This is a genomic window from Chromobacterium sp. ASV23, assembly GCF_016428945.1.
In the GTDB taxonomy this organism is placed as follows: Bacteria; Pseudomonadota; Gammaproteobacteria; order Burkholderiales; family Chromobacteriaceae; genus Chromobacterium; species Chromobacterium sinusclupearum.
On sequence record NZ_JAELTR010000031.1, the window covers coordinates 1 to 50763 of the forward strand.

Annotated in this window: 43 protein-coding genes; 21 read left to right on the forward strand and 22 right to left on the reverse strand. The window is 64.1% G+C overall.

What is annotated here, in order from left to right:
* Positions 1-1877: 1877 nt before the first annotated feature.
* Both JHD59_RS13305 and JHD59_RS13310 read left to right on the forward strand, forming a co-directional pair.
* The gene (locus tag JHD59_RS13305; protein ID WP_199154594.1) at positions 1878-3011 is read left to right on the forward strand and encodes a DegT/DnrJ/EryC1/StrS aminotransferase family protein; all 1134 of its coding nucleotides are present in this window, start codon (positions 1878-1880) and stop codon (positions 3009-3011) included.
* 17 nt (positions 3012-3028) lie between these two features.
* A complete protein-coding gene (locus JHD59_RS13310) occupies positions 3029-3991 on the forward strand; it encodes a hypothetical protein (RefSeq protein ID WP_199154595.1) in 963 nt (320 codons plus the stop codon).
* Between the two features lie 17 nt (positions 3992-4008).
* Here the strand turns inward: JHD59_RS13310 and JHD59_RS13315 are convergent, their stop codons facing one another.
* From JHD59_RS13315 to JHD59_RS13335, 5 genes are read right to left on the reverse strand one after another with little or no spacing between them, the layout of a single operon-like run.
* Positions 4009-4731: a WbqC family protein gene (locus JHD59_RS13315; RefSeq protein ID WP_199154596.1), complete on the reverse strand. Its 723-nt coding sequence runs from the start codon at positions 4729-4731 to the stop codon at positions 4009-4011.
* A gap of 2 nt (positions 4732-4733) precedes the next feature.
* Positions 4734-5939, reverse strand: coding sequence for a DegT/DnrJ/EryC1/StrS family aminotransferase (locus JHD59_RS13320; RefSeq protein ID WP_199154597.1), 1206 nt, complete (start codon positions 5937-5939; stop codon positions 4734-4736).
* Positions 5936-7129 carry a DegT/DnrJ/EryC1/StrS aminotransferase family protein gene (locus JHD59_RS13325; protein ID WP_199154598.1) on the reverse strand — a complete coding sequence of 398 codons (1194 nt, stop codon included), beginning with the start codon at positions 7127-7129 and terminating at the stop codon, positions 5936-5938. The genes JHD59_RS13320 and JHD59_RS13325 overlap by 4 nt, the downstream gene beginning before the upstream one ends.
* Positions 7130-7137: 8 nt before the next feature.
* A complete protein-coding gene (locus JHD59_RS13330) occupies positions 7138-7830 on the reverse strand; it encodes a class I SAM-dependent methyltransferase (protein ID WP_199154599.1) in 693 nt (230 codons plus the stop codon).
* 21 nt (positions 7831-7851) lie between these two features.
* Positions 7852-8580 carry an S-methyl-5'-thioinosine phosphorylase gene (locus JHD59_RS13335; RefSeq protein WP_199154600.1) on the reverse strand — a complete coding sequence of 243 codons (729 nt, stop codon included), beginning with the start codon at positions 8578-8580 and terminating at the stop codon, positions 7852-7854.
* Between the two features lie 272 nt (positions 8581-8852).
* On the opposite strand from JHD59_RS13335, the gene hemP reads away from it, so the two are divergent.
* The 6 genes from hemP to JHD59_RS13365 are packed head-to-tail and all read left to right on the forward strand — an operon-like array spanning position 8853 to position 14848.
* A complete protein-coding gene (gene hemP, locus JHD59_RS13340; RefSeq protein ID WP_103317919.1) occupies positions 8853-9023 on the forward strand; it encodes a hemin uptake protein HemP in 171 nt (56 codons plus the stop codon).
* A 58-nt stretch (positions 9024-9081) separates the two neighbouring features.
* Positions 9082-11289, forward strand: a complete 2208-nt coding sequence (locus JHD59_RS13345) for a TonB-dependent hemoglobin/transferrin/lactoferrin family receptor (protein ID WP_199154601.1) — start codon at positions 9082-9084, stop codon at positions 11287-11289.
* Between the two features lie 30 nt (positions 11290-11319).
* Entirely contained in the window at positions 11320-12354 is a 1035-nt protein-coding gene (locus tag JHD59_RS13350) for a hemin-degrading factor (RefSeq protein WP_199154602.1), read from the forward strand.
* The gene (locus tag JHD59_RS13355; RefSeq protein WP_199154603.1) at positions 12344-13135 is read left to right on the forward strand and encodes a hemin ABC transporter substrate-binding protein; all 792 of its coding nucleotides are present in this window, start codon (positions 12344-12346) and stop codon (positions 13133-13135) included. Before JHD59_RS13350 ends, JHD59_RS13355 begins: the two co-directional genes overlap by 11 nt.
* The gene (locus tag JHD59_RS13360; protein WP_368671586.1) at positions 13132-14091 is read left to right on the forward strand and encodes a FecCD family ABC transporter permease; all 960 of its coding nucleotides are present in this window, start codon (positions 13132-13134) and stop codon (positions 14089-14091) included. Before JHD59_RS13355 ends, JHD59_RS13360 begins: the two co-directional genes overlap by 4 nt.
* The gene (locus JHD59_RS13365) at positions 14084-14848 is read left to right on the forward strand and encodes an ABC transporter ATP-binding protein (protein ID WP_199154604.1); all 765 of its coding nucleotides are present in this window, start codon (positions 14084-14086) and stop codon (positions 14846-14848) included. The genes JHD59_RS13360 and JHD59_RS13365 overlap by 8 nt, the downstream gene beginning before the upstream one ends.
* A gap of 148 nt (positions 14849-14996) precedes the next feature.
* On the opposite strand, the gene JHD59_RS13370 is transcribed toward JHD59_RS13365, so the two are convergent.
* The 5 genes from JHD59_RS13370 to JHD59_RS13390 all read right to left on the reverse strand — a co-directional run bounded on the left by JHD59_RS13370 (position 14997) and on the right by JHD59_RS13390 (position 21659).
* Entirely contained in the window at positions 14997-15539 is a 543-nt protein-coding gene (locus tag JHD59_RS13370; RefSeq protein ID WP_043627907.1) for a hypoxanthine-guanine phosphoribosyltransferase, read from the reverse strand.
* Positions 15540-15595: 56 nt separating this feature from the next.
* Entirely contained in the window at positions 15596-16468 is an 873-nt protein-coding gene (gene galU / locus JHD59_RS13375) for a UTP--glucose-1-phosphate uridylyltransferase GalU (protein ID WP_199154605.1), read from the reverse strand.
* Between the two features lie 72 nt (positions 16469-16540).
* A complete protein-coding gene (locus JHD59_RS13380; RefSeq protein ID WP_199154606.1) occupies positions 16541-17974 on the reverse strand; it encodes a tetratricopeptide repeat protein in 1434 nt (477 codons plus the stop codon).
* 10 nt (positions 17975-17984) lie between these two features.
* Complete coding sequence (gene ligA / locus JHD59_RS13385; RefSeq protein WP_199154607.1) at positions 17985-20396, reverse strand: NAD-dependent DNA ligase LigA; 2412 nt, start codon at positions 20394-20396, stop codon at positions 17985-17987.
* Positions 20397-20459: 63 nt separating this feature from the next.
* Entirely contained in the window at positions 20460-21659 is a 1200-nt protein-coding gene (locus JHD59_RS13390) for a cell division protein ZipA C-terminal FtsZ-binding domain-containing protein (RefSeq protein WP_199154608.1), read from the reverse strand.
* A 401-nt stretch (positions 21660-22060) separates the two neighbouring features.
* Here JHD59_RS13390 and JHD59_RS13395 point away from each other — a divergent pair, with 401 nt between their 5' ends.
* On the forward strand, positions 22061-22528 hold the full coding sequence (locus JHD59_RS13395) for a MarR family winged helix-turn-helix transcriptional regulator (RefSeq protein WP_103317936.1): 468 nt from the start codon (positions 22061-22063) through the stop codon (positions 22526-22528).
* Positions 22529-22540: 12 nt separating this feature from the next.
* Here JHD59_RS13395 and JHD59_RS13400 read toward each other — a convergent pair whose 3' ends face one another.
* The 3 genes from JHD59_RS13400 to smc form a co-directional block, all read right to left on the reverse strand.
* The gene (locus tag JHD59_RS13400) at positions 22541-23302 is read right to left on the reverse strand and encodes an energy transducer TonB (RefSeq protein WP_199154609.1); all 762 of its coding nucleotides are present in this window, start codon (positions 23300-23302) and stop codon (positions 22541-22543) included.
* 7 nt (positions 23303-23309) lie between these two features.
* Positions 23310-24689 carry an MFS transporter gene (locus tag JHD59_RS13405; RefSeq protein WP_199154610.1) on the reverse strand — a complete coding sequence of 460 codons (1380 nt, stop codon included), beginning with the start codon at positions 24687-24689 and terminating at the stop codon, positions 23310-23312.
* Positions 24690-24808: 119 nt separating this feature from the next.
* Positions 24809-28297, reverse strand: a complete 3489-nt coding sequence (gene smc, locus JHD59_RS13410) for a chromosome segregation protein SMC (protein WP_199154611.1) — start codon at positions 28295-28297, stop codon at positions 24809-24811.
* Between the two features lie 138 nt (positions 28298-28435).
* Between smc and JHD59_RS13415 the strand changes: the two genes are divergently transcribed.
* The 4 genes from JHD59_RS13415 (at position 28436) to JHD59_RS13430 (ending at position 30424) form a co-directional block, all read left to right on the forward strand.
* Positions 28436-28996 carry a YqgE/AlgH family protein gene (locus tag JHD59_RS13415; protein WP_071110619.1) on the forward strand — a complete coding sequence of 187 codons (561 nt, stop codon included), beginning with the start codon at positions 28436-28438 and terminating at the stop codon, positions 28994-28996.
* The gene (gene ruvX / locus JHD59_RS13420; protein WP_071110620.1) at positions 28980-29420 is read left to right on the forward strand and encodes a Holliday junction resolvase RuvX; all 441 of its coding nucleotides are present in this window, start codon (positions 28980-28982) and stop codon (positions 29418-29420) included. The genes JHD59_RS13415 and ruvX overlap by 17 nt, the downstream gene beginning before the upstream one ends.
* Entirely contained in the window at positions 29420-29878 is a 459-nt protein-coding gene (locus JHD59_RS13425; protein WP_199154612.1) for a DUF3592 domain-containing protein, read from the forward strand. The genes ruvX and JHD59_RS13425 overlap by 1 nt, the downstream gene beginning before the upstream one ends.
* Positions 29879-29983: 105 nt before the next feature.
* A complete protein-coding gene (locus JHD59_RS13430) occupies positions 29984-30424 on the forward strand; it encodes a hypothetical protein (protein ID WP_199154613.1) in 441 nt (146 codons plus the stop codon).
* 66 nt (positions 30425-30490) lie between these two features.
* Here JHD59_RS13430 and ylqF read toward each other — a convergent pair whose 3' ends face one another.
* From ylqF to JHD59_RS13465, 7 genes are all read right to left on the reverse strand, one after another.
* Entirely contained in the window at positions 30491-31432 is a 942-nt protein-coding gene (gene ylqF, locus JHD59_RS13435) for a ribosome biogenesis GTPase YlqF (protein WP_199154614.1), read from the reverse strand.
* A 3-nt stretch (positions 31433-31435) separates the two neighbouring features.
* On the reverse strand, positions 31436-31648 hold the full coding sequence (locus JHD59_RS13440) for a DUF3820 family protein (RefSeq protein WP_071110624.1): 213 nt from the start codon (positions 31646-31648) through the stop codon (positions 31436-31438).
* Positions 31649-31856: 208 nt separating this feature from the next.
* Positions 31857-32201, reverse strand: coding sequence for a hypothetical protein (locus JHD59_RS13445; RefSeq protein ID WP_199154615.1), 345 nt, complete (start codon positions 32199-32201; stop codon positions 31857-31859).
* Between the two features lie 16 nt (positions 32202-32217).
* Complete coding sequence (locus tag JHD59_RS13450) at positions 32218-32763, reverse strand: hypothetical protein (RefSeq protein ID WP_103320662.1); 546 nt, start codon at positions 32761-32763, stop codon at positions 32218-32220.
* 329 nt (positions 32764-33092) lie between these two features.
* Positions 33093-34712, reverse strand: coding sequence for an electron transfer flavoprotein-ubiquinone oxidoreductase (locus JHD59_RS13455; RefSeq protein ID WP_199154628.1), 1620 nt, complete (start codon positions 34710-34712; stop codon positions 33093-33095).
* A gap of 101 nt (positions 34713-34813) precedes the next feature.
* On the reverse strand, positions 34814-36004 hold the full coding sequence (locus JHD59_RS13460) for a CaiB/BaiF CoA-transferase family protein (RefSeq protein WP_199154616.1): 1191 nt from the start codon (positions 36002-36004) through the stop codon (positions 34814-34816).
* Positions 36005-36221: 217 nt separating this feature from the next.
* Positions 36222-37409, reverse strand: a complete 1188-nt coding sequence (locus JHD59_RS13465; RefSeq protein ID WP_199154617.1) for an acyl-CoA dehydrogenase — start codon at positions 37407-37409, stop codon at positions 36222-36224.
* Positions 37410-37540: 131 nt separating this feature from the next.
* On the opposite strand from JHD59_RS13465, the gene JHD59_RS13470 reads away from it, so the two are divergent.
* Positions 37541-38311 carry an IclR family transcriptional regulator gene (locus tag JHD59_RS13470; RefSeq protein WP_199154618.1) on the forward strand — a complete coding sequence of 257 codons (771 nt, stop codon included), beginning with the start codon at positions 37541-37543 and terminating at the stop codon, positions 38309-38311.
* A 53-nt stretch (positions 38312-38364) separates the two neighbouring features.
* Here JHD59_RS13470 and JHD59_RS13475 read toward each other — a convergent pair whose 3' ends face one another.
* Together JHD59_RS13475 and argB are read right to left on the reverse strand one after the other, a co-directional pair.
* Complete coding sequence (locus JHD59_RS13475) at positions 38365-38799, reverse strand: CBS domain-containing protein (RefSeq protein ID WP_199154619.1); 435 nt, start codon at positions 38797-38799, stop codon at positions 38365-38367.
* Between the two features lie 105 nt (positions 38800-38904).
* On the reverse strand, positions 38905-39774 hold the full coding sequence (argB, locus tag JHD59_RS13480) for an acetylglutamate kinase (RefSeq protein ID WP_103320657.1): 870 nt from the start codon (positions 39772-39774) through the stop codon (positions 38905-38907).
* Between the two features lie 178 nt (positions 39775-39952).
* On the opposite strand from argB, the gene JHD59_RS13485 reads away from it, so the two are divergent.
* From JHD59_RS13485 to JHD59_RS13515, 7 genes are all read left to right on the forward strand, one after another.
* The gene (locus tag JHD59_RS13485; protein WP_199154620.1) at positions 39953-40618 is read left to right on the forward strand and encodes a TetR/AcrR family transcriptional regulator; all 666 of its coding nucleotides are present in this window, start codon (positions 39953-39955) and stop codon (positions 40616-40618) included.
* Complete coding sequence (locus tag JHD59_RS13490) at positions 40615-41682, forward strand: efflux RND transporter periplasmic adaptor subunit (protein WP_199154621.1); 1068 nt, start codon at positions 40615-40617, stop codon at positions 41680-41682. Before JHD59_RS13485 ends, JHD59_RS13490 begins: the two co-directional genes overlap by 4 nt.
* Positions 41683-41692: 10 nt before the next feature.
* Positions 41693-44770, forward strand: coding sequence for an efflux RND transporter permease subunit (locus tag JHD59_RS13495; RefSeq protein ID WP_199154622.1), 3078 nt, complete (start codon positions 41693-41695; stop codon positions 44768-44770).
* Positions 44771-44793: 23 nt separating this feature from the next.
* Positions 44794-46128, forward strand: a complete 1335-nt coding sequence (locus tag JHD59_RS13500; RefSeq protein WP_199154623.1) for a TolC family outer membrane protein — start codon at positions 44794-44796, stop codon at positions 46126-46128.
* A 180-nt stretch (positions 46129-46308) separates the two neighbouring features.
* Positions 46309-47574: a 4-aminobutyrate--2-oxoglutarate transaminase gene (gene gabT, locus JHD59_RS13505; RefSeq protein ID WP_199154624.1), complete on the forward strand. Its 1266-nt coding sequence runs from the start codon at positions 46309-46311 to the stop codon at positions 47572-47574.
* Between the two features lie 87 nt (positions 47575-47661).
* The gene (gene gabD, locus JHD59_RS13510; protein ID WP_199154625.1) at positions 47662-49122 is read left to right on the forward strand and encodes an NADP-dependent succinate-semialdehyde dehydrogenase; all 1461 of its coding nucleotides are present in this window, start codon (positions 47662-47664) and stop codon (positions 49120-49122) included.
* A gap of 150 nt (positions 49123-49272) precedes the next feature.
* Positions 49273-50574 carry a UDP-N-acetylglucosamine 1-carboxyvinyltransferase gene (locus tag JHD59_RS13515; RefSeq protein ID WP_199154626.1) on the forward strand — a complete coding sequence of 434 codons (1302 nt, stop codon included), beginning with the start codon at positions 49273-49275 and terminating at the stop codon, positions 50572-50574.
* Positions 50575-50763 lie beyond the last annotated feature (189 nt).

A 50763-nucleotide genomic window follows, 5' to 3' on the forward strand; every position in this document is an offset into this window, starting at 1 on the left:
GAGTCTCGTGGGCTCGGAGATGTGTATAAGAGACAGGCCAACAGGTTTGGAAAGACCATCACCTTGTCAGTGTATTTTCGGATTTTCTCCGCTAAAGCCTCTGTCGATACGGTCACCAAGGCGCACTGCGGCAGCAGCCACTCAATCCCCTTGAACGATGGCTCGCAAATGTCGTACATGACATGCTCTTCCGGCATGTCCAATAGCCAGTCGTCAATTTCATAAATGATAGGCTTGCCGGACTCTATCATCGCCTCAATCAGCGACCGGAACTCCGGGAAAGGAAACAGCCGCTGGATAATGAACATATCCATGGCCTCGACAAAATCGCTGTCTTCCTTGAAGGGATAATCGCCTTCATAGCTATGATCGGCCTGATTCTTGAAATGATAGGTTTCCACCACCGGAGACATCAGGGCAAGCGGATCGCCCAGTCGCAGCTTGTAGCAGGCAGCGTCCTGCAGGTCGCGCGTGAAAACGCCGATGCGAGGCTTGCGCGGTTTCAGCCTTTCCTGCATTTTTTCCTGGGACTTCACCGCCGCCGCGCGTTGCGTGATTTCGATGAAGCGCTCCAACTGCGCGGGAAAATCCTTGATCTGCTGCTCGTAATGCTCATACACCTTGTGCACGGTCTGCTTGGCGTGCTTGATTTGTTCTGGCGTGTTCCCCCACGCCGAGCCGTCGCCATGAAACGCGTCCAGATTGGGCACCTTGGTCAGGAAGCTGCTTGGCATGTAGATCACCGGGCAGCCGCATAGCATCGCCTCGGTACAGATCGCGCTCATCTCGTAGCTGTAGAGGCACTCCGCGCCGCGAAACAATTCGGCCAGCTCCGCCAAGGTACGCGGCTTGGCCATGTCCAGCAGTTCGGCTTCCTGAAAGATATTCTTGTCTATCACGCCGCCCTGCTGGGTATAACGATGGGCGTATAAGTACTTGCCCTTGCGCTTGCCATCGTGCGGATTGTTCTTGTTATTGAATATTTCGATATCCAGTACGGGAGTGCGCATCAGCTCGGCGTCAACGCCTTCCGGCAGAAAATCGCTCTTGTTGTAGGTGAACAAGAGATCAGACGCCGCATACTGGTCAGGCCCGCCCAGGAAGCCAGGCTTATTGAGGATGTAACGAACAATCACGTCGCCAAACAAGGGGTTGCCATGCACCACCTCGGGGTAAATTACGATAGGCTCGACCCCCTGGTTACGATTGCGACTCATCGTAGCCAGCATCAAGGCAGGGGTTTTCAGGCCTTCACGCGACTCCAGTGAGGTGATGAATGCATCGTAGCCGCGCGCGTTCAGCTCATGGCATAGCTGGTGCAGCACGCGGATGCCAGAAGACGTTTCTCTAAACGCCGGTGCCACAATGTAATAAGGGTATTTCTGGGAATCAAAGGCATTTTCCTGAGTAGACACGTTAACTCCCCTTATCCAGCCATCCAAGGCTTTCTGACACTATGATGAAATTTCAAATCAAGTTAAATCACGGCAATGATCTGAATTAGCTCTCAGCCACTCACCGAATTTATCAGGCAGGCCGCATTGCCAAACTCTTGAACCCAAGCAAGCCCTTAAAACAACCATAAAAAACAAACACGTCCAAATCAGATCCACGCCAAAGCAAATTGATTCATATAAATTAACAACTCACTGACCCAGCAATGCCTAGTCGCCGATAAAAATCAAGCCTGTCGTCGCATCCGATCCGCTCACAAGATTTTCCGGACAATTGTAGACAATAGTCGAGTGGCAGTCATAGAATCAGTTAAGCCCTTGAATACCTAGACCAAACAACAGCCATCCATTGCCCGCTGACCGGCGATGTCTCATCTATAATAACAGACAGCCGTACTACGGCTTTCAGCAAGGAGGAAAGTCATGACGTCGGTTCCGCCCCCCCGCCTTCCTGTTACCCAACCTTTTCTGCCGCCTCTGGAAGCATTCCTCCCGTACCTGGAAAAAATATGGGACAGCAAACAGCTGAGCAACAACGGGCCCTTCCATCGCGAGCTTGAGGCATCCCTGGCAAAGCATCTTGGTGTCGAATATATCTCTTTATTCACTAACGGCACAATCGCGCTGATTACCGCCTTACAGGCCTTGGGCATCAAGGGCGAAGTCATCACCAGCCCATACAGTTTCGTCGCTACCAGTCACTCGCTGATGTGGAACGGCATTCGTCCAGTGTTCGCGGACATTGACCCTCAGTCGGCCAATATCGACCCGTCCCGCATCGAGGCCCTGATCACGGAACATACGACTGCCATTCTACCGGTCCATGTGTATGGCACGCCCTGCGATACCGACGCCATTCAGCGCATCGCGGATCGCTACCGTCTGAAGGTGATTTACGATGCCGCTCATTGCTTTGACGTAAAGAAAAACAGCCGCTCCATCCTGCTTAACGGAGACTTGTCCATACTGAGCTTCCACGCCACCAAGGTGTTCAACACCTTTGAAGGCGGTGCCATCGTGTGCCATAGCGCCGAGATGAAGCAACACATCGACCACCTGAAAAACTTCGGCTTCGTTGACGAGACCACCGTGGTTGAAGCCGGCATCAACGGCAAGATGACCGAGATTCAGGCTGCGATGGGCCTGCTGCAGCTGCAGTACATGGATCAGATCTCCGAGCGTCGCCGCCATCTATACCAACGCTATGTCGCGGCGCTCAGCGATGTGCCGGGCATAACCCTGCATCACGTGCCTGCTGACGTGGAATGGAACTACGCCTACTTCCCAATCTATATCAGCGAGCCGTATCCCCTGGACCGCGATGGACTGTATCAAGCCTTCCGCGACGTCAATATACTGGCACGACGCTATTTCTATCCGCTGATCAGCGATTTCTCCATCTACCATTCCGAGCCGAGCGCGCTGCAGCCGCTGCCGGTTGCCCAGCGCAAGTCAGAACAAGTGCTGTGCCTGCCGATCTACCCTGACCTGAGCGATGATCAACAGGACTTCATCATCGATCTTGCGCGCAATCCACTTCAGCAACGGAATAACTGATGGAGCCGCTTGCCACGATGCCCCCAGCCATAGGCGGCTATTTCGAGCTGGAACTGCCTCCCGCATCTGGCCACCATTATCCGGCGGCACTGCGGCTACAGTCTGCGCGCGCCTCGCTGTTGGCGCTATTGCGGCACATCAGGCCATCGCTGCTATGGTTACCCTATTTCATCTGCCCAACGATGCTGGAACCGGTACGCCGCGCGGGCGTGCCCATACGCTTCTATCCGATAGACCACAGCTACCGGCCGCCCATCGATCTCCTGCCGGCGCCGGGCGAACTGTTGCTATACGTCAACTACTACGGCATCTGCGCCGCACAGGTTGAAGAGCTGGTACAACGAGTGCCGCGAGAACAAATAATCCTGGACTACTCCCAAGCATTTTTTTCCGCCCCGCCGGACTGTCTGGCTACCATCTATTCGCCTCGCAAATTCTTCGGCGTACCGGATGGCGGCTACCTGTGCACTCATCTGGAGGTGATGCTGCCTGAGGAAACCGAAACGCTGTCTACGGAACGCTTTCGTCCATTGCTGACCCGCCTGGCCGACTCGCCCGAAGCCGGCTACCCTCACATCCTGGAAGCCCGGCGCACTTTCAAAGGCCAGGAGCCCAAGCGGATGTCTCAGCTGACTAACCGGCTGCTGGCCAGCATCGACTACGCCCGCGCGGAGAACAGACGCCGGACCAACGCCGCCCAATACCATGCTGCGTTTGGAAGCCGCAATCCGGTATCGATACCAGACGGCGTCGCGCCGCTGGCCTATCCCTTTTATTGCGAAAAACCCGGCCTGCGTGAAACACTCGCCAAACAACGGATATTCGTCGCCAAATATTGGCCGGATCTGGAACTGGCGCCGCGCGGTTGCGAAACGGAAGCCGCTCTGGCCGAACACACGCTGGCCCTGCCCTGCGACCAGCGCTATGACGAGGCGGAAATTTCGCGCGTCATCGCCGCTCTGCGCGCCGAACTCGACTGATCGCCGCAACCATCTGTTCAAGGATCGACCAGCGCCGAGTAGTCGCGCAATGCGCGCGCAACCTCTTCCGGCGCATTCCACATCAGCGCATCCAGCACCGACAAGCCGGGTTCAAAAACAAGATCGCCGGTAGCGTACTGCATGCCTTGGAAATCAAGAAACTTCAATTCGATGCCACGGCTGACAAACTGCTGCGGCTCGAACAGCTCGCGTCCGCCCAGCGGATTGATGTAGCGAGTCGCGCCTTCCAACTCGGCGATGCGCGGCGCCCAGTCTCCCGCGCCCATCTCCTGCGGCAGCAAGTATTGCTGTGCGGATGCCAGCTTGTAATGAAATGACAGGCCAAGATAATCACAGGTGGCTTTCAATGTCTGGACGTTCAGATTGACCAGCGAGTCGCTCCCGGCCGCTGCCGCAAAACCCTGTTCGATCAGCGCCGCCACCTGGCGGTAATATGGTGCTTTTTTGCGATAATGGCTGAGCTTGCCCAGCAGACTATTCTTGGTGGCGGCCAGATCCTGCACTCTGGCCTCATGGATGCGGATAGCAGTGGAGCCGTTAGCCAACGGCACGGCAATGTAGTTCCAGCCGCCAGATGGATGCAGCACCCGATTACGGGTCATCCAGCTCTTGTGAGTGTATTGAGTCAGATCGAACACAACCCACAAATCGGCCTGCGCGATCAAGGCAAAATGTCCAAGGTATGGGAAGAAATAGGGCTGCATGATCGCGACGTTCATGTTCACCCCGCTTGCCGCGCCGCGCGCACCGCGCCGGCCTGCAGCTGCGCCGCGGCTATGACGCGAGCGATCCCCGCGGCCAGTGCCTCCGTCACGCGCGCGCCTGCCGGAAGCTGCAGCAAACGGGAAGCCAGTCGTTCCGCTTCGGCTTCATCCGCGCAGCGCCGGCGCGAGGCATCAGCATAGATAGGAGCACGCAACCAGCTTGGCACTATCTGCGCTCCGATATTTTCCGCACGCAATACATGCGCCAGCTCATCGGCGCACAAACCGAACACCGCTTCGTCTACGCGCAGCAAGATATTCTGATTCGTCGGCTCGGCCGACCTGCCCGCTTGCCACAACGCCACGCCCGGCACATCACGCAGCGCTGCCGCATAGGCGTCGCGCAGGCTTCTGTTGTGCGCCAAATGAGCCGCCATGCGCTCCAGATTATGCAGCGCAATAGCCGCCTGGGCCTCGGATAACCTGCCATTGCTGGTCTTGACCACCGGCACGATCACGCTGCCCATGCCGTAATTGCTGCGGATATTCCGGATATGCGCAGCCAAGGCGTCGTCGTTGGTGCAGATCACGCCGCCCTCTCCAGCGCTGAGCACATTGTCCGAATGCAGCGAGAACACCTCCATCGCACCATTGCCACCCAACCGTCTGCCGGCAGCCAAGGCGCCGAAGGACTGAGTGGAGTCGAAATACAAGGGCACATGGTAGCGGTCTGCCATCTCTCGAAGTGCCGAAACATCGTCGGCGCTCCCCCAGGCATTCAGCGCCAGAATGGCAACGGGCTTGTCTTCGCGGAGAATCGTCTCCAGCATTGCCGCATCCAGCCCCCCCGTAGCGGGATCAACATCGCAGAACAAGGGCTCGCAATCCGCCCATAGCAGCGACTGCGCGGTCCAGGCGTGCGCCAGGGCCGAGACTACAACCTTGCCATGCAGCCCCATAGCCTGGGCGGCCAGAACCAGCGCGATCTCGGCATTGGTGGTGCACATCGCATGCCGCACGCCACAATACTCAGCCAACGCCGCTTCCAAACGCTGTGCCAGCGGACCGTGGTTGGTATAGTACTGACGGTCAAAGATGTCACGGAAAGCCGCCTCGTAAGCGTGCCAATCGGGGAAGTAATGCTGGCCCAGCGGCACGATGTTGCCGGCCAGCGGCGCGCCGCCCAAAGCGGCCAATTGACGTTGAGTGTCGGTCTGGCTCACTGCAGCCCCCTGTCGCGGATCTCCGCCCCGTTTTGGTAAATGAAGGCCAACAGACCGACGATCTGTTCTATATCGCCTTCGCTGACGAAATAGCCGCAAGGCAGCAGCAGGAAGCGTTGCGCCAGCCTCTCCGTCTGCGCCAGATCGCCATGAATCATCTCATAGCCGGTCTTTTTCTGATGCAATGGCGGAGAATAGTAGGCTCGGCACAGCATCTTTTCCGCATTCAGCAACTTAAGGGTGTCATCGCGGCTGATCGGCCAGTCGTCCAGCAACTCCACCAGGATGTTCTTGTAGCCGCAACGCTCGCTTTCGTCGAACTCGCGCAGCCGGATGCCCGGCAGCGCGGCCAGAAAACGACGATAGGCATAGTAGCGCTTGCGGTTGTCGGCCACCTGTCGCTCCACATCATCCAGGGCCGCCAGCGCCATCGCCGCATGCATTTCGTTCTGTTTGACGCCCAGGCCGGGCAAAACCATCCGGCCGTCCTCATCCACGCCGTGGTCGCGCAGCACGCGCAGCTTCGCCGCCAGCGCATCGTCGTTGGTGGTGACGTAGCCGCCCTCGAAAGCGTTGAACAGCTTGCTCGATTGCATCGAGAAGCATTCGGCGCTGCCGCAGGAGCCTATCTTGCGGCCCTTGTATGACTCATACACCGACTCCACCGCATCGAATAGCAGCGGGATGCCGGTGCGCTGCGACAGCGCCTCCAGCCCATCGACGTCGCAACAATTGACGATGGGATGCACGCCGAGGATCAGCGCGGTATTGTCGTTGATGCACCGCGCGGCGGTTTCGCCGGTGATGCACAGCTGCTCCGGGTCCACTTCGCAGAAATGCGGGGTTAGCCCGGCCCAGGCAACGATGTCGGCCAAGCGGCGATAGGTCAAAGACGGCATCACCACTTCGTTGCGTCCGGGCAGCGCCAGGCTCTTCATCGCCATGACCAGGCCCCAGAAACCGCCGCAGAATGACACGCAATGCCGCACCTCATGGAACGCCGCCAGCCGCTTCTCATGCAGGGATTCCACTACGCCGTGGTCTGTGTATTGCTGCTGCTCGAAAAACATTTTCGAGTAGTGAAGAAAGGTCTCGATGTCCGGCCGCACCAGATTGGAGATCGACCTTATGCTGTCAAACAAGGGCTGGCCGCCATAATGAGCCAAATCGTCTACCTTGTGCTTGCGCATGGGCACCCCTATTCCAGGATTTCTAACACCGCGTTGTAGCGGTAATGGGATTGGTAGAAGTGGTCAGGCATCCTGCTGGCGCTCAATCGCCAGCCGGCCTCCTCTGCCAGTGCCGCCATCTGTTCCGGATTGCGCCAGCGGCCGATCTGGGAAGCCGGATCTTCGATGTCGCGGCTGTAATCGACATCGGCGGGATAGAATTGACCCGCCAGGTCGCGGTCCGGCAGATTGCCGAGAAACACCCTCGTCACATTGGCAAACCGCTTTCGCAGCGTCGTCAACACATCCAGCGCAGTATCGTCGTTCATGTACGACAGCACCGCGAAGCACATCGCCTTGTTGAAACGCTTTGGATCCGGTTCGCCACGCAAATACTCCAAGGCGTCGGAGAAATGGAAATCGAAGCCGGGCCGATGAAACTTGCGCTGCCCCACCGATACGAGGTATTCGGAAAAATCCACGCCGAGATAACCGGAACAATCGGGGAACAGATAATGCGACAACGCGCCGTTGCCGCAGCCTATGTCCAGCAGGACATCGCCAGCGGCCAACTCCAGTCCAGACCTCATCGCCGCCACCATCAGCAGGATTTGGTCCTCTGGAATCGGCTTGCCGTACGCAGTGCGCCGCACCTGTCCCCAGATATCGTCGGGGTCCAGTGTCTTCGGATATTCCTTATAGTCCGACTTCGGATACTCCATAACCTTCCTTTGCTTGACGCACTAGTTGGCAAAACAGGCTTCCAGCGTGTGCATCAAATCCTGCACGCTCTTGGCCGCCACCGCCGGATCGAACTCCACTTTGGCCTGGCGGCCCTTGCCAGCCGCCCAGTTGCTGACCAGGCATAGATGGGCATACGGTAGATCCAGCTCTCGCGCCAACGCGGCTTCCGGCATGCCCGTCATCCCTACAATATCGGCGCCGCAACGCTCCAGCTTGAGTATCTCGGCGGCGGTTTCCAGCCGCGGCCCCTGGGTGCAGGCATAGACGCCGTCATGCACGCCGCTGATGCCGGTGGCCTTGATCGCCTCGAGCAGGCGGCGGCGCAGGGCATGATCGTATGGCGAGGTGAACTCGGTATGCACCACCGGCCGTTCCGGTCCCTCGAAATAGGTATGTTTGCGGCCCCAGGTGTAATCGATGATGTCGTGCGGCACCACTAACCGCCCCGGCGCCATGTCAGGCCGAATGCCGCCGACGGTGCCGATGGCGATGACGCCCTTGGCGCCCTGATTATGCAAGGCCCAAAGATTGGCCCGGTAATTGATTTCGTGCGGCGCCAGCGAATGGCCATAGCCGTGGCGGGCGATGAACACCACGTTCTGCCCGGCCAGCTTGCCATAGGTCAAGGCGCACGATGGGTCGCCATACGGGGTGCGCACCACTTGGCGGTGCGTCACTTCCAGTATCGGCAGTTGGGCCAGTCCGCTTCCCCCGATGATTGCCAACATATCCGTCCCCCCTTTTGTCATTTTGAGCGGTCCCACCATGGGCTACGCCGCCCGCCTGTCGGACGGTCCGACGCTATCCAGCCGCTTTTTCTGATTATGTCCGAATCCGCGTCACAAGGGACAACAAATCAGCAGGAAAATGCACCCTCGGATTGGCCCCTTCGCATGGGTCTCTGGACCGGAATCCAGGCCACAAACCCGCCAGCAGAGCAGCGATAGCCGCCGGCTGCCATGATCTTGCTCAATTAAACGATAATGGTTATCATTAACAAATGAACACCGCCCACGACAAAGCCCCCACTCGCACCGGTCCCGCTCCGGCGACGCCGCTGCTGCACAGCCGCCTGCTGTTTGGAGGCGGACGTGAAATCCTGATCGAGCATCAGGGCGAGCTGTACCGCTTGCAGCTCACCCGCAACGGCAAACTGATACTGATCAAATAGCAACCCGCAAGCCAGCCGACAGCCAGCCAGCGGAAACGACGAAAATATTGGAGTTTCCATGGCCCTGTTCCGTGCCACCCCTTTGATGCTGAGCCTGGCCGCCGCCTGGCCGGCTTTCGCGGAAGAGCTTCCGCAATCGCTGGAAACCGTCCAGGTGACGGCCCACCGCACTGAGAAGCCGCTGGCGGAAACCGCGCCCAACGCCAGCGTGATTTCGCGCCACAAGCTGGACGACAGGCTGATCCGCGACATCTCCGACGCCGCCAAGTACGAGCCGGGCGTGGAAGTCGCCTCCGACCCCAACCGCCGCGGCAACGCCGGCTGGACCATACGCGGCATAGACGGCAACCGCATCCTGATGTTGATCGACGGCGAACGCCTGCCGGAAGCCTATGCCGGCGGCGGCAATGGCAACGGCGCGATTTCCGGCCGCGACTTCGTCGAACTGGAAACGCTGCGCGCCATCGACATCGTCAAGGGCCCCACGTCCAGCCTGTATGGCTCGGATGCCATCGGCGGCGTCATCGGCTACCGCACCAAGGCGGTGGACGACTGTGTGCCGGAGGAAACTGGCGTCGGCGGCAGCGTCAAAACGTTCGGTTCGACGGCCGACAACAGTTGGGGCGGCAGCGCTGCCGTGGGCGTCAAAGGCGAGCGCGCCGACGCCATGCTGATCTACACCCACCGCAACGGCCGCGAGATCGACAATCAAGGCGGCAACGACAGCAGCAGCACCGCCCGCACCGCGCCCAATCCGCAGAGCTGGCATAGCGACAACGTGCTGGCCAAGCTCGGTTACAAGCTGGCCCCGCAGCAAAGGCTGGAGCTGACGCTGGAGCATTTCCGCCGCGATACCGATACCAATCTGCTGAACACGCTGTACCCAGCCGCCATCGACCGCCGCTCCGGCCGCCTCAAGCCGGCGCTGCAAGCGCAAACCGCCGCCGACCGCATCCAGCGCGACCGCGTGTCGCTGGGCTGGGAAGGCAAGTCGCTGGGTCCGTTCGAGCGTCTGTCGGCCAAGGTATACCAACAGAAACTCGACAACGCCGACGACAGCCTGGAGCAATACGGCAACGGCAGCCGCATCGCCTCCAACTACAGCTTTGACCAGAAGATCCTGGGCCTGAGCATGGAAGCGGAACAACGCTTCGCCGCGTTGTCGGCCGAGCATCAGTTGCTGTGGGGCGCCGACCTGTCGCGCACCGACACCAGCAGGCCGCGGATGAAGACGCAATACCTGGCCAATGGCTCGAGCAACAATGTCATCGGCGGCGAAACCTTCCCCAGCAAGACCTTCCCGGACAGCACGTCCGACCGCATCGGCCTGTTCATCCAGGATGAAATGAAGTTCGCCAATGGCATCGCCCTGTCGCCATCGTTGCGCTGGGACCACTACAAGATGACCACGCAGCCGGACCAGGCCTATGCCAATAGCGGCGGCCAGCCGGTGCCGTCGTTCCAGGACGGCGCCTTCTCGCCCAAGCTGGGCCTGAGCATCCCGTTCGCCGAGCATTACACCGGCTTCGCCCAGCTGTCGTCCGGCTTCCGCGCGCCGCCGTTCGACGACGCCAATATGGCCTTCGTCAATCGAGCCTACGGCTATCAGGTGATTGCCAATCCCAACCTGAAATCCGAAACCAGCCGCGGCATCGAACTCGGCCTGAAAGGCAAATGGGACCGCTTCGACTTCGGTCTGACCGCCTACGCCAACCGCTACCGCGACTTCATCGAGCAGCAAAGCCTGGGCATGCAGGGCGGCCTGCTGACCTTCCAGTATCAGAACATCGGCCGCGTCGACATCAAGGGCGCCGAGGCCCGCGCCGGCTGGCGCTTCGCCCCAGGCTGGCAGACCAATGCCGCCATCGCCTACGCCCATGGCGAGAACCTGGACAACAACACGCCGCTGGCCTCTGTTTCTCCGCTCTCCGCCGTGCTGGGCCTGCGCTACGACCAGGCGAGCTTCGGTGGCGAGGCTCTGCTGCGCGCCGCCGTACGCAATAGCCGCGTACCGGCCGTGTCTTCGCTGCAGAACCCGTCCGCCCAGAGCCAGGCTTTCGAGGCACCTGGTTACGCCACGCTGGACCTGACCGCTTACTGGAAGCCCGCCAAGCAGACCGTGGTGCGCGCCGGCGTGTTCAATGTCTTCGACCGCAAGTACTGGAAAGCCGCCGACGTGCGCGGCCTGCCCGCAGGCGACGCCACGCTGGACCGCTACACCCAGCCAGGCCGCAATGTCGGCGCCAGCGTCGAGTACCAGTTCTGACCCTTATCACACCATTCCAAGGAGAATTTCATGAGCCAGCTATGGGAACGCTACCAGTCGCTCAAAGCCAGCCAACCGCGCCTGCGCGCGCGCGACGCCGCCATCGCCCTGCAGGTCAGCGAATGCGAACTGGTGGCCGCCGACCCGGCCGCCACGCCGCTCAAACCCGAATGGCCGCAGATCCTGGGCGAACTGCACGCCCTGGGCCGCGTGATGGCGCTGACGCGCAACCACGCCTGCGTCCACGAAACCAAGGGCGACTACGCCAATGTGTCGTTTGAAGGCAAAGTGGGCCTGGCGCTCAACCCGGTGATCGACCTGCGCATGTTCCTGTTCCACTGGCGCCACGGTTTCGCGGTAGTGAGCGAAACCCCGCGCGGCACCCAGCGCAGCCTGCAGTTCTTCGACCGCCACGGCGAAGCGGTGCACAAGGTCTATCTGACCGAAGACAGCGATGTCGCCGCCTTCGACGCGCTGATGGTGCGCCATGCCGCGCCGGCAGCCGAACTGACGCTGGAGCCCGCCGCGCCGGCCGAGCCGGAGCAGGCCGACGAGGCCATAGACCAAGCCGCCTTCCAGGCCGAATGGCTGGCGTTGAGCGACGTGCACCACTTCCACGCCTTCCTGCGCCGCTGGCAGGTCTCGCGCCGCCAGGGCTTCCGCCTGGCGCCGCCGGGCCAGGCCTGGCGCGTGCGCGAAGACGCGGTGGAACAATTGCTGCGCCGCGCCGCCGCGACCGAAACGCCCATCATGGTGTTCGCCGGCAACCGCGGCATGATCCAGATCCATACCGGCGCCGTGCGCAATGTGCAGGTAGTGGGCGACTGGCTCAATGTGCTGGACCCGGACTTCAATCTGCATCTGCGCACCGACCTGATCGCCGAAGCCTGGATCACCCGCAAGCCGGGCGACACCGGCGTGGTGACTTCGCTGGAGCTGTTCGACGAGGCCGGCGAATCGCTGGCCACCTTCTTCGGTGAGCGCAAGCCGGGCCGCGCCGAGCGCGCCGAATGGGTGAAGCTCTTGGGCGAACTGCCGACGCTGGAGCAAGCCGATGTCGCGTAAATCCTGGTTTGCCGGACTGCTGCTGGCGGTGTCCGCCCTGCCCGTGCTGGCGGCGGAGCGGCTGGTGGTGGTGACGCCGGACATCGCCGAAATCGTCGTCGCGCTGGGCGCGGCCGGCCAGGTGGTGGGCCGCGACCGCAGCAGCAAGGAGCCGGAGCTGGCCCATGCCCAGGTGGTGGGCTTTTCGCGCGCGCTGAACGCCGAAACCATCGCCGGCCTGAAGCCGAGCCTGGTGCTGGGCAGCGCCGCCGCCCAGCCGCCGACGCTGTGGCCGCAGCTGAAACAGCTGAAGCTGCGCGCCGAGGAAGTCAGCCCGCGCGAGGACGGCCGTGACTTCGCAGAGGCCATCCGCAAGGTGGGCAAGCTGCTGGGCCGCGACGCCGCCGCCGACACGCTGGCCGCCGACTGGCAGCGCGCGATGCAGCCGCGCACGGGCCGAGCCGTGCGCTATCTGGTCAGCTACGACGGCACGCTGGCGGCCGGCCGCGACACCGCCCCGGACACGCTGATCCGCGCCGCCGGCGGCGTCAACGCGGCAGCCGGCCTGTCCGGCTTCAAACCGCTGAACCGCGACGCCTGGCTGGCATTGAAGCCGGACGTGATCATTCTGGGCAGCCATACCGCGGCGGCCTACGGCGGCAAGGAGGCTTTCGCCAAGCGGCCGGAAATCGCCGCCACGCCGGCCGGCAAGCAGGGCCGCATCTATCAGCTGCCGCCGCAGCAAGGCATGCTGGTTGGCTTGGGCAGCCCGGCCGTGGTCGAACAAATGGTGAAAATGTGAACGCGTCCCACCGCTGGCTGTGGGCCGGCCTGATCGCCGCCAGCCTGGGCCTACCCTGGCTGGCCTTGTCGAGTTCCGCAGGCCACTTGGCCTGGCCGGATCTGGCCGATCCGCTAGTCACCCAGTTGCGCCTGCCCCGCATCGTGGCCGCGCTGGGCGTCGGCGCGGCCCTGGCCGCCAGCGGCGCGGCCCTGCAGGCGCTGTTCCGCAATCCGCTGGCCGATCCCGGCTTGATCGGCACCTCAGGCGGCGCCGCTCTGGCGGTCATCGCCGTGCTGGCGCTGGGGCTAGCCGGCCTGTCGCTGCCGCTGGCGGCCTTCGGCGGCGGCCTGGCCGCCACCTGGCTGATCCTGCTGCTGGCGCGGCTGGCCAAGGGCGGGCTGGCTGGGCTATTGCTGATGGGGCTGGTGGTCGGCGCGTTTTGCGGCGCCGTGTCCAGCCTGATCCTGTTCCTGTCCGACGACCTGACGCTGCGCGCCGCCAGCAGCTGGCTGGCCGGCAATCTGGGCACGGCGCAGCCGGACCGGCTGTGGCCTTGTCTGCTGATCGCCGGACTGGGCGTGGCCCTGCTGTGCGCCATAGGCCGCGATCTGGACTGCCTGCTGCTGGGCGAGGAAAGCGCCCGCTCTCTGGGCGTCAACACCGTGCGCACCCGTCGTCTGGCCGCGGCCGGCGCCGCGCTGGCGACAGGCGGCGCGGTGGCGCTGTCCGGCGTCATTGGCTTTGTCGGCATGATGATCCCCAACGCGCTGGCCCTGCTGGTGGGCGGCTGCCGCCGCAAGCTGATCCTGCTGTCGGCCTGGGCCGGCGCGCTGTTTCTGCTGGCGGTGGACACGCTGGCGCGCAACATCGCCTGGCCGCTGGACCTGCCCGTCGGCCTGATGGCGGCCTTCGCCGGCCCGCCGTTCTTCATCTGGCTGTTCCGACGCCAACAAGGGAGTGCCAACCATGCCTGAAGCCCTAAGCCTGAAAGTGCGCGAGCTGGGCTACGCGGTCCCCGGCCGCGAACTGCTGCGCGACATCCGGCTCGACTTGCCCGCCGGCCGCGTCTGCGCCCTGCTCGGCCCGAATGGCGCCGGCAAGACCACGCTGTTGCGCCTGCTGGCTGGACTGGCCGCGCCCACGCATGGCGCAGTGCGCTTGAACGGCCAATGCGTATCCCGGATGGACGCGCTGCAGCGCGCGCGCCGCATCGCCTGGGTGCCGCAGCATCTGCCGGCCGATATCCCGTTGACGGTGAGCGAGTTCGTCGCGCTGGGCCGCATGCCCTTCCTCGGCGCCTTCACCCGTCCTGCCGCGGCAGACCGCCTGGCGGTCAATCAGGCGCTGGCGACGGTGGAGCTGGAAACGCACGGCGGAGCGCGGCTGGATTCACTGTCCGGCGGCGAGCGGCAACGCGCGGCCATCGCCCGCGCGCTGGCGCAGCAAGCGCCGGTGATTCTGCTGGACGAGCCGACCAACCACCTGGACCTGCGCCACCAGCACAAGCTGCAACTATTGCTGCGCGAGTTGGCTGCGCAAGGCAAGACCGTGGTGCAGGTGCTGCACGATCTGGCGCTGGCCGCCGAATACGCGGACCGGGTGGCGCTGCTCGACAACGGCAAACTGGTGGCGGAAGGCGAACCGCATGCGGTGCTGACGCCGGAGCGGCTGCTGGCGGTATACCGCTGGCCGGTGCGGCTGCAGCATCACGCGCCGCAGCAGGCCGCCTGAAAACGCAAGAAATCCGACGCCATCGCCGCCGTGTCATTATCCTTTACACGGCGAAAATGGGTGTCGATCATTGGCAGAAAGATACCTCTCCGCATGAAAAAGGCCGCCCCGGTTATCCGGCGCGGCCTGTTGCCTGTATGGCGCAGTATTACTTCAGGGCATGAATCGCAGGCAGATTGCGCCAGGCGCCGCGCACGTCCATGCCGTAGCCGAACACATAGCGATCCGGCACGTCCAGGCCGACGAAATCGGCCTGCAGCGGCTTGGCCTTGCTGATCAGCTTGTTGGCGAACACGCCGCTATAGAATGCCTTGGCGCCCATGCCCATCACCTTGTCGCGGATCGCCGCCATGGTGTGGCCTTCGTCCAGGATGTCGTCCAGCACCAGCACCACGCGGTCGCGCACGTCTTCCTTGGGCGCCTGCTTCCACACCAGCTCGCCGCCGTGAGTCTTGTCGCCGTAACGCGATACATGAACGTAGTCGAAATCCAGCGGGAAGGCCAGGCGCGGCAGCAACTGGCCGGTGAACACCACGGCGCCGCCCATCACCGACAGTACCAGCGGGTATTCCTCGCCGAGTTTTTCGGTGATTTCCACCGCCATGCGGTCGACGGCGGCGCTGACTTCTTCGGCGCTGAACAGCACATCCGAGCTGTTGATCAGACCACGGGCTTCGGCAATATTAGGCATGATGACTCCTTAACAGAACAGGCGGCGCCGCCGTTGGCGGCGCAATGGAAAAACTGTCAGTCGATTTTCAACTCGCGCAGGAAGGCGGCAAACTCGCCCGCCACCTCGTGATGCTTCAAACCATAGTTGACCGTGGCTTTCAGGTAACCCAGCTTGGAGCCGCAATCATAGCGCGTGCCCTTGAACGGCAGCGCCAGCACGGCCTCGTCCTTCAGCAAGGCGGCGATGCCGTCGGTCAGTTGGATCTCGCCGCCGGCCCCCGCGCCGGTATTAACCAGCTTGTCGAAAATGCGCGGCGTCAGAATGTAGCGCCCCACCACCGCCAGATTGGACGGCGCCTGTTCCGGCCTCGGCTTCTCCACGATGTGCTCGACGCGCTGATGGCCATGGGCGTCTGCCGCCGTCTTGACGATGCCGTAGGAGCCGGTGTCTTCCGGCGCCACGGTCTCCACGCCCAGTATGGACGAGTGGGTCTCATCAAACAGACGCACCATCTGCTCCATCGCGCCCGGCGCGCCCTCGATCAAGTCGTCGGCCAGGATCACCGCGAACGGCTCGTCGCCGACCACAGGCCGCGCGCACAGCACGGCGTGGCCCAGGCCCAGCGCCTCGGTCTGGCGGATATAGATGCAGCTGACCGTGGGCGGGATGATTTCCTGCACCAGTTGCAGCAGCTTCTGCTTGTTCTTGTATTCGAGCTCGGTCTCCAGCTCGTAAGCCTTGTCGAAATGGTCTTCGATCGAACGCTTATTGCGGCCGGTGATGAAGATCAGCTCGGTCATGCCGGCGGCGATCGCCTCCTCCACCGCGTACTGGATCAACGGCTTGTCGACGACGGGCAGCATTTCCTTGGGGCTGGCCTTGGTCGCCGGCAGGAAACGGGTGCCCAGACCGGCAACCGGAAACACGGCTTTGGTGATCTTTTTCATCTCGATTCCGCTATTTCAATTGGCGTTTTGCAATATAGACAGCGCCGCATTCTAGCCCTTCTTCGCTCGAGGTCAAAATGTCTGTTGCGCCGACAAGGCCTCGGCCAGCTCGCGAACCAGCGGCAGCCAGTCGCCGGGCGCCGCCTGTCGCCATAGCCGCACCGATGGGTACCACGGCGCGACGGCCGCGTCCGCAAGGAAGAACGGCGCGCTCTCGGCACGCAGCAGCGCCCAGGTAGGCTTACCCATCGCCCCGGCCAGATGCAGGATGGCGGTATCCACGCAGACCACCAGATCCATCTGCTCCAGCAGCGCGGCGGTATCGGCAAAATCGTCTATCGATGCCTGCGTCACCAGTCCTTGCAATTCGGCGGGCAGCTCGCCCGGCTGCAAGGCGACGAAATCGATGCCGGGCACCCGGCAGATTTCGGCAAACAAGGCTGGCGGCACCGACTTATGCTGACGCCACGCATCGGCAATGCCCACGCCCCAGCGCCCGCTCTCCCAGACCACGCCGACTTTCAGCTTGCCATTGCCCGCCAGCGTTGACTGCGCCCCTTCTACGGGCTGGAGGTAGCCCGCTGTCGGCAGCGTTTCCAGCGTCACGCCCAGCACGCCGGGCAGCGACATCAAAGGCAGTTGGCAGTCATACGCCGGCGCCGCGTCGGGCGGCAGCAACTCGATGCCGTCAAATTGTGCGAACAGGCGGTGAAACGTCTGCGGGCAGGCCAGCAACAACCGGGCGTCCGAGTGCTCGGCGCGGATGCGCGGCAGAAAACGCGCCATCTGCAGGCTGTCGCCCAAGCCCTGCTCCGCCCACAGCAACAGCGTCCGCTTGCCCAAGGCGCGGCCATCCCAGCGCGCCCCCTCATGCCACGGCGCGAGGATGCTGCGCCAACGGGCCTCGTACAACGGCCAGGCCTCGGCGTAGCGGCCCGCCAGCAGCAAGGCGATGGACAGGCTGAACTGCAGATTGGCGTCCTGCGGCGCCAGTGCCAAGCCGCCCTGCAGCACGGAAATGGCGTCGTCCAGCAGCAGCGCGCTGGTGCAGACGTTGCCGAGATTATTGCAGCGGGCCGCGGTGACGCCGCCAAGCTCTATCGCCTTCAGGAAGCAGGCGATGGCGTCGTGGTATCGCAACTGGTGCTGCCGCACCACGCCCAGATTGCTCCAGGCATCCACATGCGCAGGCTCCGCCGCCAGGGCCTCCTCCAGCAGTTGGCCGGCCAGTTGCAGTTCGCCCAGCTCCTTCAGCAGCACCGCCAGATTGCTCTTGATATTGGCCGACGCCGGGTTCAACGCCGACGCGGCCATGTAGTCGTCCAAGGCGCGCGCGTTGTCGCCCAACTGCTGCCGCGCGTTCGCCCGGTTGGCCAGCGCCTGCCAGTCCTGCGGATTCAGCGCCAGGCAGCGATCGAACACCGCGATCGCGCCCTGCCAGTCGCCCGCCGCCGCGCGGCGGTTGCCTTCGTCGAAATCCGCCTTCACCACCGCCTTCAGCGCCATAGGGCCTCCGTCAGTTTCCGGCCAGCAAAGCCTGCAGGCCGGCTTCGTCCAAGATCGCGACGCCCAGCTCCTGCGCCTTGGCGAGCTTGCTGCCCGCCTCTTCTCCAGCCACCACATAATGCGTCTTTTTCGATACGCTGCCGGACACCTTGCCGCCGGCGGCCTCGATCAGCGCCTTGGCCTGATCGCGGCTCAGCGTGGGCAGGGTGCCGGTCAAGACCAGCGTCTTGCCGTCCAACGGCAGGGCCATGGCCTCGGCGGCTTCCGGCAGACCTGCCACTATCTCGTCGCGCAATCCGGCCAGGCTGTCCAGCGCCTCGCGCTTGCCCGGCGCATCCAGCCAATCCGCCAGCGCGTTCACCACTTCGGCCGGCAAGTCCAGATCCAGCAGCGCGCGCCGTTCGCTCTGCGCCAGCCATGTCAGGCTGCGCTGCGCGGCCAGTTGCTGGCTGCGCACCTCGGTCAGCCGTGGAATGGCCAGCCGGGCCAACAGCGCCGCGTCGTCCAGCCGCTCGCGCAGCTTGGGCGAGGGCGCGTGCTCGTCCGCCGGCCTCACTTCGGCCAGCAGCGCGTCCAATGCCTGTTCATTGTTGTTCTCGGCGAAAAAGTCCGCCAGCGACTCCGCCACCACCGCGCCGATGTCCGGCAGCGCGGCGAACAGGGCCGCCGGGCAGCGGCGGATCATCGCCATGGTGCCCAGCCAATCGGCCAGGGTCTTGGCGGTGGATTCGCCGACATGGCGAATGCCCAGCGCGAACAAGAGCCGCGCCAAGGGCGGGGTGCGGCTGGCGTCTATCGCCGCGATCAGGTTTTCGGCCCACTTGCTGGCCACCTTGCCGGCCTTCACCGTCTCCGGCGTGGCGCCCTCGTCCTCGTCGGCGCGGCGCTTCATTTCCAGCAGGTCGTCCAGCGTCAGCCGGTACAGGTCGGCCACGCTATTGACGTAGCCGTACTCGACCAGCTTGTCGATATAGCGCTCGCCCAGGCCGTCGATATCCATCATGCGTCGGCCGGCGAAGTGCTGGATCGCCTGGCTGCGCTGGGCGCGGCAGGACAGCCCGCCGGAGCAGCGCGCCACCGCCTCGCCCTCTTCGCGCACCACGTGGCTGCCGCACACCGGACAGGACGCGGGCAGGCGGTAAGCCGGGTATTGCGGCTCCTCGCCCGCGCTGAACAGGTCGCCGCCGGCGGCTGGCCGCATCGGCCGGCGCTCCAGCACCACGGACACCACCTCGGGAATCACATCGCCGGCGCGGCGCACGATCACCGTGTCGCCGACGCGCACATCCTTGCGCCGAACTTCGTCCTCGTTGTGCAGCGTGGCGTTGGTGACGGTGACGCCGCCGACGAACACCGGCTTGAGCCGCGCCACCGGGGTAATGGCGCCGGTGCGGCCCACCTGCTCCTCGATGGCCTCGACCGTGGTCAGCGCCTCCTCAGCCGGGAATTTATGGGCGATGGCCCAGCGCGGCGCGCGCGACACAAAACCCAGCGAGTCCTGCAGCGCGCGGCTATTCACCTTGTACACCACGCCGTCGATCTCGAACGGCAAGCCGGCGCGGCGCGCAAGCACGCCCTCGTAATAGCCGGACAGCCCGGCCACGCCGCGCACCACTGGCCGCAGGCTCGCGTCCACGACCGGGAAGCCGAGCTGCTTCAACCAGTCCATCTCGCCCTGGTGGGTCGCCGGCCAATCTGCGCCTTCCACCTGGGCGATGGCGTAGGCGAAAAACGACAGCCGGCGCTGCGCGGTGATGCGCGAATCCAACTGGCGCAGGCTGCCGGCGGCGGCGTTGCGCGGATTGGCGAAAACCTTATCGCCGCGGGCCAGTTGGTCGGCGTTCAGGCGCTCGAAGTCGCGCTTCAGCATCAGCACCTCGCCGCGGACTTCGAGCAAGGCCGGCGGATTCGCGCCGTCCAGCTTCAGCGGAATCGCGCGTATGGTGCGCACGTTCTCGGTCACCTGCTCGCCGGTCACGCCGTCGCCGCGCGTGGCGGCGCGGGTCAGCACGCCGTTTTGATACAGCAGGGAAATGGCCAGTCCGTCGAACTTGGGCTCGGTGGCGTACTCCACCTCCGCCGCCTCCAGCCCCTTGCGCACCCGCTCGTCGAACTGGATCAATTCGGCGTGGCGCGCTGCCAGATCGGCCAGTTGCATGTCGGAAAAAGCGTTGGACAAGGACAGCATGGGCACCGCGTGGGTGACGCTGTCGAATTCGGCCAGCGGCGCGCCGCCGACTCGCTTCGTCGGCGAATCGGCCACCGCCAGTTCTGGATACGCCTCTTCCAGCGCCTGCAATTCGCGGAACAGGCGGTCGTATTCGGCATCGGGCACGGTCGGCGCGTCCAGCACGTAGTATTCATGGCCGTAACGGTTCAGCAGCTCGCGCAGCTCGGCTGCGCGCAGTTCATGTGCGGTCATCGGAAACTCTCGAACGGCAAAAGGGCCGGCATGGCCGGCCCTGGAATCATCTTCAATTTTGACTCAGGCAAACAAGCGCAGCGCGGCCACGCTGCCCGGCGCGATGCCGCGGTCGTCCATGCTGCCGTAGATGTGCAGCAACTGATCGCGGATGCGGCCCAGGCCGGCATCGGTCAGCACCCGGCGGTTGTCGTCCACCAATTGGGCATCGAACTCGTGGGCCAGCTGGCGGGCAAAATAGACGGCGCGGTCGAACACATCCACCCCGCCGGCCACTCGCGGCACGTCGAACAGCAGCGTCAGCGCCGGGAAAGTCTTGTCCAGCAGCGTGTGGAAGGTGAACGGCATCTGATCCGCCGCCACCAGCGAGTAAAGGGTATTGCCGGAGTCTGCCAGATAGTGGAAGGCGCCATCCGGCTCCAGCTGCAGCCCGGCGGCTTCGGCGAAGCTGCGCAGGCGCGCGCCTTCGACCGGCGCCTTGGGCACGATGTTGATGCCGATCAGCACGTCCACATCGGCGCAGAAGCGATCCAGCTCGCGCGCCGCCACCAGCTTCTGCTGGCGCTGCGGGAAACTGACCGCCGCGTCATGGTCCTCGGCGAAGCGCGATACCTGCTGGCAGAACGCGGCCAATTCCTGTTCGGTCACCGCGCCGGAGCGGTCCACCATTTGCATGCTGATGTTGATCTGCTTGTAGCGGGTGCCCGGCAGCGCCTCGGCCACCTTCCATAGCCCGCGCTCGGTGCGTCCGATCAGCTGGGTGCGCTTGCCGACGTTGAAGCGCGGCATGGCCGCCAGCTCGTGCGGCTCGTGGAACAGCACCTCGGCGATGAAGTCCAGCGACGGGTCCAGCATGGCCACCACCAGCGCCTGATGATCGGCGGAATCCATCGCCAGTTCGGCGTCGTCCTCCTCGTCGATCACCGGCACCTCAGCCGCCGCGGCCATCGGCTCCATGCGCACAGCGGCGCTGCGCGGCGGCTCCGGCGCGATGGCTGCCGATTCCGGCAACTGCGGCTCGAACGGTTCCGCGTCGTCGTCGCGGTCGTCGAAATCGGCATCGACCAGCACCGGCTCCATGCGATCGCTGCGGCCGTCGCGCACATTATTCTTCGGCACGTCCAGCAACACGTCATCCTGCGGGCGGGCGAAAGCCTGCTGCGTCCGCCTGCGGAAACGCCATTCCTGAAACATGTTGAAGCCGAAAACCAGGGCGATCACGCCGCCGCCCAATATCAACACACCAATCTGCAATTCGCTCATCAGCCAGTCCGCTATTAAGGCGAATAATTCGAAGCCGCACCCTGTCCCCATGGACGCTATCGCTGGTCGGCCTCCCGCTATTATCCTGTTGCCGCCATTGCTGCAAAAGCCGGCAGCCACCCGTCCAAGACGGGCATTCCACGCTCATTATAACGAAAGCCCGCCTCGGCGCACCATTTGGCAGTACATAAACGCTTGACAAACGCCCTTGCCAATCCGATGTCATGCCAAACGGCGCGGAATGGCCGCTGCGGAACCCGGTAGCCTGGTATCGACTCAAACCGAATGAACATGACATTTCTGACAGGAGAATTTATTCATAGCGCGTGCAAGAATAACTCTGTTATTGGACCGTACTAGCCTGTACAACATTGCTTAGAACAGCACGGGGACTCTTTACGATGAAAAAATCCGATCAAGCCAGTTTCCTGCCTGTCGTTCGCGAATTGTCGCGCACCTATCAGGCTTTTGAACAATTCGCCAGCTACAACATCCGCCGGCTTGGGCTGACGCCGCCGCAATTCGATGTCGTCACCACGCTGGGCAACAGCCAAGGGATGAACTGCAAGGAGCTATCCGATCACACCCTGATCACCAAGGGTACCCTGACCGGCGTGCTGGATCGTCTGGAAGACAAGGGCATCGTCGCCCGCAGCATGCAGCCCAACGACCGGCGCAGCGTGTTCGTGGCGCTGACGCCGTATGGCCAGGAGCTGTTCAGCCAAGCCTTCCCGGCGCATCTGGACTATATGCACAACGCCTTCCAGCAATTCGGCGAACAAGACCTGTCCGGCTTCTGCAATGAGCTGGGCCGGCTGCGCGCCAGCTTCAGCCAGGCGCTGGAGCAACAGGAGAGCGAACCGGCCTGAGCGCAGCATCGCCTAAGGCCCGGCCTGAAAGCGTATCGGCACCGTCAAGGTAGACTCAATGGCGGCGCCGTTGCGCACTGCCGGCGCGAAACGCCAGCGCGATACCGTTTCCAGCGCCGACTGGTCCAAGCGGCGGAAACCGCTGCTGCGCGCCAGCTCCACTGCCAGCGCGCGGCCGTTTACCCCCACGCGCACCTTTAGCAGCACCACGCCCTCCTCCCCTTGCTGACGCGATCGCTCCGGGTAGGAGGGCTGAGGATTTTCCAGATAAGCCGGCGCATACAGCGCCTCGCGGTCGCCCTCCGCGCCCTCGCCCGTCTTGCCGCTTCCCGCCGGTAATTTAGTCTGACCGCCATCCTTTGCTTCGCCATGTCCAACCGCCTGAGACTCGCCAGGCGCCGCTATGGTCGAGGAACGGTTCGCTTGCGCAGGCGCCAACGGACTCGCCTTTGCCGCAGCGTTTGGAGTTGGCGCGGCAGGACGCATCGGGTTTTCCGTGTCCGGAGAGGAAAGGGCCTGGGATGGCTGCAGACTGGGCTTAATCATGGCGGGCGGCTCCTGCGGAGCGCCGCCTCGGTTGCGCATCGCCGCCGCCGAATCTCCAGCGCGCCCAAGCCTGCCTGCGACGCCCCCCTCCGCTTGCCCCGCCTCTCCCCCGCGCAAGGCCACCACCAGCGGCACCGCCGGTCTATTCGGTTCGAACTGCCAGGGCAGCCATAGCAGCCACAACAGCAAGCCATGCGCCAGCAGCGACAGCGGCAGGGCCCAACGCATCATCGTCTCAGCATCGCATTGCCGCGCGCGGACGGCTGTAATGCCACCACGCGATCACCATGCATAAGAGATAGAACAGGAAAAACATCGCGAACGCCGGCAAGAAACTGCCGAACCAATCCAAAGCCGAGCCGAAGGCCTTGGGAATGACGAAGCCGCCGAACGCTGCCATCACCGAGCTGACATTCATCGCCGACGCGCCGCGCCGGCCGCCGCGCAGATAGGCCTGCTGCAGGCTCTCGCCATGCAGCTGGGCATCGCGCCCGGCCAGGATCAGGAACACCTTGGGCGCCAGTTGATAAGACGAACCGTTGCCGACGCCTGCAGCAAAGAAAATCAACTGGAACATCGCCAGAAACAGCCAGAACGAACCGCCGCTGCCTGCGGACGGCATGCCCAGGTAAACGCCGATGGTGCCTGCCGCCATCAACAGATTGGCCGCGACGGTGGCGATGCCGCCGCCCACCTTGTCGCCCATCCAGCCGCCCAACGGCCGCGACAAGGCGCAAACCATCGGCCCGACGAATAGATACGGGCTGGCGTCGATATGCGGGAACATCGCCCGCGCCAACAAAGGAAACGCCGCGGAAAAACCCAGAAAAGTCCCGTAGCTGCCCATGTACAACAGGCAGATATACCAGGTGTGGGGGTCTTTCATCGCGTCCAATTGATCGTGCGGCGTGATGCGCAGCTTGGGCAGATCATGCGCGTACAGCAGACACGCCAGGGCGATCAGCAGGATCAGGGGCAGCCAGATGTACGCGGCGTTCTGCAGCCAGACGAAATGCACCTCGCCGCCGCGCCCCCACACTTGCGGCTCGCCGGCCGCGTACCCGAACAAGGGATAGAGAATGCACAGCGGAATCAGCAACTGCGCGACCGACACGCCCAGATTGCCCAGCCCGGCATTCAGCCCCATCGCCAGGCCCTTCTCGGACTTGGGAAAGAAGAAACTGGTATTCGACAAATGCGAGGCGCTGGCGCCGCCGCCTATGCCGCACAAGGCCGCCACCAGCAGCAACTGCCAGAACGGCGAGGCGATATCCTGCACCACCCGGCCGACGCCCCAGGCGGGCAGCAACAGGAACAGCGTGGACAGCCACAGCCATAGCCCGCCGCCCACCCAGCTCCAGGCCCAGGAATAGATCAGGCGCATCAACGCACCCACCAGCGGCGGAATCGACACCAGCAGAAATTGCTGCTGGCCGGAAATCAGGAAACCCACCGCCGGCAGGTTGACCACCACCATGCTCCACATCATCCAGATGTTGAAGTTCAGGTGCAGCGAGAAAATGGACAGCCACAGATTACGCCGAGCGATGCCGCGGCCGCGGCTCAGCCAGAAAATGACATTTTCCGGCTCCCAACGTTTGATGCTTACGGTCATGAACGGATTCCACGATGGCGACACAACGCAGCCGGACAGTTACCACTCGTCCCAACAGCCGGCGGCGCAGTATGCCATCCGGCCGCCGGGCCGAACCTTGCGCCGCGTCAAGCCGGCGATCAGGCTGTCTCGCGCATCTTCAGCGCCTCGACGATATCCACCGCCACGATGCGGCTGACGCCCTGCTCCTGCATCGTCACGCCCACCAGCTGCTCGGCCATCTCCATGGTCAGCCGGTTGTGTGAAATATAGAGGAACTGGGTGCGCTCGGACATCTGTTTGACCAGGTCGCAGAAGCGGCTGGTATTGGCGTCGTCCAGCGGCGCGTCCACCTCGTCCAAGAGGCAGAACGGCGCCGGGTTCAGGCTGAACAGCGAGAACACCAGGCTCATCGCGGTCAGCGCCTTCTCGCCGCCGGACAGAAGATGAATCGTGCTGTTCTTCTTGCCCGGCGGCTGGGCGATGATCTGCACGCCGGCGTCCAGCAAGTCTTCGCCGGTCAATACCAGCTCGGCGCGGCCGCCGCCGAACAGCGTAGGGAAAAACTCGCGCATCTTGGCGTTGACCGCGTCGTAGGTGGCCTGCAGCATGTCGCGGGTTTCGCCGTCTATCTTGCTGATGGCCTCGACCAGCGTTGCCATGGCCTGATTCAGGTCGTCGGACTGGTTCTGCAGGTATTCGCCGCGCTTCTTCGCCTCGTCCAGTTCCTGCAGCGCCGCCAGGTTGACCGCGCCCAGCCCCTCCAACGCGCGCGCCAGGCGGGCGATCTCGGCGGCCAAGGCGTTTGGCTTGACGCCTTCGTTGAGGTCGGCCAGCAGCGCGGTTTCGTCGGCCTCGGCCTGAGCCAGCTCCTCGGCGAAACGCTCCATCGCCAAGCGGGCTTCCTGATGCTTGAGCAGCCAATCCGAGCGCGCCTCGCGCAGCGCCGGCAAGGCGGCGTTGGCCTCGTGCTGGCGCTGGCCGATCTCGCGCATCCGCTCGGTCAGCTGGTTGAGCCTGTCGCGCGCGGCGGACAGTTCGCCCTCGCGCGTTTCGCGCTCGGCCAGCGCCAGTTGCAGCGCCTCTTCCGGCACCGCCTCGTCTACCGTTTCCGATTCGCCGGCCAGCGTCTCCAGCCGCTCCTGCAATTGCTCGTCGCGGTCGGCGAGTTCGCGGCCGCGGCGCGACAGCTCCGCCACTCTCTGCTCGGCGCTGTGCAAGGCCAGCTTGATCTCGTGCAGCACGCGCTCGGCGTCGCGCGCCTTGTTGCGCGCCAGCTCCAGCCGGGTTTCCGCGTTCAGCCGCGCCAGCCGAACGTCCTCCAGCTGCAGCGCCAGCTCTTCCAGCGTCAGCGCCGCCTCCTCGCCCATCAGCTCGGCCTCGGCGATGCCCTCCGCCGCCAGCCGCCGCTCCTCGGCGATGCGGCCGCGTTCGGCCTCGATGGCTGAGAGACGCGCCGCGCCCTGGCGCGCCGCCTGGTCCAGCTTGACATGCTCCAGTGTGGCAGCGTTCAGCTCGGCCTCCAGCCGAGTCAACGAACCCTTCTGGCCGCGCACGGCCTCCGCCAGCATATTGCCCATGCTCAAGAGGCTGTCGCGCTTCTTCTGCAAAGCGTCGATTTCCGGCCGCAAGGCGTCGGCGCGGGCGGCCGCCTGATCCAATTGCTGCTTGCGCGCCATCAGGCCGTCGCCGCTGGCTTCGGCGTGGAAACGCACGCTGACGGCATCGACGCGATGGCCTTCCGGCGTCAGCCAGCATTCGCCGGCCGCCAGCTCGCCGCGGCGCGCCAAAGCGGCGTCCAGCGTCTCGGCCAGATAAACGCCGGCCAGCCAGTCGCCCAAGGCCGCATCGAAAGGCGCATGCGCCTTCGCTTCTGCCAGCAGCGATGGCCAGGTGCGCGCAGGCAGTCCAGTCGAAGCGGCGCGCTTGCCGTCCACCAGCGCCAGCGCGGCGGGCGGCGGCGTGCCAGGCAAGGCGGCGGCGCGGGCGGACAGGCGCTCGCCCAGCACCGCTTCCAGCGCTTGTTGCCAGCGCGCGTCCACCTGCAGCGATTGCCATAGCTGCGGCGCGTCGGCCAGGCCATGCTTGTCCAGCCAGCCGGCCAATTGCTCGTCGGCCGCTTCGCGCTGCAGCAGCGCCGTCAGCGCGGCGGCCTCGGCCTCGGCGCGCGCCAATTCGGTGCGCTTGGCGGACAACTGCTGGTCCAGCTTTTCGCGCTCGGCGGCCAAATCCGCCTGCTTGGCCTCGTCCGCCACCAGCCTGGCACGCACCGCATCCAGCGCGGCCTTGGCCTTGTCTACCTCCTGCTTCGCCACCTCCAGCGTGCCGTGCTCCGGCAGATTCAGGTCGGACAGTTCGCGCGTCAGCGCGGCGTCGCGGCCATCCAGCTGCTGCTGGCCGCGCTGCCAGTGTTCGATTTGCTGCCGCGACAAATCGCGTTCGCGCGTCAGATTGGCCTGCTGCGCGGTCAGCTGCGATTGTTGCTGGTCCAGTTGGCGGAAAGCCGCCTCGGCGGTCGGCAGTTCGTCTGCGCCGTCCTCCAGCGCCATCTGCGCTTCTTCCTGCCGCAGTTGCGCCTCTTCCAGCCGCGGCAGCCAGTCGTCCAGCTCAGCCTCCACCTGCTGCCGGTTGTCCGCCAGTTGCTGGCGCTCGCTGCGCGCGGCGGCCAGATCGCGCTCCAGCCGTTGCCGGCTCTGCTCGCGGTGGCGCTGCGCCTCTTCCAGACGCGCCAGCTGGGCATTGGCCTCGAACAGCCGCTGCTGCGCCTCATGCACGGCGTCGCTGGCTGCGAAGTGCTGTTCGCGCACCGTTTCCTGCTCGGTTTCCAGGTGGGTGACCGCCGCTTCCAGCGCGGCTTCTTCGGTTTCGATGCGCGCCAGCTCGCCGCGGGCATGCGCCTCGTTGCGCGCCGCCTCCTCGCGCCGCGCCAAGGCCAGCAGGTTCTGCTTGTGGGTCAGCGCGCCGCGCATGTCGTGGTATTGCGCGGCCACTTCAGCCTGCTCGGACAGCCGCTCCACCTGACGCTCCAGCTCCTGCTGCAGGTCGGCGATGCGCTCCAGGTTGGCGCGGGTATCGGACAGGCGGTTTTCCGTTTCGCGGCGGCGCTCCTTGTACTTGGACACGCCGGCCGCCTCTTCCAGATAGGCGCGCAGCTCTTCCGGCCGCGCCTCGATGATGCGCGAAATCATGCCCTGCTCGATCACGGCGTAGCCGCGCGCGCCCACCCCGGTGCCGAGGAACAGATCGGTGATGTCGCGCCGCCGCACCTGCTGGCTATTGATGTAGTAGCTGGATTCGCCCTGGCGGGTCAGTACCCGCTTGATGGCCACTTCGGCGTACTGGCCCCAGGGGCCGGTAAGCTGGCCGTCGGCGTTGTCGAACACCAGCTCGACCGAAGCGCGCGACACCGGCTTGCGGCTGGACGAACCGTTGAAGATCACGTCCTGCATGGATTCGCCGCGCAGCTGTTTGGCGGACGATTCGCCCAGCACCCAGCGCACGGCGTCGATCACGTTCGACTTGCCGCAGCCGTTGGGGCCGATGACCGCCACCAGTTGGCCCGGCACCGCGATGCTGGTGGGGTCGACGAATGACTTGAAACCGGCGAGCTTGATATGGGTCAGGCGCAAAACGTCCTCGCTGCGAAAGGGAGCAAACTGTTCATTTTATCAGGCTGCGACAGACTGCGGGTCGATGGACTATTTCGGCCGAAAATTGTCGTGAAACGGGCTAGCCAGCGGCAAGGACACTTGTGCCATAATGCCCGTATGGAATCCTTATCGCTGTCCAATCACTTCCTGATCGCCATGCCCGGCATGGCGGATCCCCTGTTCGCCAAGTCTCTGGTCTATCTGTGCGAGCACGGCGAGCACGGCGCCATGGGGCTGATCATCAACAAGCCATCCGGCATCGCCATGGCTCAGTTGTTCGATCAGATCGATCTGCCGCTGGATGACGAAGACACCCGCACCGGCGTGGTGTACTTCGGCGGTCCGGTGCAGCCGGACCGCGGCTTCGTGCTGCATCAACCGGCCGGCAACTGGCAATCCAGCCTGATGGTGACCGACGACGTGGCGCTGACCACGTCCAAGGATGTGCTGACGGCGGTGTCTCAGGGCAAGAAGCCGGAGAGGCTGCTGATCTCGCTCGGCTATGCCGGCTGGTCGGCCGGCCAACTGGAGCAGGAAATTGCCGACAACGGCTGGCTGACGGTGCCGGCAGACCCGGCCATCGTGTTCGACCTGCCCTGCGAAGACCGCTACGACGCCGCCATGGCGCTGCTCGGCTTCGATCCCTCGCTGCTGTCCTCGGATGTCGGCCATGCCTGAGGGTTGCGCGCTGGCTTTCGATTTTGGCGAGCGCCGCATCGGCGTCGCCGTCGGCGACACCCTGCTGGGCATCCCGCATCCGCTGGCCACCATAGACACGCCCATCACCGATGAACGCTTCGCCGCCATCGCCAAGCTGATAGCGGAATGGCAGCCCAAACAGCTGGTGGTGGGCCTGCCCATGCATCCGGATGGCGTCGAGCATGAGATGTCCGCGCTGTCGCGCCGCTTCGCCAACCGGCTGAAGGGACGCTTCGGCCTGCCGGTATGGCTGGTGGACGAGCGCTACACCTCGGTCATCGCCGAGCAGCTGCTGGAAGAGGCCGGCGTCAAGAAAGGCCGCAAGCAGAAACCGGCGCTGGACCAAGTGGCGGCGCAAGCCATACTGGCCGGCTGGTTCGAGCAGCCCGGCACCGCCGTTTGATGCTGGCCAAGTTTCCGGCGCTGCTGCTGATCGCCATCGGCGTCGCCGGCTTTGGCTGGCTGTGGCGCCAGGCGCAGTTAGCCAACGCCGCGCAGGATTGGCCGTCCACAATGGGCACAGTCGAACGCAGCGAGGTGGAATGGCGTGTGCGCCGCGGCGCCGACAACCACGATCAGCGCGAATACCGCGCCGTCGTCTCCTACCGTTATCAAGTCAACGGCCAAACCTACGCCTCCAGCGCCATCCGCATCCCCGATATCGGCTTCGGCGGCAGCCAGACGCTAGCGGAAGACCTCGCGCGCCGTTATCCGGCGAGCGCGTCCATACCCGTTCGCTACAATCCGGCCAAGCCGGAACAGGCCTGCCTGGAAACCGGCGCGCACTGGAGCGTTCGGGCCGGACAGCTGCTGATGCTGCTGTTCGCCGCCGCCGGCGCCTTTTTGCTGACCCGGAGCTGAAAAACCTAAGCCATTGATTTGTTAGTAGCTATTAAGCGCTATTGAGTCCGCCGGGCAAACTGCCGATACTACCAAGGTAGAATCGCTCTACCCAGGAGTTTCGCCATGAGCATCAGCCAGACCGCGCAGATTTCGCTGGCCAGCGCCGCCTTGTTGAATGGCGGCACCGTGCCCTCACCGGTTGTGCAGAACGGCAATGCGACGACTGCGCTGGCTACCCAGGCGGCGCAACTGGCGCAGGAATCCAGCGCCGTTGTTTTGCTCGGCGGCAGCGGCAGCGATACCGGCACCTATGACGCCGCCGGCCTGCTCAACGGTTTCGCCACCGCCGGCACCCTGCAAGGCAGCCTGCTCAGTCCCAGCAGCGGCGAAACCGCAGCCCAAAGCACCGACCAGCAGATCCTGTCGCAAACGCTGGGCACCTCCAGCAGCGCCGGCTCCAGCCTCAACGCCAACTGGGCCACCATACTGCAGAGCAATCCGGCCTTGGCCGGCGAAGCGGTGGCGGACAGTACCAACGGCAACATCGTCAATACCATCGCCTAAACCGCGCCGCCCAAACGACAACAGGCCCGATTCCCGGGCCTGTTTGCTTTCCATCATGCCGACGAATCAGCGGCTGCCTTGCTTGCGGCCTTCCTTTTCCTTCAGCTTTTCTTCGCGCAGGATGGCTCGCTCGGCGGCGATCGCCTTGGCGCGCTTCTCCCACACCGCCCACTCGTCCGGGCGCTCCAGCGTGATGCGGCCGGTCTGGCCATCGCGGAAGTCGGTCAACACGATCTCGGCCGCTTTCTGCATATTGATGCGGCCGCCGGACAGCACCGCGCCGCGGCGCTTGCCGATCAGCTCCAGCGCCTGCCAGTCCTGCATGCCTTCCAGCGTTTCCTCATCCAGCTTGTAGCGGGCGGCCAGATCGGCGCGGTAATGGAGCAGCAGGTACTTCAGCAGCTCCAGGGCCACCTCCTCCTCGTCCATCGCGTTGCGGCCGACCGCGCCGCTGGCGGCCAGATTGTAGCCGCCCTCTTCCACCTCGATCTTCGGCCATAGCATGCCTGGGGTGTCGTACAGCTCGAAATCGTCTTCCAGGATGATGCGCTGCTCGTTCTTGGTGACGCCCGGCATATTGCCGGTCTTGGCGATCTTGCGGCTGGACATGCTGTTGATCAGCGTGGACTTGCCAACGTTGGGAATGCCGCAGATCAGCACGCGCAGCGGCTTCTCCAAACCGCTGCGGTTAGGCGCCAGCGCGCGGCAGGCGGCGATCAGCCGCTGCGCCGGGGCGCGTTCGCCGGCATCCATGCCCAGCGCCTCGGTTTGCGTCTTGGCGCGGTACCAGGCCAGCCATTGTTCGGTAACGGCCGGATCGGCCAGATCCTGCTTGTTCAGGATCATCAGCCGCGGCTTGCCCTTGGCCATGCGGGCCAGCATCGGGTTGGCGCTGGAAGCCGGCAGACGCGCGTCCAGCAGCTCGATGACGACATCAATATCTTTGAGGCGCTCGGCGACATCCTTGCGCGCCTTGTTCATATGGCCGGGAAACCATTGGATTGCCATTGTTCAACGCTTTCTAATCGGGTCCAGCAGATAAGTCAGACCATTGTGGTCCAGTTCATGCATCAGTTGCAGCAGGCGGCCGATCTCGCCGGGCGGGAAGCCCTCGCGGGCGAACCAGTTCAGATAATTACCCGGCAGCTCGCAAATCAGCGCGCCCTTGTGCTTGCCGAAGGGCATGGTGCGGGTGGTCAGGTTCAGCAGATCTTCGGCTTGCATGATGGCAGGTATAGATGGCGGTTGCGCATTGTGCCAAAGCCGGCGGCTTGCTGCCAGGCTTGACGTGGGACAAGCCGGCGGCGGGTTTCGCGGCGGCCCAGGCTTGAGCGGTTTAGCATGGCGTCACAGCAATCCGGGCCGGAAACTCGCCGGCCGCGTTTTACCGGTTCGCGCAGAGCCGTTTGCGGGCGCCACGGCGCCCGCCTTTTCATTGCAGCGGCAGCGGCTTGCGGTCGTTGAAATACAGAAAACCCTTCACCACGCGGTAGATGTACCACACCCATACCGCGAATAACACCACGCCGCCGACCAGCAGCCACAGCGTGGCAAAGCCGATGACATAGCCGAGCAGAGCCAGCCAGAAAGTGCGGATCTGCCACTCGAAATGGCTTTCATACATCGTGCCGCGCACGTCGTCGCGCTTCACGTAGTTGATGATGACCGCGACGATGCCAGTCACGCCCACCAGCAGGCTCACCGCCTGCAGAATGTAGACGGTCAGCGTCAGATTGTTCAGCCTGCGTTCGTTCTCGTCGAGCAGTTCCAGCTCCATCGCATCTCCTTGGTGGTTAACGGGCAAACAAGGCGGCAAAGCGCGCCGCCACGGTGCGGCGAAACGCCAGACTGGCCGGCACGGCCTGTTCGCCCTGCGCCGACGCCGGCGCGGCGCTCCAGCCCTGCAGCATGCCCTCGGTCCGGCCAGCCGGCAGCAACAACGGCAGCGTGGGCGTCCATTCCCAACCAGCGGCCTCGGCAAACTGCCGCGCGCGGAGGTTGGCCTCGTCCAGCAAGGATAGCTCGTCCAGGCCCACTGCCAGTTGCCGCCATTCCAGCAACAACATGCGCGCCGCCAGCCAATCTGCCGCTTCGGCGATGCGCGATGGCGTCTTGCCCGGCGGCAGGCCGCGGCGCAGCGCCAGATGCAACGCCAACTGGCGGATTTCCGGCAGCAGCGACTCCAGCAGACACGCCGCTTGCGGCGGAAATTGAGGCGAGCCCGGACGATACGCCAGCCATTCGCCATCGGTCGCCAGGGCAACCGGATACCCTGTCAGCGGCGCTTGAGGCTGCTGGGCATGGGTGGCGAGAATGAGGGCGTCGCTGATTTCGTTCATGGCTCTGTCTCCTGGAGCGTGAAATCCGCCTGACCGGAGACCATGTGCTGCGTTGGAGCTTCAAACACAAATGCCGCCGGTGATCGGCGGCATGGTCGGGTAGTGCGCTCAGTCCAAATGACTGCCGAGCCTATCCCTGGCGCCGCCGGGAGGGGCGGTACCAATAATAGGCGTGGGCGAAAAATACATTTTGGGCGAGCATTCGACCATGCTGCCAACGATGGCGGCCGCCGTCAAGCCATTGTTTCGCAAGACTTGATCTGCAGCCATGCAAAAAGGCCGGGTTTTCCAACGGAAAGCCCGGCCTGGCGCGGCAACAAACCGCCCGATCACATATTCGGGTAGTTCGGACCGCCGCCGCCTTCCGGCGTCACCCAATTGATGTTCTGGGTCGGGTCCTTGATGTCGCAGGTCTTGCAGTGCACGCAGTTCTGCGCATTGATCTGCAGCCGCGGCTTGCCCTCCTCCGCGCCCACGATCTCGTACACGCCGGCCGGGCAGTAGCGCTGCTCCGGCGCGTCGTACTTGGCCAGATTGATGGCGATCGGCACCGCCGCATCCTTCAGCTTCAGGTGCGGCGGCTGGTCCTCGCTGTGGTTGACGTTGGCGATGAACACCGACGACAGGCGGTCGAAGGTCAGCACGCCGTCCGGCTTGGGATACTGAATGCGGTTGAACTCATAAGCCGGCCGCAGCGCCTCGTTGTCGGCGTGCTTGTGCCGCAGCGTCCACGGCGCGCGGCCGCGGAACAGGAAGGTGTCGATGGCCGAATAGATCATCGCCGGCCACAGCCCCCAGCGGAACGACGGCCGGATGTTGCGCACCTTGTACAGCTCGTCGTAGACCCAGCTTTGCTTGAACTTGGCGGAATAGCCCTTGGCTTCGCCGCCTTGCGCCTCCGCCTCGTCGCCCAGCAGCTCGTACACGGCTTCCGCCGCCAGCATGGCCGACTTCATCGCGGTATGGGTGCCCTTGATCTTGGGCACGTTGAGGAAGCCGGCGGTATCGCCGACCAAAACGCCGCCTGGGAAGGTCAGCTTGGGCAGGCTTTGCAAGCCGCCCTCGGTCAGCGCGCGCGCGCCATAGGACACGCGGCGGCCGCCCTCGAAGACTTGCTTGATCGCCGGATGGGTCTTGAAGCGCTGGAATTCCTCGAACGGCGACAGATACGGGTTCTGGTAATCCAGGCCCACCACGAAGCCGACCGCCACCAGATTGTCTTCCAGGTGGTACAGGAAGGAGCCGCCGTAGGTGGCAGTATCCATCGGCCAACCCACGGTATGGGTGATATGGCCGGGCTGATGGTTTTCCGGCAGCACTTCCCACAGTTCCTTGATGCCGATGCCGAAAGTTTGCGGATCGGAACCATCGGTCAGGTGGAAGCGCGACAGCAGCGTCTTGGTCAGTGAGCCCCTACAGCCTTCGGCGAAGATGGTCTGCTTGGCCCACAGCTCCATGCCCGGCTCGCCGTCCAGATCGCCATTCTTGCCGGTGCCGACGGCGCCGGTGGCCACGCCCTTGACCGATCCGTCCGCGTGGTAAAGCACCTCGGCCGCGGCGAAGCCCGGGTAGATTTCCACCCCCAGGTTCTCCGCCTGCTGGCCCAGCCAGCGACAGAAGTTGCCCAGGCTGACGATATAGTTGCCCTTGTTGTGCATCTGCGGCGGCGTCGGCAACTGGATGGACTCGGTTTCCGTCAGATAGAGGAAGCGGTCGGCTTGGGCCGGCGTGTTCAACGGCGCGTCCAGTTCTTTCCAGTTGGGCAGCAGCTCGGACAGCGCGCCGGTTTCGATCACCGCGCCGGACAGGATGTGGGCGCCGATCTCGGAGCCTTTCTCCAGCAGACAGACGCTGATGTCGCGGCCTTGCTCGGCCGCCATCTGTTTCAGACGGATCGCGGCGGACAGCCCGGCAGGGCCGCCGCCGACGATCACTACGTCGTATTCCATGTATTCGCGTTGCACCGTTTCTCCTTTGCGCCCGCTGGGACTTATTGATTTGATTGACATCATGCTATGAAGACGGCAAGACGTCAAAATCAAACAAGCGTTTAAACGGTGCCATTGTTGCGCAATGCGACAATGTCCGAATCCACGTAACCCAACGCGCGCAAGATCTGCTCAGTATGTTCGCCCAGATCGGGCGGGGCTAGATTGTACTCGACCGGCGTGCCCGATAGTTTGATCGGACACCCTACCATGGGAACTTGCCGCCCCTCGGCGTCGGTCATCGTCAGCTCCATGCCTCGCGCCTGGGTCTGCGGATCTTCGAAGGCCTCGGCCACATCGTTGATCGGCCCGCACGGCACGCCGGCCTTGTCCAGCCGCTCCAGCCAATAATCCCGCCCGTGATGACGGAAGGCCATCGCCAGCAGCGACACCAGATGCAAACGGTTGGCGACGCGCTGCGGGTTGGTGACGAAGCGCGCGTCGCGCGCCCACTGCGGCTGGCCGATGATGCGGCATACATCGACGAACTGTTTGTCGTTGCCGCAAGCCAAGATGAAATGGCCGTCGGACGCGGAGAACACCTGATACGGCACGATATTGGCGTGGGCATTGCCCAGCCGCGGCGGCACCGTCCGCCCCACCAGCCAGTTGGACGCCACATTGGCCAGCATGGCCAGCGAGCAGTCGAACAGCGCCATGTCGATATGCTGGCCCGCGCCGGTGCGCTCGCGGGCGATCAGCGCGGCTTGCACCGCGTTGGCAGCATACAGGCCGGTAAACAGATCGGACACCGCCACGCCCACCTTGTGCGGCTCGCCATCGGCCGGGCCGGTGATGCTCATCAGGCCGGACATGCCCTGCACGATGTAGTCGTAGCCGGCATAACTGGCATAAGGACCGGTTTGGCCGAAGCCGGTGATCGAGCAATACACCAGCTTGGGATTGATCGCCTTCAAGCTGTCGTAGTCCAGGCCGTACTTCTTCAAACCGCCCACTTTGTAGTTTTCCAGCACCACATCGGCGTCTGCCGCCAGCCGGCGGATGATCTCCTGGCCATCCGACTGCGTGATGTCCACCGTCAGCGAACGCTTGCCGCGATTGGCGCACAGATAATAAGCCGCTCGCCCGTCCGGCAGACTGGGCGGCGACCATTGCCGCGTGTCATCGCCGCTGCCCGGCTTTTCGATCTTGATAACTTCCGCGCCCAGGTCCGCCAGCAGTTGGCTGGCCCATGGCCCCGCCAGCACCCGGCTCAGATCCACCACCTTGATACCCGCCAACGCTCCAGCCATCGCGACTTCCTCCCCATTTCAGGATTTCGATGATGCCACCCGCTTGCGACCTATTTATGTCGCTCGGGCAATTCAGTGTAGCAAGCGCAGTTATTCCAGACAGCGTTTCTGACCCATTGCGCAATGCCCAGTAGAAAAAAAGCGGCCCGGCAAGCCGGGCCCACAAAGGACAGACAGGAATCAACGGCGCAGCCGGCCATCCGACCGCGCCGGCTTATCAGGCAAATGCCTGAATACCGGTCTGGGCTCGGCCCAGAATCAGGGCATGCACATCGTGCGTGCCCTCATAAGTGTTGACCGCCTCCAGATTCATCACGTGGCGGATCACATGGAATTCGTCGCTGATGCCGTTGCCGCCGTGCATGTCGCGGGCGACGCGGGCGATGTCCAACGCCTTGCCGCAATTATTGCGCTTGATCAGCGAGATCATTTCCGGCGCGGCGCGGCCCTCGTCCATCAGCCGCCCCACGCGCAGCGCGGCCTGCAGACCCAGCGCGATCTCGGTCTGCATATTGGCCAGCTTCAGCTGGATCAGCTGATTGGCGGCCAGCGGCCGGCCAAACTGCTGGCGGTCCAGCGTGTACTGGCGCGCGGCGTGCCAGCAGAACTCCGCTGCGCCCATCGCGCCCCAGGCGATGCCGTAGCGCGCCTTGTTCAGGCAGCCGAACGGCCCCTTCAGCCCGGAGACGCCGGGCAGCAGCTGCGCTTCCGACACCAGCACGTCGTCCATCACGATCTCGCCGGTGATCGATGCCCTGAGCGAGAACTTGCCGTGTATCTTGGGCGCGGACAGGCCCTTCATGCCCTTCTCCAGGATGAAGCCGCGGATTTCGCCCTCGTCATCCTTGGCCCACACCACAAACACATCGGCTTCCGGACTGTTGGTGATCCACATTTTGCTGCCGGACAGCAAATAGCCGCCGTCCACCTTGCGGGCGCGGGTCTTCATGCTGGCCGGGTCGGAGCCGGAGTCGGGCTCGGTCAGGCCGAAACACCCCAGCCACTCGCCGCTGGCCAGCTTGGGCAGATATTTGTCTTTCTGCGCTTCGGAGCCGTAAGCCCAGATCGGATGCATCACCAGGGACGACTGCACGCTCATCGCCGAACGGTAGCCGGAATCGACGCGCTCCACTTCGCGCGCCACCAGGCCGTAGGCCACATGCGACAGGCCGGCGCAGCCATAGCCCTCGATGGTGCAGCCCAGCAAGCCCAGTTCGCCCATCTCGTTGATGATCTCGCGGTCGAAGCGCTCCTCGCGGTTGGCCGTCAAGACGCGCGGCAGCAGCCGCTCCTGGCAATACTCGTGCGCGCTCTGCTGCACCAGCCTTTCCTCATCGCTCAACTGTTCCTGCAACAGCAGGGGATCTTCCCAACTGAACGCTGCGCGCTGCGTGGATGCTGCCATCTGACCTCTCCCACATGTTCCGCATTGCGGAATTAAATTTCACCATGCAAAATAGACTAAACACTCTGCCACGGGCTTGTAAAGCGATTTATCCGTCATGTGGCAAAACCGTTGCCATGATGAGGAACAGGATGCAACAGCAAGTAGACCGCCAATTCGTCACCGCCCTGGCGCGCGGACTGGAAGTGCTGGCGGCGTTTCGCCCCGGAGAGGGCGCGCTGTCCAACCAGGAGCTGGCGCGCCGCACCGGCCTGCCCAAGTCCACGGTATCGCGGCTGAGCTACACGCTGACTCGGCTGGGTTATCTGCAGCCGGAGGGCGATGGCGGACCATACCGGCTTGGGCTGGCGCTGCTGGCGCTGGGGACGACGGCGCTGGCCGGCTACGACCTGCGCTCGGCCGCCGCGCCTTTGATGCGCGAGTTCGCATTGAACAACAATGTATCGATCAGCCTGGCGCTGCGCGACGGCAGCGACATGGTGTATCTGGAAACCTGCCGCAGCCAGGCGCGGGTGTCGGTGCAGCTCAGCGCCGGCTCACGGGTGCCGCTGGCCACGACCGCCATCGGCCGCGCGTATTTCGCCGGTCTGCCCCAGCCGGAGCAGCAGGCGGTGCTGCCGCTGCTGGCAGAAAGATACGGCGCCGGCTGGCCGCTGCTGGAAACACGGCTGCGTCAGGCCTGCGCCGACTACCAGGCCCTGGGTTATTCGGCGTCGTTTGGAGAATACGAGCCGGACGTGATGGCGGTGGGGGTGCATTTGCCGGCCCTGCTGCCGGGGCAACCGGCCATGGCGCTGAACGCCAGCGGCCCCGCCTTCGCCTTCGACGAAGCCGCCATGCGCCAGCGGGTGGCGCCGGCGCTGCTGGCGTTGCGCCAGCGTCTGTCCCCGGTTCAGGCGTAGAAAAACATCGGCCCGCAATATGCGGGCCGTCGGCATGGCGTGAGCGGGATCATTCAGGCAGACTGGATGTAATGGACCAGATGATTGATCACCTGCTCCTGCTCTTCTATGGTGGCCCGCACCAGATCGCCGATGGACAGGATGCCCAGCACCGTCTGATCCTCCAGCACCGGCAGGTGGCGGATGCGCTTCTCCGTCATCAGCGCCATGCACTGGTCCAGCGTTTGCTGCGGCGTGACGTAGACCACGCGGCTGGTCATGATGTCGCGCACCTTGGTGCCGGCCGAGGTGCGCCCCTGCAATACGATGCGCCGGGCGTAATCGCGCTCCGAAAAAATGCCGACGATGTCGCCGGACTCCATCACCAGCACCGCGCCGATATCGCTTTCCGCCATCACCTGCAGCGCCTGGAACACGGTGCTGTCCGGACTGACGTACACCAGCGACCGACTCGGTTTGCTGTCCAGCAGTTGTCTTACGGTTTGCATGCTGCCTCCCCTTGTGCACTGTGGAGCCATCGCGCGCCGCATGACGGCATGCGCCGTGGCATGCCATCAATATAGCTCACTGTGGGTCGCCGCTACAAAACGCCATCAGGCGCGGATCATCGTGCCCACGCCGGCGGCGGTGAGGATTTCCAGCAGCAAGGCGTGCTTGACGCGGCCATCGATGATGTGGACGGTGTTGACGCCGCTCTTGGCGGCGTCCAGCGCCGAGCTGATCTTGGGCAGCATGCCGCCGGAGATGGTGCCGTCGGCAAACAGCTCGTCGATGCGCTGCGCGGTCAGGCCGGTCAGCAACTGGCCGCTCTTGTCCAGCACGCCCGGCGTGTTGGTCATCAGCACCAGCTTTTCCGCTTTCAAGGTTTCGGCCAGCTTGCCGGCCACCAGATCGGCATTGATGTTGTAGGCTTCGCCGTCCATGCCGACGCCGATGGGCGCCACCACCGGGATGAAGTCCTGGCTGTCCAGCAGCGACACCAGCGACGGATCGATGGACTCGATCTCGCCCACCTGGCCGATATCGATCGCCTCCTCGCCCTCGGCCTTCAGGAACAACTTGCGGGCGCGGATGAAATGGCCATCCTTGCCGGTGACGCCCACGGCCTTGCCGCCGTGCTTGTTGATCAGCGACACGATTTCCTTGTTGACCAGCCCGCCCAGCACCATTTCCACCACTTCCATGGTTTCGGCGTCGGTCACGCGCATGCCCTGGATGAACTCGCCCTGCTTGCCGACGCGCGCCAGCAGATCATTGATCTGCGGGCCGCCGCCATGCACCACTACCGGGTTCATGCCGACCAGCTTCAGCAGCACCACGTCCTTGGCGAAGCCTTCCTTCAACGCGTCGTCCGTCATGGCGTTGCCGCCGTACTTGATCACGATGGTCTTGCCGGTGAACTGACGGATGTACGGCAGGGCCTCGGCCAGGATGTTCGCCTTATCGGCTGCGTCGATTGCCACTTTCTCTCTCCTTGTAGCGGGGCGTGTTTCTCCAGCACTTAACGGCTGACTGTCGATTCGGATTACGGTGTTGCATTTTAATCACGCCACTTGCTGAATTGTAATTTATTAATTTACAGACGATCCGGTTCGCGCCTACAGTGCCGCCATTACTGAACCAAAATTCAGAAAGAAGACAATGGGAGAATCCGGCAACAGCCGCTGGCAGCGCAAGAAGGACGCGCGCCCCAGCGAAATCCTCGATGCCGCGCTGACGCTATTCGTCGACAAGGGCTACCGCGCCACCAAGATGGAAGACATCGCCCAGGCCGCGGGGGTGACCAAGGGCACGCCGTATCTGTACTTCCAGAACAAGGAAGAAATCTTCAAGGCGGTGGTGCGTGAAACCATCGTCGCCCGGATGCAGGCGATGAGCGCGCAGCTGGAGCAACTGCAGGACGCCAGCGGCAGCCAGCTGCTGCACGCGGCGCTGGAAGACTGGTGGACCCATATCGGCGCCACCCGCTCGGCCGGGCTATGCAAGCTGATGGCCGCGGAGGCCACCAATTTCCCGGAGCTGGCCCGGTTCTATTACGAAGAAGTCATCAAACCGGCCCGCCAATTGCTGGGCCACATCGTGCAGCGCGGCATGGATCGCGGCGAGTTCCGGCCCGCGAATCTCGAACACGTCATCGACATGCTGACGGCGCCGATGCTGATGACGATGATTCTCAGCCACTCCTTCGGCCAAGTGCCGGGGTGCTGCGACAGCATCACCCGCGATCCATTGGGCTTCCTGCAGAGCGCGCTGCGGCTCACTTTGCAGGGCCTGCAATACCCCGTTTCCCAGGACTTGCCATCATGAAGAAAACCATCACCGTCAGCCTGGCGCTGCTCGGCGCGCTCGCGCTCAGCGCCTGCCAGGAAAAAGCCAGCGCGCCGGAAGACATCCGCCCGGTGCGTTACATCGTGGCCGGCGACGCCGCCGCTTTGAGCGGCAGCAGCTATTCCGGCGAAATCCGCGCCCGCAACGAAACCCAGCTCGCCTTCCGCGTGCCCGGCAAAGTGGTGGCCAAATTGGTCAATAGCGGCGAGCGCGTCAAAAAAGGCCAGCCGCTGGCGCGGCTGGACCCCAACGACTACCAGCTCGACCTGGCGGCCAAGCAGGCGCAGCTGGCCGCGGCCGAATCCGACCTCGCCCAGCAGCAGCTGAATCTGAAACGCTATCGCGAACTGCTGGCCAAGCAATTCATCAGCCAGGCCCAGGTAGACGCGCAGATCAACGGCGTCAACGCCGCCCAGGCCAAGGTCAATCAGGCGCGCGCCGCGCTGTCGGCCAGCCGCAACCAGACCGTCTACGCCACGCTGACCGCCGACGCCGACGGCGTCGTCAGCCAGATGCAGGCCGAGCCGGGCCTGGTGGTGGCCGCCGGCCAGCCGGTGGCCAAGCTGTCGCAGGACGGCTCGCGCGAAGTGGCGATCCAGGTACCGGAAAACGCGCTGGAAGCGGTGCGCAAGGCCGGCAGCTTCCGCGTGACGCTGTGGAAGGGCGGCGCGCCGCTGGAAGGCAAGCTGCGCGAACTGGCGGCCGACGCCGACCCGGTGACCCGCACCTATCCGGCGCGGATCGCCCTGTCCGGCGACAGCCGCGGCCTGCAGCTGGGCATGACCGCCGACGTGGCCCTGCCGGCGCAGGCCAGCCATCAGCTGCGGCTGCCGCTAAGCGCGCTGCTGGACCTGCAAGGCAAGCATTACGTGTGGACGATAGACGACAAGACCCTGCGCGTGAGCCGCAAGCCGGTTAAGGTTGCGGCCATCGACAGCGACAACGCCGTCATCGCCTCCGGCGTGCGCGCCGGCGACAAGGTCGTCACCGCCGGCGTGCATCTCCTGCACGAGCAGCAGCGCGTGAAACTGCTGGACCGATGAGGACATGGCGATGAAAAAACTCAACCTGTCCGAATGGGCGCTGCGCCACCAGCCGCTGGTCCGCTACCTGATGGTGATCCTGATGCTGGCCGGCGCCTGGGCCTACACCCAGCTGGGCCAGAAGGAAGACCCGGAATTCACCTTCAAGGCCATGCTGGTGCAGGCCAACTGGCCCGGCGCCAGCACCGAGGAGATGGAGCAGCAGGTCACCGACAAGCTGGAGGAAAAACTGCAGGAGATGGGCGAGATCGACTACGTGCAAAGCTACACCAAGCCCGGCGAGACCGTGCTGGTGGTGTCGCTGCGCGAGGACGTGCCGCCCAAGAACGTGCCGCAGCTGTGGTATCAGGTGCGCAAGAAGCTAGGCGACATCGCCTACACCCTGCCCGCCGGCGCCCAGGGGCCGTTCTTCAATGACGAGTTCGGCGACACCTTCGGCAACATCTACGCCTTCAGCGGCGACGGCTTCAGCTACGAGGAGCTGCGCCGCTATGTCGAATCGGCCAAGCAAGAACTGCTGCGCGTGCCGGACGTGGCCAAGGTGCAGGTGCTGGGCCGACAGGACCAGCAAATCCATGTCGATCTGTCCAGCGCCAAGCTGGCCAGCCTGGGCCTGGACAGCCGGACCATCTGGCAGGCCTTGCAGGAACAGAACGCGATGACGCCGGCCGGCACCTACGAAACCGCCAGCGACCGCATCTGGGTGCGCCCCACCGGCAAGTTCGATTCGGTGGCGGCCGTCGCCGCCACGCCGGTCAGCGCCGGCGGCAAGACCTTCCGCCTGGGCGACATCGCCACCGTCTCGCGCGGCTACATCGATCCGCCGACCAGCAGCGTGCGCTTCAACGGCAAGCCGGTGCTGGCGCTGGCCATCAGCATGAAGAGCGGCGGCGACGTGCTGAAGCTGGGCGGCAACCTGGACCAGACCATCGCCCACATCAAGGGCAAGCTGCCGCTGGGCGTGGAAATCCACGCCGTGTCGGACCAGCCCAAGGTGGTGCATGACGCCGTCGGCGAATTCATGCGCTCGCTGGTGGAGGCGGTGGTGATCGTGCTGGCGGTCAGTTTCTTCAGCCTGGGCCTGCGCACCGGCGTGGTGGTGGCGCTGTCCATCCCGCTGGTGCTGGCGATGACCTTCCTCGCCATGTACTTCTTCAACATCGACCTGCAGCGGATCTCGCTGGGTTCGCTGATCATCGCGCTGGGCCTGTTGGTGGACGACGCCATCATCGCGGTGGAGATGATGGCGCTGAAACTGGAACAAGGCTGGAGCAAGTTCCAGGCCGCCACCTTCGCCTACACCAGCACCGCCTTCCCCATGCTGACCGGCACGCTGATCACCGCCGCCACCTTCCTGCCGGTGGGGCTGGCCAAGTCCATGGCCGGCGAATACGTGTTCAGCCTGTTCGCGGTGGTGGGCATCGCCCTGGTGCTGTCGTGGATCGTCGCCGTGGTGTTCACGCCGTATCTGGGCTATGTGCTGCTGCCGGCCAAACCGCATCATGACGGCGAGCATGACGTCTACCAGAAGCCGTTCTACCAGCGCTTCCGCCGCACGGTGGAATGGTGCCTGGACCACCGCAAGACGGTGATCGCCGCCACCCTGGCCGCCTTTGTCGTCTCGCTGCTGGCATTCAAGCTGTTTGTCGCCCAGCAGTTCTTCCCCTCATCAAACCGCCCGGAGCTGATGGTGGACATGTGGCTGCCGCGCGGCGCCAGCTACCAGGCCACACTGGCGCAGGTGGAAAAGATGGAGAAACTGGCCAAGGCCGATCCCAACGTGATCAGCGTCACCAGCTATGTCGGCAGCGGCAGCCCGCGCTTCTATCTGCCGCTGGACCAGCAGCAACAGCACATCAACTATGCCCAGCTGATGGTGATGACGCGCGACGAGCACCTGCGCGAGGCAGTCAAACAACGCCTGGAGAAGATTTTCGACAACGACTTCCCCTTGGTCCGCGGCCGCGTCACCCGGCTGGAAAACGGTCCGCCGGTAGGCTATCCGGTGCAATTCCGCGTGATGGGGCCGGATCATGAGCAAGTACGCCAGATCGCCGACCGGGTAGAGGCCCTGGTGCGCAAGCACCCGGCCGCGCTGCGCGTCAACCAGAACTGGGGCGAACAGGTGAAGGCGCTGCGCATAGCCATCGACCAGGACAAGGCCGCCGCGCTCGGCCTCAGCTCGCAGCAGCTGTCGCAGCAACTGCAGATGCTGATCTCCGGCTCCGCCGTCAGCGCCTATCGCGAAGGCAATCAGAGCATCGCCATCGTGGCGCGCCTGAATCCGGGCGAACAGAAAGATGTCGCCGCGCTGGGCAATTTGATGATCCAGACCGGCAGCGGCCGCTTCGTGCCGGTATCGCAGATCGGCCATATCCATTACGAGCCGGAAGAAGGCATCATCTGGCGCCGCAACCGGCTGCCGGCCATCACCGTCAACGCCGATGTGGTGGACGGCGTGCAGGGCGCGGATGTATCCACTCAGCTGCAGCCGCAGATACTGGCCCTGGAACGCACGCTGCCGCTGGGCTACCACATCGAAACCGGCGGGGTGCTGGAATCGAGCGGCAAATCCCAACGCGCCATCGCTGCCGTCGCGCCGCTGATGATTGTTGTAGTTCTGACACTCCTGATGCTGCAGCTGCACAGTTTCCAGCGCACGCTGATGGTGGTGCTGACCGCGCCGTTGGGCATGATAGGCGTCACGGTCACGCTGATCTTGTTCCACGCGCCTTTCGGCTTTGTGGCCATGCTGGGCGTGATCGCCCTTTCCGGCATGATCATGCGCAATTCGGTGATCCTGGTGGATCAGATCGAACATGACATCCGTGACGGCATAGGCCGCTTCGAGGCCATCATCGGTTCCACCGTGCGTCGTTTTAGGCCCATAATGCTGACAGCATTGGCCGCCATCCTGGCCATGGTCCCACTGACTCGCAGCACCTTCTGGGGCCCCATGGCGGTCGCCATCATGGGAGGCCTGCTGGTCGCCACCGTGTTGACGCTGCTGTTCCTGCCGGCCCTGTACGCTCAATGGTTCCGCGTGTCGCGAGATGAAGAACGACCTGCCGCCGCGCAGTCGGAATAACGAACAAAAAAATGAGCAATCTGATGAAGAAGAACAACTTGACCCTGCCCGCCGCCCTGCTGCTGCTGGGCGCCTCCCTCCCCAGCCAGGCCTTTGATCTGGTCGGCGCCTGGCAAGCCGCCCGCGACTACAACGCCGATTTCGCCGTCTCGCGCGCCCAGCGCGACGCCGGGCAGGAAAAGCTGGTGCAGGGACGCAGCCAGTTGCTGCCGCAGGTCAGCGCCACCGGCACCTACAGCTACAACAACCCGATGCAGCCTTCGAATATTGTCGATGCCTACGGCAATGTGGTCAGCAACAGCGGCTATGAAAACCATGGCTACGGCTTGAACCTGCAACAGCCCTTGTTCGATGTCGGCAAGTACACCGGCTACAAGAAGGGCAAACTCAGCACCGAACTGGCCGACACCACCTTCGACGCCGCCGAGCAGCAGCTGATTCTGGACATCGCCCAAGCCTACTTCGACGTGCTGCGCGCCCAGGACACACTGGCCGCCACCCGCGCCAGCAAGAAAACCTATCTGAACCTGCTGCAGCAGGCCAAGACCGCGTTCGAAGTCGGCACCGCCACCATCACCGACACCAATGAAGCGCAAGCCGGCTACGATGGCGCCGTGGCGCAGGAAATCAGCGACGCCAACAATCTGGAACTGGCGCAGAACAATCTGAAACGGCTGACCGGCCTGGACCCGGCCGGCATCCAGACCGTGCGCGATCAGCTGCCGCTGGACCCGCCCAAGCCGGCCGGCCTGGAAGCCTGGATCGACATGGCCTTGCAGAACAGCCTGAAGATCAAGACCGCGCAACAGAACATGGACCTGGCTCACCAAAGCGCGATCGAAAAAAAGGGCAACCACCTGCCCACCGTCACCCTCAATGCCGGCTACAGCGACCAGATCAGCAACCAGTACGGCAACTATCCGCATACCCGCGGCAGCAATATCGGCGTCACTGTCAATGTGCCTTTGTTTGCCGGCGGCGGCATCAACTCCCAGGTGCGCGAGGCATTGGCTCTGGAGGACGCCGCCCGCGACCAGCTGGAATCGACCCGCCGCCAGGTGAAGGAAGACGTGCGCAAAGCCTTCCTCGGCGTGACCAACGGCGCGGCGCTGGTGCGGGCTCAGCAGCAGCTGCTGATTTCGGCCAAGAGCAAGGTAGAGTCCACCCGCATGGGCAAGGAAGTGGGCATCCGCACCAACATCGACCTGCTGCAGGCCGAACAGTCCTACTACACTGCGCTGACCAGCCTGGCCAACGCCAAATACAGCTACCTGACCGCACGCCTGGCCCTGGCCCAGGCGGCCGGCCAACTGGAGCCGCAAGTGCTGGCCGACGTCAACCGGCTGATCGTCCGCTGATCACGCCATGGCTTTGCCAACGCCTGTGCCGTCCGCGCCACAGGCGTTTAATTTTTTACACTCCGCGTAGCTTTTTGCTAAACACACTCATAGAATGACTCGTTGCCGCGCCGGCTTCCGCCAGCGCCATATCGACCCGCCGCGGCGGCGCCACGATCGCCCGGCCCCGAGGAGACTTCCATGAGCCAGCAGCAACTGATGCAACGCAAGGCCGACGCCACCCCGCGCGGCGTGGGTGTGATGTGCAGTTTCATCGCCGAACGGGCCAAGAACGCGGAAATCTGGGATAGCGAAGGCCGACGCTACATCGATTTCGCCGGCGGCATCGGCGTGCTGAATACCGGCCACCTGCATCCCAAAGTGGAAGCCGCCGTGGCGGAGCAGCTGTCGCGCTTCAGCCATACCTGCTACCAGGTGGTGCCATACGAGTCCTATATCAGCCTGGCGGAAAAACTGAACGCGCTGACGCCTGGCAGCTACGCCAAAAAAACCGCCTTGTTCACCACCGGCGCGGAAGCCGTGGAAAACGCGGTGAAGATCGCCCGCGCCTACACCGGCCGCCCCGGCATCCTCGCCTTTGGCGGCGCCTTCCATGGCCGCACGCTGATGGGCATGGCGCTGACCGGCAAGGTGGCGCCGTACAAGCTGGGCTTCGGCCCCTTCCCCAGCGATGTCTACCACGCGCCGTATCCGAACGCCCTGCACGGCGTCTCGGTGCAGGACTCGCTGACCGCCATCGAAAAGCTGTTCAAATACGATATCGATCCGGCCCGCGTCGCCGCCATCATCTATGAACCGGTCCAGGGCGAAGGCGGCTTCTACGCCGCCCCGGCCGAATGGGTGAAGGCGCTGCGCGAGCTGTGCGACCGCCATGGCATCCTCTTGATCGCCGACGAAGTGCAATCCGGCTTCGCCCGCACCGGCAAGCTGTTGGCCAGCGAACACTTCGGCGTGGCGCCGGACCTGATCACCATGGCCAAATCGCTGGCTGGCGGCTTCCCGCTGTCGGCGGTCACCGGCCGCGCCGACATCATGGACGCGCCGGCCCCCGGCGGCCTGGGCGGCACCTATGCCGGCAACCCGCTGGCGGTAGCCGCCGCCCTGGCGGTGCTGGACGTGATCGAAAGCGAAAAGCTGACCGAGCGCGCCCAGCGCCTGGGCGATGCGCTGAAGGAAAAGCTGAACAGCCTGAAGTCCGCCGTGCCGCACATCGCCGAAGTGCGCGGCCTGGGCGCGATGGTCGCCGTGGAATTCAATCAACCCGGCAGCCACACCCCGGATGCCGATTTCGCCAAGAAGGTGCAACAGCACGCGCTGGCCAATGGCCTGATTCTGCTGACCTGCGGCATCTACGCCAATGTGGTGCGCTTCCTGTTCCCGCTGACGATCGAAGACGAAGTCTTCGCCGAGGCGCTGAGCAAACTGGAAGCGGCGCTGAAAGCCTGACCCCAACCGATTCGCGATGCGGCCCTCCCCCAGGACGCGGGAGGGCCAGCGGGCCACAGCCCCCCGCATCCGCACAAGGACAACACTATGTTGAATCTGCAAGACCCGACGCTGCTGCGCCAGCAATGCTATTTGGGCGGCAAATGGCTGGATGCCGATGGCGGCCAGCACATCGCTGTGCATAACCCCGCCACCGGCGAACAGATCGCCAGGGTGCCCAAGATGGGCGCGGCCGAAGCCGAGCGCGCGGTGGCCGCCGCCGCGCGCGCCTTCCCGGCCTGGAAAGCCAAGAGCGCCAAGGAGCGCGCCGCCATCCTGCGCCGCTGGTTCGACCTGATCATGGCGCACCAGCAGGACCTGGCCATTATCCTGACCTCCGAGCAGGGCAAGCCGCTGGCCGAGGCCAAGGGCGAGATCGCCTACGGCGCCAGCTATATCGAGTGGTACGCCGAGGAGGCCAAGCGCATCTACGGCGACATCGTGCCGGGGCCTGCCCTTGACCGCCGCGTGCTGGTGACCAAGGAGCCGATCGGCGTCACAGCCGCCATCACGCCGTGGAACTTCCCCAGTGCCATGATCACCCGCAAGGCCGCGCCGGCGCTGGCCGCCGGCTGCACCATGGTGGTCCGCCCGGCCAGCCAGACGCCGCTGTCGGCGCTGGCCCTGGCCGAGCTGGCCGAGCGCGCCGGCATCCCGCCCGGCGTGTTTTCCGTCATCACTGGCGGCTCCAGCGAAATCGGCGCGGTGCTGACCGGCAGCGACACGGTGAAGAAGTTCTCGTTCACCGGCTCCACCGAAGTGGGCCGCAAACTGATCGCCCAATGCGCCGGCACGGTGAAGAAGGTATCGATGGAGCTGGGCGGCAACGCGCCCTTCATCGTGTTCGACGACGCCGATCTGGACGCCGCGGTGGAAGGCGCGCTGATTTCCAAGTACCGCAACGCCGGCCAGACCTGCGTCTGCGCCAACCGCATTTACGTGCAGGACGGCGTCTACGATGCCTTCGCCGAGAAATTCGCCGCCGCAGTGGCCACGCTCAAGGTCGGCAACGGCCTGGAAGCCGGCGTCACCCAGGGGCCGCTGATCGACCACAACGCGGTAGCCAAGGTGGAAGAACACATCGCCGACGCGCTGTCCAAAGGCGGCACCCTGATCGCCGGCGGCAAGCGCCATGCGCTGGGCCACACCTTCTTCGAGCCGACGCTGATCGGCAACGTCAGCAGCCATATGAAAGTGGCGCGCGAGGAAACCTTCGGCCCGCTGGCACCGCTGTTCCGCTTCAAGACCGAAGAAGAAGCCATCCGCCTGGCCAACGACACCGAGTTCGGCCTGGCCAGCTACTTCTACGCCCGCGACATCGGCCGCATCTTCCGCGTGTCCGAAGGCTTGGAATACGGCATGGTAGCGGTCAACAGCGGCCTGCTGTCCAATGAGGCGGCGCCATTCGGCGGCGTCAAGCAATCCGGCCTGGGCCGCGAGGGCTCCAAGTACGGCATCGAAGACTATCTGGAAATCAAATACGTGCTGCTGGGCGGGCTGGATCGCTAAGCTGCCGGCACTTGCGCCGTTCCCAAGGCCATCCTCGCGATGGCCTTTTCACGTTTCGCCGCAGACTGGCACACAAGCGACACACAAGGCCGGCCACTCGTCATGCGGGCAGGCATAGAATGGCGTTTTGACCGAAACCACAATACGCTCATGCCTCACCTTCTCGTCCATGGCGGCGCGCCATTGCGCGGCCGTATCACCCCGTCGTCCAACAAGAACGCCGTCCTGCCGATTCTGTGTGCCACGCTGCTGACCACGGAGCCGGTCACGCTGCGCGGCGTGCCGGACATCACCGACGTGCGCAAGATCCTGGCGCTATTCCGCTCGCTGGGCAGCCGCATCGACGGCGAGCTGGCCAGCGGCACCTTGACGCTTTGCCACGCCGGCGCGCGCTTTGACGCCGAGCACGACCATCTGCCGGAAGAGATGCGCTCATCCATCATGCTGGTGCCGCCGCTGCTGGCCCGCTTCGGCGAGGCCAGGATAGAAAACGACGTGCAGGGCTGCACCTTGGGCGTGCGCGAGATCGACCCGCATATCGACGTCTTCAGCGGCTTTGGCGCGACGGTCAGCCGCCTGCCTGGCCGCATCCGCGTCAATGCCGCATCAGGGCTCAAGGCCTTCGATCACTGGCCGGACTACGCCTCGGTCACCACCACGGAAAACTTCGTGATGTGCGCGGCCTTGGCTAGCGGCAGCGCCACCTTGACCAATGCCGCATCCGAGCCGCATGTGCAGGAGTTCTGCCGTTTCATGACGGCAATGGGCGCGCGCATAGAAGGCATAGGCACCTCGCGCCTGACCATCGACGGCGTGGAGCAATTGAGCGGCGTGGATTTCAGCTTTGTCGAAGACTTCCATGAAGTCGTGACTTTCCTGGCGCTGTCCGCCATCACCGGCGGCGATATTCAGGTAAAGAATGGGGCGCCGGAATTCTTCCCGCTGATCGACCGCACCTTCGCCAAGTTCGGCATCCATATCGAGCATGCCGACGGCTGGTCACGCGCCCGTTTCGACAAGCTGAAAGTCGTCGAACCATTCACTCCGAACATCCTGCCCAAGATCGAAGCCGCGCCCTGGCCCTATCTGCCGGTGGACTTGTTGCCTATCTTCATCGCGCTGGGCGTCAAGGCCGAAGGCAATATGCTGTTCTGGAACAAGGTATATGACGGCGCGCTGGGTTGGACTTCGGAGCTGGGCAAGTTCGGCGCCCACGCCTTCCAGTCGGACCCGCACCGCGTGGTGATCTTCGGCGGCAAGCCGCTGACGCCGGCCGAAGTCGACAGCCCCTACATCATCCGCGTCGCCATCGCGCTGTTGATGATCGCGTCCAGCATCCCGGGCAGTTCGCGCATCCTAAACGCCACGCCCATCCGCCGCGCGCATCCGCGCTTCGTCGAAAACCTGGCCAGCCTGGGCGCACGTATCGAATGGCAGAACGAGGACGACTAGCCCCCTAAACGCCAAAGCCCCGGCAGGGTCTGTCGGGGCGGGTTTCGCGCATTCGGCGGCGCAAAGCACAAAGCCCAGCTCGTGTGAGCTGGGCTTTGTCGTATGGGGCGTCTGGCGGTGTCCTACTTTCACATGGCGAATGCCACACTATCATCGGCGCTAAGGCGTTTCACGATCCTGTTCGGGATG

Bases quoted from the DNA above. Each gene is read 5' to 3' on its own strand.
- JHD59_RS13500 (WP_199154623.1), top strand. From the start codon at position 44,794: ATGAAGAAGAACAACTTGACCCTGCCCGCCGCCCTGCTGCTGCTGGGC.
- JHD59_RS13380 (WP_199154606.1), bottom strand. From the start codon at position 17,974: ATGGCGCTGAAGGCGGTGGTGAAGGCGGATTTCGACGAAGGCAACCGC.
- JHD59_RS13370 (WP_043627907.1), bottom strand. From the start codon at position 15,539: ATGCCTAATATTGCCGAAGCCCGTGGTCTGATCAACAGCTCGGATGTG.
- JHD59_RS13430 (WP_199154613.1), top strand. From the start codon at position 29,984: ATGAGCATCAGCCAGACCGCGCAGATTTCGCTGGCCAGCGCCGCCTTG.
- JHD59_RS13350 (WP_199154602.1), top strand. From the start codon at position 11,320: ATGAGCCAGCTATGGGAACGCTACCAGTCGCTCAAAGCCAGCCAACCG.
- JHD59_RS13395 (WP_103317936.1), top strand. From the start codon at position 22,061: ATGAAAAAATCCGATCAAGCCAGTTTCCTGCCTGTCGTTCGCGAATTG.
- ligA (WP_199154607.1), bottom strand. From the start codon at position 20,396: ATGACCGCACATGAACTGCGCGCAGCCGAGCTGCGCGAGCTGCTGAAC.
- gabD (WP_199154625.1), top strand. From the start codon at position 47,662: ATGTTGAATCTGCAAGACCCGACGCTGCTGCGCCAGCAATGCTATTTG.
- JHD59_RS13485 (WP_199154620.1), top strand. From the start codon at position 39,953: ATGGGAGAATCCGGCAACAGCCGCTGGCAGCGCAAGAAGGACGCGCGC.
- JHD59_RS13475 (WP_199154619.1), bottom strand. From the start codon at position 38,799: ATGCAAACCGTAAGACAACTGCTGGACAGCAAACCGAGTCGGTCGCTG.
- JHD59_RS13400 (WP_199154609.1), bottom strand. From the start codon at position 23,302: ATGCGTTGGGCCCTGCCGCTGTCGCTGCTGGCGCATGGCTTGCTGTTG.
- JHD59_RS13365 (WP_199154604.1), top strand. From the start codon at position 14,084: ATGCCTGAAGCCCTAAGCCTGAAAGTGCGCGAGCTGGGCTACGCGGTC.
- JHD59_RS13330 (WP_199154599.1), bottom strand. From the start codon at position 7,830: ATGGAGTATCCGAAGTCGGACTATAAGGAATATCCGAAGACACTGGAC.
- JHD59_RS13465 (WP_199154617.1), bottom strand. From the start codon at position 37,409: ATGGCAGCATCCACGCAGCGCGCAGCGTTCAGTTGGGAAGATCCCCTG.
- ylqF (WP_199154614.1), bottom strand. From the start codon at position 31,432: ATGGCAATCCAATGGTTTCCCGGCCATATGAACAAGGCGCGCAAGGAT.
- JHD59_RS13345 (WP_199154601.1), top strand. From the start codon at position 9,082: ATGGCCCTGTTCCGTGCCACCCCTTTGATGCTGAGCCTGGCCGCCGCC.
- hemP (WP_103317919.1), top strand. From the start codon at position 8,853: ATGAACACCGCCCACGACAAAGCCCCCACTCGCACCGGTCCCGCTCCG.
- JHD59_RS13490 (WP_199154621.1), top strand. From the start codon at position 40,615: ATGAAGAAAACCATCACCGTCAGCCTGGCGCTGCTCGGCGCGCTCGCG.
- galU (WP_199154605.1), bottom strand. From the start codon at position 16,468: ATGAAAAAGATCACCAAAGCCGTGTTTCCGGTTGCCGGTCTGGGCACC.
- JHD59_RS13390 (WP_199154608.1), bottom strand. From the start codon at position 21,659: ATGAGCGAATTGCAGATTGGTGTGTTGATATTGGGCGGCGGCGTGATC.
- JHD59_RS13315 (WP_199154596.1), bottom strand. From the start codon at position 4,731: ATGAACGTCGCGATCATGCAGCCCTATTTCTTCCCATACCTTGGACAT.
- ruvX (WP_071110620.1), top strand. From the start codon at position 28,980: ATGTCGGCCATGCCTGAGGGTTGCGCGCTGGCTTTCGATTTTGGCGAG.
- JHD59_RS13325 (WP_199154598.1), bottom strand. From the start codon at position 7,129: ATGCGCAAGCACAAGGTAGACGATTTGGCTCATTATGGCGGCCAGCCC.
- JHD59_RS13440 (WP_071110624.1), bottom strand. From the start codon at position 31,648: ATGCAAGCCGAAGATCTGCTGAACCTGACCACCCGCACCATGCCCTTC.
- JHD59_RS13515 (WP_199154626.1), top strand. From the start codon at position 49,273: ATGCCTCACCTTCTCGTCCATGGCGGCGCGCCATTGCGCGGCCGTATC.
- JHD59_RS13305 (WP_199154594.1), top strand. From the start codon at position 1,878: ATGACGTCGGTTCCGCCCCCCCGCCTTCCTGTTACCCAACCTTTTCTG.
- JHD59_RS13405 (WP_199154610.1), bottom strand. From the start codon at position 24,689: ATGACCGTAAGCATCAAACGTTGGGAGCCGGAAAATGTCATTTTCTGG.
- JHD59_RS13415 (WP_071110619.1), top strand. From the start codon at position 28,436: ATGGAATCCTTATCGCTGTCCAATCACTTCCTGATCGCCATGCCCGGC.
- JHD59_RS13355 (WP_199154603.1), top strand. From the start codon at position 12,344: ATGTCGCGTAAATCCTGGTTTGCCGGACTGCTGCTGGCGGTGTCCGCC.
- JHD59_RS13470 (WP_199154618.1), top strand. From the start codon at position 37,541: ATGCAACAGCAAGTAGACCGCCAATTCGTCACCGCCCTGGCGCGCGGA.
- JHD59_RS13450 (WP_103320662.1), bottom strand. From the start codon at position 32,763: ATGAACGAAATCAGCGACGCCCTCATTCTCGCCACCCATGCCCAGCAG.
- JHD59_RS13310 (WP_199154595.1), top strand. From the start codon at position 3,029: ATGCCCCCAGCCATAGGCGGCTATTTCGAGCTGGAACTGCCTCCCGCA.
- JHD59_RS13495 (WP_199154622.1), top strand. From the start codon at position 41,693: ATGAAAAAACTCAACCTGTCCGAATGGGCGCTGCGCCACCAGCCGCTG.
- JHD59_RS13460 (WP_199154616.1), bottom strand. From the start codon at position 36,004: ATGGCTGGAGCGTTGGCGGGTATCAAGGTGGTGGATCTGAGCCGGGTG.
- JHD59_RS13455 (WP_199154628.1), bottom strand. From the start codon at position 34,712: ATGGAATACGACGTAGTGATCGTCGGCGGCGGCCCTGCCGGGCTGTCC.
- JHD59_RS13425 (WP_199154612.1), top strand. From the start codon at position 29,420: ATGCTGGCCAAGTTTCCGGCGCTGCTGCTGATCGCCATCGGCGTCGCC.
- JHD59_RS13445 (WP_199154615.1), bottom strand. From the start codon at position 32,201: ATGGAGCTGGAACTGCTCGACGAGAACGAACGCAGGCTGAACAATCTG.
- JHD59_RS13335 (WP_199154600.1), bottom strand. From the start codon at position 8,580: ATGTTGGCAATCATCGGGGGAAGCGGACTGGCCCAACTGCCGATACTG.
- gabT (WP_199154624.1), top strand. From the start codon at position 46,309: ATGAGCCAGCAGCAACTGATGCAACGCAAGGCCGACGCCACCCCGCGC.